The organism is Xanthomonas bonasiae (assembly GCF_014836395.1).
GTDB lineage: Bacteria > Pseudomonadota > Gammaproteobacteria > Xanthomonadales > Xanthomonadaceae > Xanthomonas_A > Xanthomonas_A bonasiae.
On sequence record NZ_JACSQX010000011.1, the window covers coordinates 1 to 56,548 of the forward strand.

Genomic DNA, 56,548 nt, shown 5'->3' on the forward strand with positions numbered 1-56,548 from the left:
TCAGACTGGGGCGCCGGATGCTGAGAGGCCATCGCGATGATCTGACCGGTTGTTCGAGGTGCCCTTCAGTCGCGACGCGGGAAACCAGGGCCGCCGCGGTGCCGAGCATTGCAGGAAGGTCCGCACCACGCCTCAATGGACGCCGCCCGGCGGCTGAAGCGTGTCGCAGCGCGCGGGTGAAGCCGCTTCTGCAAAGGCCGGGATTGGGGATGGGGGATTCGGGATTCGTGGTGGCGTCGATGTCGCGATTCCCATGGGGGCCTGGCATCGCGACCGCCTCATTTTCCTGTCGCGGCTGAAGCCGCTCCTACAAAAGAACCGCGCGCGCTGCCCCTGTAGGAGCGGCTTCAGCCGCGACAGAAAAACGAATGGCCAACAACGCCAACCCACACGCAAAAACGCCGCAGCCAACGCTCTTACGAATCCCCAATCCCAACTCCCCAATCCCGGCTTTTCACCGCTTCACATCGAACCGCGACGTCCCCACGCAAGCCTGCACATCGGCTTCGCCCAGCGGATGGAAATCGCCCGGCACCGAGTGCTTCAGGCAGCCGGCGGCCAGGCCGAAGCGGATCGTGGCGGTGTCGTCCCAGCCCTGGCTCAGGCCGTGCAGCACGCCCGCGGCGAACGCATCGCCGCCGCCGATGCGGTCGACGATGCCGGTCAGCTCCTCGCTCGGCGCCTGCGCCACGCGGCCGTCGCGGCGCAGCAGCATCGCGCCCAGGCTGTGGTGGTCCACGCTGTGCGCCACGCGCTGGGTGCAGGCCATCGCCTGCAGCTGCGGGAACGCAGCGAAGGCGTCGCGCGCGCCGGCTTCCACCCGCGCCTGCGCGCTGTCCTGCGGATACTGGTGGCCGAGCACCACGCCCAGGTCGCGGTAGTCGGCGAACAGCACGTCGGCCTGCGCCAGCAGCTGGCGCAGGATGCCCGGCGCGTCGCCGTTCCAGGCCTCCCACAGCTTGGGCCGGTAGTTGCCGTCGAACGACACGCGCACGCCGAGCGCGCGCGCGCTGCGCGCCGCCGCCAGCGCCGCGGCCGCGCCGCGTTCGCCCAGCGCCGGGGTCACCCCGGACAGGTGCAGCCAGTCCGCACCCTGCAGCAGCGCCGGCCAGTCGTAGGCGTCCGCTTCTGCCTGCGCGAAGGCCGAGCCGGCGCGGTCGTAGGTGACTTCGCTGGGGCGATGCCCGGCGCCGGTGGTCAGGAAATACAGGCCCATGCGCCCGGGCACGAAGCGCACGCCGCGGGTGTCCACGCCGTGCCGGCGCAATTCGCCGGCGGCCGCTTCGCCCAACGGGTTGTCCGGCAGCACGCTGACCATCGCCACGTCGTGGCCGAAATGCGCCAGCGACACGCCGACGTTGGCCTCGGCGCCGCCGACATGCACGTCCAGTCGCGGCGATTGCAGCAGGCGTTCGTGGCCGGGGGCGCCGAGGCGCAGCAACAGTTCGCCGAAGCAGACGATGCGGGAGGCGGTCATGGCAGGGAAGATCCTGATCGGTCGAAGAGGGGGCCCAGCATGCCGGGAACGGCGGCCCCGGCCAAGCCCATTGGCTATCGGTGTCATTTTTTGCAGCGACCTGCGCGGAGCGGTCGCAGCGGCCGCGCCAAGCCAGGCAAGGCTTTGTGCCGAAAGCCTGCAAATTCGCCGGATTTTCTGTTGCGCTGCAAGATGCCGCAATGTTTCGCAACTGTTAACGTCGGTTTTGACCAGCGGTGTCATCCGCGGCAACAGCCCGAAATATCACGCAGTTCATGTAACCCTTGGGAGGGGAGGACATGCAATCTCGTACCGAACGCCGGAAGACACCGGTTACCTTGCTCGCATTCTCGATCGGCCTGGCTCTGCAGGCCGGCGTGGTTCAGGCGCAGGACGTGCCCGCGCAGGATCCTGCGCCCGCCGCCGGCTCCTCCGAGCCGGCCACCCAGCTCGACACGGTCACCGTCACCGGCTACCGCGCCAGCGTGGAAAAGGCGCTGGACCTCAAGCGCGGCGAGACCGGCATGGTCGACGCCATCGTGGCCGAGGACATCGCCGACTTCCCCGACCTCAACCTGGCCGAATCGCTGCAGCGCATCCCCGGCGTGGTCATCACCCGCGATGCCGGCGAAGGCCGCAGCATCTCGGTGCGCGGCCTGGGCCCGGACTTCACCCGCGTGCGGGTCAACGGCATGGAAGCGCTGACCACGGTCGGCGGCTCCGACCAGTCCGGCGGCTCCAACCGCAGCCGCGGCTTCGACTTCAACGTGTTCGCCTCGGACCTGTTCACCCAGCTGGTGGTGCGCAAGACCGCCTCGGCCGACGTCGAGGAAGGCTCGCTCGGCGCCACCGTGGACCTGAAGACCGCGCGCCCGTTCGATTACGACGGTTTCACCCTGGCCCTCAACGGCCAGGCCGGCTACAACGACATGTCCAACAAGGCCGACCCGCGCGTGGCCGGGCTGATCGCCAACACCTGGGCCGACGGTACCTTCGGCGCATTGCTGTCGGTGGCGTACTCGGAGCGGCAGATCCTGGAAGAAGGCAGCAACAGCGGGCGCTGGGCCAACGGCCCGAGCAACGGCAACTTCAGCGCCGCCTCGCCGTTCGCCGCCGCGCGCAGCGCCGACGTGTTCCACCCGCGTTTCCCGCGCTACACGCTGATGGAGCACGAGCAGAAGCGCACCGGCGTGACCGGCTCGCTGCAGTGGAAGCCGAGCAAGAACACCGAGTTCTCGCTGGACGGCCTGTACTCCAAGATCGACGCCAAGCGCACCGAGAAGTACATCGAGGCGATCTCCTTCAGCCGTGGCGCCTCGCAGGGCGGCAAGCCGCAGACCATCGTCAAGAACGGCTACATCGATCCGAACACCGGCGCCTTGCTGTACGGCGAGTTCGACGACGTCGACATCCGCTCCGAGCAGCGCTACGACGAGTGGAATACCGTGTTCAAGCAGCTCACCCTCAACGGCGAGCACAAGTTCAGCGATTCGTTCAAGATCGACGGCCAGATCGGCACCTCCAGCTCCAAGCACGAGAACCCGATCCAGACCACGATCATCATGGACAAGCTCAACGTCGATGGTTATTCGTACGACTACCGCGGCAACAGCCGTTCGCCGGTCTTCAACTACGGCGTCGATCCCACCGACGGCAGCGGCTGGACCCTGGCGGAAATCCGCCTGCGTCCGCAGTACGTGGAAAACACCTTCGACACCGGCAGCCTGAACTTCGAGTGGACCCTGGGCCCGGGCTTCAGCCTGCGCGGCGGCGTGCTGGCCAAGGACTACACGTTCAATACCAAGGAACTGCGTCGCGCCTCGGAAGTGTCGGTCCCCACCTTCGCCGGCGGCACCCGCATCGTGCCGGTCAACATGACCGAGCTGGCCAATCTCGGCGGCGTCAGCGGCAGCCCGGGCAGCTGGGTGGTGCCGGACCTCGATGCGGTGGCCAATGCGCTGGACATCTACAGCGGCACCGGCACCTTCGCCCTGGCCGAGCGCGCGGTGAACACGCGCAGCGTCGAAGAGAAGGACCGTGGCGCCTGGTTGATGGGCCAGTTCGGCTTCGACATCGGCTCGATCCCGGTCAACGGCAACCTCGGCGTGCGCTACGTCAAGACCAAGCAGGAATCCACCGGCTACGCCACGGTCGGTACCGGAGTGGTGCAGACCACGGTCAACCGCGAGTACAACGACACGCTGCCGTCGCTGAACCTGGTCGCCGAACTCTCGCCGGACTTCCTGGTGCGCTTCGGTGCGGCCAAGGTGATGTCGCGTCCGGGCCTGGGCAGCCTGACCCCGGGCGTCACCGTCAATGTGTCCGGCGGCGCGCGCACCGTCAGCGGCGGCAATCCGGATCTGGAACCGATCCGCGCCAAGACCGCCGACCTGGGCTTCGAGTGGTACTTCCAGGACGGCGCGATGCTGGGCGCGGCGGTGTTCTACAAGGACATCGAGAGCTTCGTGCAGACCACCCGCGTGACCCAGCCGTATTCGGCCAGCGGCCTGCCGGCCAGTCTGCTCGACGGCACCGGTGCCAGCGTCAACGACGACTTCGTGTTCAGCGTGCCGCTCAACACCCCCGGTGGCGACCTGAAGGGCGTCGAGTTGAATTACACGCAGCCCTTCGCGTTCCTGCCGGGCAAGTGGAGCAACCTCGGCGTGCAGTTGAACTACACCTACGTCGATTCGAAGATCCAGTACCTGACCTCGACCGGTGCGGCCTCGCTGGAAACCGACCTGACCGGCCTGTCGAAGAACTCGTACAACGGCACCCTGTTCTACCAGGGCGAGCAGCTGAGCGCGCGGGTGTCCTACACCCACCGCGACGAGTACTTGACCCAGGTGCCGGCCACCGAAACCGGCTTCGACGTGCACGGCATGACCGCGGTCAACACGGTGGATGCGTCGATCAGCTGGAAGATCGACGACCACCTGGAGCTGAGCCTGGAAGGCATCAACCTGACCAACGAACCGTCCGACGAATGGGTCGGCTCGACCTCGCAGCTGCCATTGCAGTACAGCGAGACCGGCCGCCAGTACCTGCTCGGCCTGCGTTACAAGTTCTGAAGTCTGCGCCCGCCGGTGTCGCGCCTCGTGCGCGGCACCGGCAGCGCGCCGCTGCCTGCATACTCGCCGGATCGGGGGTAGGGAGGATCGCCATGCGGCGGCACGCGCGCACGGCGATCGCAAAGGAGCGATATGGAAGACGAAATCCGCCGCAGCGCCACGCGCGCTGCCGCAACGATGTTCCCCTGTAGGAGCGGCTTCAGCCGCGACAGGCACCCACCATCGCGCGACCGCGCCCCGCACGCGCGCTGCTCCGCACGGACAGGCCAAACATCCCCCACCACCGGCAACCGCCTCCTGGCCCACTGCCTGGCCATGCTGTCCTGCCTGGCACTCCCGGCCTTCGCCGCCCCCGCACCCACCACCACCGCCCCCGACCTCCTGTTCCGCGTCTCCGCCGACAAAGGCTTCGACGCCGACATCGCCCAAGGCGACGCCAAACCCAACTTCCGCGACAAGGTCGCGCTGGTCCCCACCGGCGTAAAGGGCAACGCCATCGAATGGGCCGACGACGGCGTCCTCGCCTGGAACGCGCCCGGCAACCTCTACACCCAACGCGGCACCCTCTCCTTCTTCTGGCGCTCGCGCTATCCGGTCGGCGAAGCCCCGTTCGTGATCTTCCGCGTCGGCTACGCCGACCACAGCAGCTGGGACATGGCCTGGCTGCGCATCGACTGGAACGGCCACGGCTTCGACGCCTTCGTCACCGATGCCAACCTGGCGCGCACCCGCGTGTCGTTCACCCTCGACAACAACCCATCCGCCAGCGCCTGGACCCACCTCGCCTTCGCCTGGGACGAAACCCGCGGCGTGCGCCTGTACGTGGACGGCAAGGAAGCCGCGCGCGCCGACTGCGCGCAGGCCTGCGCCGACGGCGGCTCGCTCGACTTCGATGCCGCCCTCGACCAGCTTGGCCTGGCCGGGCGGGTGATGGCGCCGCACCAGGTGCAGAGCCGCTACAACTTCCTGCGCGGCAGCGATTTCGACGAGATCCGCGTCTACGACCGCATGCTCGACGCGGCCGGCGCCGCGGCCCTGGCGCGCCAGCAGGAACCGCGCGCTGCCGAACCGCCGCGCGCCGACGCCGCGCGCAACGCCTGGCTGCACCGCTACGGCTGGGACCACGGCCACGCCCCACCCGCGCTGGACGCACCGTCCACCCGCATCCGCAAGGTGGAATTCGCCGACGCCAAGGATCTCAAGCAGTGGATGTGGAAGGCCACCGACGGCATCGCCGAGACCACCTGGCCCGGCGTCTACAACCGCTCGCGCCTGCCCGGCCGCGACGACTACTTCCAGCTGCCCGACTGGAACGTCTACGTCGAAGGCGGCAAGGCGCTGGACCTGGCGCTACCGGACGAACCGTTCAACCGCATCGAACTGCGCGGCGCCGCCTACGGCCAGGCCAGCTACGCCGCAGCTGATGAAACACCCGCGCCGCTGTTCCAGCGCAGCCGAGGCATCGTGCGCAGCGTCGACCAGTTCGAGCGCCGCCGCGGCGGCCACCTGCGCTTCGCCAACACCGCGCAGGAAACCCCGATCCAGGAAATCTGGGCCTACGACGTCAGCGCCGGCGCGCCGCCGTCCGATCCCAGCGCCACGCTCAGCTACACCGTGCGCAGCGACATCGCGCCCGACTACGCCAACCTCGCCACATTGCGCAGCTACATCGCCGGCCGCTATCCGCCGGCCGAACGCAGCACCGTGGTCGCGCTGCCGAGCAAGGCGCCCACGCGCAAGCGCAGCGACGAAAAATCCGCCGCGCCGTCGCTGCCCATCGTGCACGTGTTGATCCCCTCCAGCCTCGGCGACGCCCCGCCGGACCAACCGCTGATGCGCAGCTGGTCCTACGGCTGGGAGAACATGCACGACGGCCTGGACGGCGTCGCCATCGACCTGCCGGCGCTGGATCTGCCCGCCACCCACGACGGCCTGATCCCGCTCAACCTCCGCATCAAGGACCCGATCTGGCCGGCGCGCGACATGCTCGACGTGTCGGTGTCGGTCAAGCCCGGCAAGGCGCGCACGCTGTGGCTGGACCTGCGCGACCGCATCCTTGGCAACGACAGCCTGATGCTCAGCATCGCCTCCGCCGCACCCGGCTTCGACGCGCGCGCGCTGGACGGCGCGCAGATCCGCCTGCTGTTCAAGCCGCGCGACCAGGCCAAGGCCGAACACATCGCCGACCGCTTCAACCAGGTCAAGGACAACTGGGGCTTCCTGGTCGAGGAACACACCACCTCCAAGCGCCAGTTGCTGTACGCGCGCCTCGATGCGGACATCGGCGACCTGCTGCGCGTGGACCCGGACAACGCGCTCGGCCGCGAATACTGGAACGACATCAGCTACGGCAACCAGGGCGCACTGCCGGTGGACCTCCCCGTCCCGCCCAAGGGCGTGCCGGCCTGGGCGTTCTGGCAGCTGGAAGACCTCAAGGCCACGCGCCGCTACATCAACTGGTGGATCGACCAGCGCCAGGTGGCCTACGGCGATTTCGGCGGCGGCATCTCCGACGATTCCGACCTCACCCAGCAATGGCCCGGCGTCGCCCTGATGGGCGTGGACCCGGACAAGCTCAACGCCTCGCTCACCGCGCTGTCCGACGCCAACTACCGCAACGGCATGTTCACCGACGGCCTGTCCACCATCGAGACCGACGAACTGCATGCCTACGAGGAAGGCATCAACATCAACAGCGCCATGCTCTACCTCAACTGGGGCGACCCGCTGACGGTGGAGCGCCTGATGCGCACGGTGAAGGCCTTCGACACCATCATCCAGGTCAACCCGCAAGGCCACCTGCTGTTCGCCAGCAACTGGTTCGGCGGGCGCAAGGTCTACCGCGAGCCGAACTGGCAGTGGCAGAAACCCTACTCGTTCCCGGTGCTGCACCCGGCCATGCTGCTCGGCGGCTACAACGCCGACCCCAACAGCCGCCGCATCGTCACCGGCCTGGCCGACGGCTACCTCGCCCACGCGTACACCAACGCCAAGGGCCAATGGGCGCTGCCCAACGAGATCAACTGGAAGACCGGCAAGACCCGCGGCGGCGAACTGTTCGAAGGCAGCGGCGGCGCCGACACTCTGCACACCTTCTGGGCCGCCTGGCGCTGGACCGGCGAGGCGCGCTACCTGAAGCCCATCGACTACCGCGTCGCCAACGCCGGCCCGGCGGGCCTGTCGCTGCTCAACGAGAATTTCCTCGACGTGCTCGGCAAGCGAGACAGCTGGGGCGCCGACCTGGCCAAGGCCGCCGCCAAACCCGATGCCGTCCCCGACTTCGCCCACCACGCCGCCTGGGAAGCCAGCGGCGACACCGCCTGGCTGGACGCCCTGTACCGCGCCGAGACCCGCGACAAACTGCAGAGCTACTACATGAACACCGAAGGCCACTGGTGGAGCGACCGCGTCGAATCGCCCACCGTGAACCTGCAGCGCGCCCGCCTGGGCGGCGTGGCCCTCAAGCGCAACCAGACCTACCCCGGCCACACCGTCAGCTGGCGCTTCGCCGACCCTGAAGGCGCCGTGCAGGTGGCTCTACTATTGCCCAAACCGCGCCAGGACCGCTTCACCGTCATCGGCTACAACACCGGCGGCAAGCTGCAGCGGGCGCAGATGACTGGGTGGAATGTCGCCGTCGGGCAATGGCGCATGCACTCGGGCCTCGATCGCGATGGCGATGGGCAAATCGATGGCAAGCCCGCCGCGCGCGAATTCGCGTTCGAGAAGAGCGGGGCGGTGGACGTGGAATTCCCGGCCGGCAAGACGGTGGTGATGGAATTCGAACTGATCGCGCCTGCCGCGGTGCCGGTCGAGCAGCGGCCGGATCTGGGGATTGGGCGTGGCGATGTGCGGGTGAGTGCGGATGCCATCGAGGTCACTGTGCACAGCCTCGGCCATGCGGATGCGCCGGCGGGGTTCGTGGTGCTGGAGGATGCGCGTGGCAGGGAATTGGCGCGGTCGGCTTTTCCTGCTTTGGAGGCGCCGCGGGATTTGGAGCCGAGGATCGCGAGCGTGCGATTGGCGTTGCCGGCGGGCACCAATACCAAGGGAGGCCGGTTGCGGGTCGTCAGCGAGGGTGAGGTGGACGAGGTGACGCAGTGCAATAACGCGGTGGCGTTGCCCTGATAAGCAGGGCTTAACCAGCGGCGCTCCCTCCGATAATTGAGGGCGCCGCCGCAAGGAAATCGGTTCCGGGACAGAATTTACATTTGTCTCCACGCGCCGCATTGCGTCGTGCTACAACAGAATCGTCTATCTGGGAGAAGGGACTCCCATCAACTTCATTGAACGGTTGCGCGTGCTTGCGGTGTGCGGCGCACCCTCAGTACGCGTCAGGAAAGCTAGAACTCGACATTTCTCAGGGGGAATCGATGTTCACTAGAGTTTCGATCATTGCGGCGATGGCCGCGCTCGCTATGTGCTTGGCCGCCACATCTGCGGATGCCAGGGTACGCGCGTCCGGCGCACATCACACATCCAGCCACGGCGGTCCCTACACGTCAGGTCACGGCTCTCCGCATAAGGGCGATCAATACCGCTGGCATAATTTTTAGTTTCTGTAAGTTACGAGTTTAATGGTGCAAAGAGCAACTGGGTTGAGAAATTAGGTGGAGGTGCATTTTATCTGAGCCCGACATCCTGGGAAGTGCACTCTGAATCTGGTTTTACCGAAACAACAAGGTATAGAATTCGATGGCTAAGGTTAACCTTGATGCCCTAATCAGGCGCGAAGACTTCGAAATTGACGAGCAAGTTAACTCGGGACTCAAGAAGGGCACAATGTCCGTTGAGGACATAAAAAGCGATTCTTTCTTCTTTCAAACCTTAAGAAAGCCAGATTTCCAGCGCGAAACAAACGAATGGGAACCCGATAGGGTAGTCGAACTGATAAAAAGCTTTATTAGCGATGAACTAATTCCAGCAATAATCCTCTGGCGAAGTCAAGGAGGTTATATTTTCATAATTGACGGTAGTCATCGATTGAGTGCAATTGCAGCATGGGTTAATGATGATTACGGCGACGGCATATCATCTCAGGCCTTCTACGAAGGTAGTTTGCCAGCAGAGCAGAAGCAAGTGGCTGAAGCGACCCGCGCTCAGGTTAATCGCGAAATTGGCTCGTACGCAGCACATAGAGCTGCTCTTGAAGGCGGGCATGGCTCTTCAAAGGGTATCGCCAATCGTGCGCGAAACTTAGGGTCCCTCGCAATCCAATTGCAATGGGTGGAAGGCGATATATCCAAGGCGGAAGATTCGTTCTTTAAAATAAACCAGCAGGCGGCGCCGATCGACAAAACCGAGCTGAAATTGCTACGGGAGCGCCGTAGACCAACAAGCGTTGCGGCTCGGGCTGTAATTCGCAGTGGCTTCGGGCACAAATATTGGTCGAAATTCTCACAAACCCGACAAAAGCAAATTAAGGCGATAGCAACTGAGGTACATAAGGCTCTTTTTCTCCCGCCTCTAACTAATCCAATTAAGACTTTGGATCTACCTATTGCAGGCAAAGTGAATTCGGCCCAAACTCTGCCGCTCATTGTTGATATGATTTCCATAGTTATATCCACGGATGGTGGAAAATCAATATTTGACACTGATGATAATACTGGTGATGACACAATCGCCGTATTGAAGCGGGTTCGGGACTTGGTAAATGTAATTAACGGAAATGTTCCGGGTTCCTTGGGATTGCATCCCGCTGTCTATTTTTATTCACAAGAGGGTCGTTTTAAGAGTTCTGCCTTCTTGGGGATAGTCAAGTTTATTGGTGAAATAATCAAAAGGAAAAAATTAGATGATTTCACCAGGGTAAGGAAAAAGTTCGAATCTTTCATGCTTTCGTATGACTATGTGACTCAGCAAATAAACCGAAAGTTAAGGACTGCCGATACAAGCTACCCGTTCATCGCCAAGTTCTTTCAGCTTGTCATGGAGGGAATGCTTGCAGGAAATGCAGATAAGTTAACGCTTTCGTCGATTAGAAAAGAAGCGGATTTTTTATACCTAAACACCACGCGACCGGCCTCCCTTAGAGCCACGAACGGGCGCTCCGGGGCAAAGTTCACTTCAAATACAAAGAGTGAAGTATTCATTCGTTCAGCGCTAGATGCGGTTCCAAGATGCGGTATATGTGGGGGGTATCTCCACGTCAATTCGATTACAACTGACCACAAGACAAGGCGCCGTGATGGTGGTGCGGCGACAGCATTAAATGGACAGCTCGCACATCCCTATTGCAATACAGGCTTCAAAGCATGACTAGGTGAATCTTTAACTATTTTTTGTAAGCAGGACGGTCAATGAAAAACGCGGATCAGAGGGGACTTTCTTAGAAGTGCCCTCTGGCCTCGGAAACCGGGGTCAGAGTGCACTTCTAAGAAAGTCAACTCTGACCCCGGTTCTCGACCCCGGTTCTCCCAGGTGTTAGGCCCCTATGAGAGTTTCGAGATGACTCCAACAATTTGGATAGCTTTAGGTGCCGTAGGCGCTGCCCTAGTTGCAGCACTCATCGCTCGAAGTGTCAAGATTTCGGAGTTTCGTCAAGCGTGGATCGATGGGCTCAGGGCTGATATTTCTGAATTCATAAGCAAATCCCACGAATGGATTGACCTATATCTAACTTTCAATGCCGAGAGTAACAGCGAGGAAAAGATAACGCTGGCGCCGGCGCTTGATCGCATCAAGTACGATGCATTTCATGTGTTGCGGCGCATCGAGTTGAGGTTCAAGCCCGATGATTTGGAGGCAAACTCTCTGCTCTTAGCCTTAAGAGACCTACTCGATCCAGCAAAGCTGTCTCCAGACTCACAGTATCCGAACTGGAGAAGGCTAGCTGACGATACGACACTCAAAGCCCGCCACTTATTGAAAGAAGAATGGGAAGTTACAAAAAATCCATTTCGCAACGCGCGGAAATTCGGGTCGCGAGGTTAGGGGCCTAACAATTTATTCAAGCCGACGCCGCTTCGCGGCACGGCTTAATTCAGGCGTTAGGCCTTGGGGAAAAACGGGGTCGAAAAACGGGGTCAGAGTGTAATTTTGCCCATATCCGGGACCCTAGAAGTGCACTCTGACCCCGCAACAACGGGGCCGGGGGAAATAAATCTTCTGACCCCAATCCTCCAAGATGGCGGACAACATGCACGTAATCTTCGTCTTCGCGGCCCTAATCACCCTGCTTGTTCCTGCATTGGCACTTGCACATCCGGGCGGTCTGAACGCCGAAGGTTGCCACAACAACCGAAAGACCGGCGATTACCATTGCCACTAGGGCGCTGCTTCTGGCGCTCGCACCTCCACCGTTCCTCGGCAGAGCTTCTCCGCTCCGGCCCGGACTAGCGGTAGCTCTCGGCCGTTTGCCAACTGCGCCGAAGCTCGGGCCGCGGGCGCCGCACCGGTTCGCCGTGGCGATCCTGGGTACGCTCCCGAGCTGGACCGCGATAACGATGGTATTGGGTGCGAGTGATATCCAAAGGCTTGAGCATAACAACCCGTCCAAGCTTGATGTCGCTTCGCTGTGTGGCTTGATTGCATGTCTGGTATGAGGCGGAAAGTGGTCTGCGACAGCAGGATCAAGTTCACTTTCAATCCTGCAATTTCGCCAGGTCTATCAGTTGACATTCGAAACAACCGGTAGCAATCTATTCCCCAAGGAGCGTAGAAACTCCTCTAGTAGCGGTACCCACCTCCGACAAACCGGTGGGTTTTTTTTGCCTGATCCTCAGGCGCAACCGACGCGATGCCTACGTCGGGAGGGCGGCTAATACAACACCCTTCGGGGAAATACGCCCGCCGTCTACTAGCGGTTTCTAACCTCCCGACATCCCGCCGCCGGTCGGCGGCGGGTTTCTGGCCGTCAAGGAGGGCTTCGCCATGCATTCACCGTCATCCTGTCCCGCCCCTGCGCGCAAGCGTGCTACGCGGAAGGCAACCTGCTGCCCGAACTGGACCATCGTCGATTCCGAGCTCATACCCATGCTGACGCCCGAAGAGATCGCCGCGGCCGACGCCGCCGATCTCGCCCGCCAGCAACGCGCCCCGCGCCGCAGGCGCCCACCGCAGCAGTGCACCGTCGGCTGCGGCCATTCCGCCAACGGCAAGCGCATGCCCGTTTTGCGCCTGGCCGGCCGCTGGATGGAGGAACTGGGCTTCGCCATCGGCGGGAAGGTGCACGTGCGCGTATGCGACGGCGAACTGATACTGCGCGCGGCCGGCAAGGACTGAACAGGCCGCCACGCCTCTGTGATGACAAGAACGGACGCCCTCAGAGCCCGGGGATGATTGACGGCCGTCAATGACTCAAGGAGGATCATCCCATGCTGTCTTAGGGTGGCCAAATCATCGTTAGGCAATCGCACATGGCCGCATCGCAATCCGTTGACTGGAATCTATTGCAGCACGCCTATGGTGATGCCAGTGACCTGCCAGCCCTGCTCCGGAAGATTGAGCGCTTTCCCGCTGAGCCGGACTGGCAGTCAGAGCCTTGGTTCTCGCTTTGGAGTGCCTTGTATCACCAAGGCGATATCTATTCGGCTTCTATCGCGGCCGTTCCTAGGATCGTCTCTACGCTGTCCGAGGCACCAAACAAGGCGACCCTCAGCTTCTATTTGCTGCCCGCCTCGATCGCCATCGCCGACAATGCCAACCCCATTGCTGCTCCCGCCACGATCCGGGAAAGCTTCACCCAAGCCTTGGCGGTTCTCGGCGGCATAGCGGCGGCTTCACTTCCGTCTGCTTCTGACGAAGATCTGGCCAAAGCCATGCAAGCGGCGGTGCTGGTTTGGCAGGGCGATTTCCAACAAGCAGCTGGGTTGCTTGAATTAGAAATCTAATCATTGAGTAGATAGAGTCAGCGGGTACTTTCCCTGTGACCGGCGCTCTAGAAGGTGCACTCCGACCTCCGTTCCGACCAAGGTTCCCTAAGAACGGGGTCGTGTTCAATTAATCAAGTCGACCTGATCCCGGGTTTTACACTTTCGTTAAAAATTGACGGTAATCAATGACTAGGCGAAGATGATGCTAGCCGCGCCTACGCGGTCCTGGAGTGCTTGGGGGTCGCGCATGGTTCGTACTGTTGGTGAAGACGAAAGCGAGCAAAAGCTCATTGACGACGTTGCCGAGTATGGGTGGCACTGCGTCCACATCATGGCGGAGGACGAACACGTCGCGTACTCCTTTACCGTCGGCCTGTACGAAACGTACGGGCACCCAGAGTTGATAATCGTTGGCTTGTCCTCGGGCGTGTCGCACCAGATCCTCTCGATCGTCGCTGATGCGGCACGAGTTGGAGCACCGCTCGACCTGTCACGGCCAACGGATGCCCTTATCAACCACTACTCCTGCTGCTTTGCTGAGGTTCCCTTGTCGGAGTACTACGAACACGTGGGTTTTGCCAGCTGGTACTACCAGGGGAATGATTTTCCGCTTTACCAGATCGTTTGGCCCTCCAAGTCCGGTGAATTTCCTTGGCATCCCCAGGCCAGCTTGGAGTTTCGTGCAGCCCAGCCGGTGCTTGGACAGGCCGCGAGCTGAACAGGGAGATTACCCAATGGTCGCTCCCCGCAAGATCGTTTTGCACTCGCTACACGGCTATCGAACCGGTCTCGAGCCGTTGGTTGCCGACTGGATTCGAGAGGGAGTTAAGTACGTCGGTGTTATTGGTGTAGATGCCACCCGGATTGAGGAAGCGATTGATGATCTGTGCACTGGCGACGGCTCGAACCCCTATTTCATGCTTACCGCCTCTCATGGCCAAGGCGAGACTCTCGCTGATGCCGTCCTTCTTGCTGAGCAGTTGTCGGACGGCTTTGACGGTCCGTCAACCGTGGTCGAATTCTAAGACGCTTACACTACAGATGCGGCTAACGGCGAAAGGTTCACTTTCACCTCTGCTCCAGCGATTTTTGAACAACCGGGGTCAGAGTAAAAATTTTTTAAACGTTAGACCCGCGGGAGAAATTTAATGAGTTTTCATACAATCTTGCAAACTGCTAACCTCGGGGATGAGCCCCTTCATATTGATGACGTCGGTGATCGAGTCCTAGCCATTTTGGATCGTGATGGCATACATCACGACCTGCTCTCTGATCTAAGGGAATCTTTCAACGCAGGAGAGAGTGTTTGCGGTGTCCATTCGGAGTACCTGCTACGCCTACTTGAAGCTTTAGCAGCCATAGCACCTCAGTGCCACTTTGAGGTTCGGTGCTTCGGGGAGGAGTTTAGACATACGTGGATTCGTGAGTTCTCTGGAGGAAGGGCCATTTTTGAGGCCGGCCCGTGGGAATACGAATAGGCGGGAAACCATGGGTCAGAGTGCAATTTCTCTGTACCGGTCGCCCTAGAAAGTGCACTTTGACCCAGATTCTTTAGTCGCTCCGTTTTCTACTTGACATCCCGCCCAGCCAGTAGCAATCTCCAACTCAAGGAGCGTAGAAACTCCTCTAACAGCGGTACCCACCTCCGACAAACCGGTGGGTTTTTTGTGCCTGATCCTCAGGTACAACCGACGCGATGCCTGCGTCGGGAGGGCGGCTAATACAACACCCTTCGGGGAAATACGCCCGCCGTCTGTTAGCGGTTTCTAACCTCCCGACATCCCGTCGCCGGTCGGCGGCGGGTTTCTGGCCGTCAAGGAGGGCTTCGCCATGCATCCACCGTCATCCCGTCCCGCCCCTGCGCGCAAGCGTGTCACGCGCAAGGCCAACTGCTGCCCGAACTGGACCATCGTCGATTCCGAGCTCATTCCCATGCTGACGCCCGAGCAGATCGCCGCGGCCGACGCTGCCGATCTCGCCCGCCAGCAACGCGCCCCGCGCCGTACGCGCCCACCGCAGCACTGCACCGTCGGTTGCGGCCATGCCGCCAACGGCAAGCGCATGCCCGCGTTGCGCCTGGCCGGCCGCTGGATGGAGGAACTGGGCTTCGCCATCGGCAAGAAGCTGCACGTGCGCGTGCGCGACGGCGAACTCGTGGTGAGTCTGGTCACCAAGGACTGAACCGACTGCCGTGCATCGGGCGCAATGGGTATGTGGTCAGTTAATGCTGACAGTCGGGGCCATGGCGAGGTGACCGATAAGCGCAGTCGGTCTTCTTGCGTGCGCAGAAGCTACCTGCGTTTCGCGATGTAGCTAAGCAAAGAAGGAGCGATTCTTCGCTCCTTCTTTGCTTGCAATCGAGTCAGCCCTTTGCACACCGCTGCAGGGACTCCCCATCGGCGGCGCCGGCAAGGCAGGAGAGCGCCGTCAACGCTTCTTTCCGTTGCTCCAAGGTCAGCGATGTTTCGGCAATCGCATCGGGATGGGCAGAGAGCGACTTGGCCCGCTCGATTACGCGGGCGTGCAGAGCATCGTCTTTCACCTCACCCAAGGTGCTTGCCAACAAGCGGGTTTGCGCCACGAAGTTCGCGTTGAGCGAATCCCGCTGCTGCTCTGCGTTCTTCGGCGATCCGTTGGCATTGGCGAGCATGGCCGATGCATCCAACCAGTGCCATGCGGCGGCAGACGCTTCGGTACGGGAAAGCGCATAACTACCGCCCACCACGCCGCCGACGATCGCACTTACGGCACTTGCTACCAAGACTAAAGCAATTGTCGAGACTTTCATAAATTTCCTCACAAGACTTGGAGCCAACATTTGAGCAGCACACCAGCGGAGGTGGCACAGAACAGCCAGACCTCCCCGGCACGACCGGTGGAACCACGGGCACCATAAGCGACGTTTGGTGGGTTCCAATCCACCACCATCGGGTCGCCACCGCCTCCGGCACTGCCTGAACCCGCATCGGGTAGGGGGCTGCCGTCCACCGCCCGTGCCGTGCCGGCGATAAACTTATCCGCGCTTGGTGCGGCAAAATTGATCTCGAAGCATGCCGTGTCGCCGTTGTTGAACACCGCGCACACACGCGGGTCTTTGCCAAAGAACTGCTTCATCTTATTCGAGAGTAGCTGGCGGAATGCAGCTTTGAGGCTTCTTCCAGCCCATGCGGGATTCTTCTCGGTCAATGCCTTGAAAATCTCCAGCGATGTGGCTTCGGCGTTGCGTCCAACGAAAGAACCGTAATAGTCATTACTGGGCATCACGATCACCTGATCGGTCTTCGTCAGATCGATGATGGCGCCGACTTCCGCCGCTTCTTGAGCACTTGCGTCCCACTGATCGACCTGCCACTTGTCTCCTGGACCGGCCGCCGCGATTGCTTCGGCCTCGGCCTGACGTGCGGTGACGCCTGTATATGCCTGGTTGGAGAGCGAGATTGCCTTGCCTGAGGCAGCGATCTTCGGTTCTGTCTGTGCCTGTGGGCCGCCACCCGCGTTCGGGTTGAACAAGATCGAGAAGAGCGCCGTAGCCTTGGTATCGGGATTGATCACCAGGACATCATACGTGCCTCCGACGCGGCCGATTTCTGCTTTGGCGGCATTCTGGAACGAGGCGGGTGTGGTGCACGTGGTGCAGATACTCACCAGGTCCGAAGCTAGCGCTGTGCAACTTATTCCCAACAGCGTGATTGAAACCAGGGCAATAGACTTCCAATTCTTCATGCCACTCTCCATGGTTACTTGCGTACGAAGGTCTCCACTTTCCTAAGTGCAGCCGATGGAACCTAGCATGGCTGCGATCTACGGGCAATTGCGGTCGGCCTTGCACGCGTTAGCTCCAAACGCGGGCCGCCCCAGGAGATCTCACACCTGCTAGTGGAGTGAGTTACAACACCTTGCTAGCAGGCGTTGGACCTCAGGGTCAGGCTCACTTGGGAAGTCAACAAAGGATGGGGTCACAGTGCACTTCTAGCTGCAAACGCGCTACGGCGCGGCTGGCTTGACGTCATACACGACCACGCGCTGCCACAGGTGCTCGCAATCGGCGACGAACTGCTTGTGAATGGGATGGACCTGATAGGCGTTCTGTCCGGCGACATCGTCGAAGAACAGGAGTTCCGAGGCGCTGTAGCTGCCATCGACGACGCCACGCTGCTCGGTCTCCGCCGGCACGCCGATGTGGATGCCGCGCACGGTGTCGATGCCGGCCAACGTTCGCAAACCGGCGAGCAGCTTGGCTAGATCCTCTTTGGAATCCGGATTCTTCAACCAAAAGAACACGTGATGCACGATCGGCGGGAACGATGCCTTGTCGGCGGTCGTGGCCGTGGCCGCGCGGGAGCCGGTGGCAACCACGCCGGCAGCCAAAGCGGTGGCGGCAACGATGAGATCTCGGCGTGTGCGATCGGTCATGATCAGGCCCTTCAGTTCATAGTCTGCGGGCCTGCGAGTATAGGACGACAAGAACGTGGTCAGGTTCACTTGAAAGGAAGTCAGCCTGACCCCGCTTTTCTGCGTCTATCCTTGACGGCCCACGGCTGGTCGAGGATTGCCCCAATCAATCGCCCATGAGCACCTTCCAATTCCAACCGCGCTGGAAAGAAGAACTGGTCTGCACCGGCCCGGGTGGCGCGTTCGTGCTGGACTTCACGATGGGCGTGCCGACCGTGTTCGCGCCCACCGAGCACGCCTGGGCGCAGAGCGCGCCTGCGTGGGCGCAAGCGCTACGGCCGGTGTTCAAGGCCGAGCTGGAGGCCTGGTGCCAGGCGCATGACGTGCAGTTCTTCCTGGACGGAACGGCGAAGTGCTACTGAACGGCGGCCGGAAGCGCCGATAGCAGGGTCCAGATCAGAAGCAACGCAGCAAGCGGACGTTGGCGGCTTGGTATCCTGGCCTGCCACTGCGGCCAAGTTACTAAGCGCGCACATTCATGCTTCGACATTTCACTTGTCTGTTTGCTTTGCTCCTCGCGGCCTCCACTGCTGCGAACGCCCAGTGCCTGCCCGGTCAGCCATCGGTGGTTCGGCTCACAGGCGTACTTGAGCGCGTCACGTTTGCAGGCCCGCCCAACTACGAGAGCACCCAGAGCGGCGACGCACCCGAAACCTATTTCGTCCTGCGACTGCCGGCGCCGGTATGCGTGCTCGATTCAGATCAAAGCGCAATCTCGGCCAACCGCCTGCAATTGTTCTTGGAGCCGGGGCAGTACAAGCTATTCCGGCCTCGGCTCGGCAAGCGCATCACGCTGCCGGGCGAACTGTGGCGGGCTGAAACCGGGCACCACCACACGCCGCTGATGTTTACACCGGCAGGAGGCAAGACAGGTGCCACCAATTCGCCATAGCCGAGCCGGTTTCGCGGTGAGGCACACCTCAGGTGCTAGACCACGCATGAGCTTCCCGGACGCAACGATCTACTCATTGTTTGGCGCTGCGCCAGGCCTCGTCATTGTCGCGCGGACATGGGTGAAAGGGCTAAAGCTCGCATCGCGCATGTCCACTATCGCATTCGCCGAACGCAAGTGGAATGACGCGGATTTGACCAATAAACAGAAGCTTGACCTCTGGTCTTCCCCCGATCGCTTCATCGGCCCCGATGACAGCGCAGCGATGGTCGATGCCAAGCGCGCCATTCTTGCATACAGGTATAAGGGCCTGTTGGGACTATGGGGTGGAGGAATCCTGGCATTTGCAGGCGGCATCATAGGCTCGCTAATCGCACGTGGCCTTGCCTGACACAGCGGCACCAGGTTCGAAATCCTGCTTCCATGTTGCGAACTCAACGCCGCGCCGCCGCCTCCCGCCGATACACCCCGCCGAAGCTGACATTCGCGCCGCCACACTGCAGGTTGTCCGCGACTACCAGCAGGTCGCCGAGCAGCTGCAGGCGCACCTTGCACTCGTCCTCGCTGACCTCCACCCGATTGCCTTCCGGGTAGCCGCGCGCGGTGACGGCGCCTATGTGCGGGCCGCCCGGTACCTGCTCCGGATCCGGGTTGGCGCTGGGCCAGTAGGCATCGCCGTTGACGGTGACGCTGCCGTCGCCATTGGCGGTCAACTGCAGCTCATTGTCGCCATCGTGCCAGCGGCCGTTCCAGGCCTGCGGCGTCGGCTGGGCCATGCTCGGCAACGGCTGCACGCTGGCCTGTGCGACCCAGCCGGCACTGCCGCCGACCTTGTTGGGATAGAACGCGCAGGCAAACCCGTCGCGCCGCTGCGCCAGCACCACCACATCGCCCTTGACCACGTAGGCGCGCTGCCGGCAGGCGGCCTCGCCCTTGCCCGGGCAACCGTCGCTGTCGTCGAGCAGGTATAACCGCGGTACCGCGACCTTGGCGAGCGCGAACCCGGCCGGGCTGTTGGTGAACAGGCCATTGCGGCAGGTGGCCGCATCGGCATCGTCCGGCGCGGCATGCGCCATCGCCGGTATCGCCAACAGGGTAAGCAGCCAGGCTCTGCGCATCTCGATCACTCCAGGTGTGGGGGCGATAGTGTGGCCCAATGGCGGTGACCTGGCGCAAGCGACCTGAGGCGATCCGGCGTCATCCATTGCAGATTCACTGCAACTCGGGAGGGGTCATGCGGTCACGCAGGGGGTCACGTGCGACTTCGCGGTCGAAGGCGTGGCCATCCGCGAGCGAGGCGAGCGAGCCACCGATTGCAGCACGCCCGCTCCCCAGCGCCTGCCGGCAAGGAGAGAGACAGTTGACGTCAGCGGCACCTCGCCCGCGCTGAGGCGTTCCAGTGGCACGCCGACCTGACTGCCGCAAGCCCGTCGAGAACCCTGAGCGGCCGCTCCCACTCGGCGACCGAAGCCCCCTACAATCCCGCAAATTCAATCCGCACACAGGCATCAGGAAACGTCATGGAAGAAGATCTCGGCGGTATCGACAAGGAACACGGCCATCCCCGCGCGCTCCAGATCATTCCGGATGAATTCTTCTGGGATTGCACGGACGAGCTCGCCCCTTTCGGATCCGACGAAGGAGACACCGCCCTTCACGAGTACCGCGAATGGCGCAAGCACCATCCAGGTGAACCGCTCGAGGACTGCATCGTCTGGACGATCGAGTCGGTTGGAGAGATGGAGGTGTCCGAGTATTCTGACGCCATCTTCAACGAGTCCACGGTGCGCGAGCAGATCGAAGATCCCGATTTCGACGATCAGCAGTACATCTTCACCACGGACGTCTCGGTGCTGGCGACGGCATTCGGCCAGCTCGCCGATGAGGGCACGATCGATGCCTCGGCCAAGCCTTACGCGGCACGCGCGCTCAAGCGCCAAGCGGTCTGGGCCAGGCTCCAGCCCGATTGGGCGTACACGGACGAATACCTCCACAAGCTTTCGCGGCTGCAGGCAGCGCTGGATGTTGCCTGACGCCCTGCCGACCTAGGCCGCTTGCGGCTCGGTCGATCTCACGCATCGCAGCGAACGAACAGCACATGACGACCGACGAGACCTGCCTTGCCGCCCGACAGATGATGGCCAGCATGCGCGACCGCATCGACGGAGACGCCGCGCTCAAGCTGACGCTGGAAGGGATGATCGCCGTCGAAGAAGCGCATTTCCCCGACCGGACGACGTACGAGGCAATGACGCATATCGAGGAGTGCGCAGCGTGCCAGCGGTGGAGCGCCAGCTGGCTGGACGCCCAGTTTCCCGAGCGTGTGACGCATCGCGAACGGCTGAGCAAGTACTGCTGCATCCACATGCTCGCCGCTGCGACGCATCCCGACGCCGAGGTCCGATTCGCGTTCGGACTGTTCAGGGGTGAGGATGCGTGCTGGTCGATCAACGAGCACTATGCGTTTGCGCGATTCTGTCCATGGTGCGGCCAGGAGCTGCCCAACCAAGCCTTCGAACCGGAGCCGATTGCATGAGCACCTCCCATCCCGTCCATGCCCTCAGCGTGATCTACGCCCGGAACATCGAGCGGGTCGCCGAGTTCTACAGGAAGACGCTTTCGCTCGACCTTGTGGAGCAGGACGACGCTTTCGTGGTGGTGGGGAATGCCCACTACGAAATCGCCGTGGTCCGCATGGCGGGCGACAGGGCACCTGCTTCCTCACCTGGGCCGCTCCACGTGAGAGCGGGGACGCCAATCAAATGCTCGTTCCTGGTGGAGAGCCTGGAGCATGCCCGGTCCGCGGCCGAGTCCTGCGGCGGTGCCTTCAAGCCGCTCGCCTCCGCGTGGCGCTGGCGCGATCAACTGCATTTGGATGGGCATGATCCGGAAGGCAATGTCGTGCAGGTTCGCGCCCGCGCGACCTGACGCTTCGTCACGCCCGCGCCGGTTCGCGCTGCGGCCGTGGCGCTCTATGGCAACGCATTCGTTCCAAGCTGTCTTGAGATTCCGCCGACTCAGGCGTCAGGTATCAATCAGGGGCGACGATGGCCGCACTACTCCTCCCTTTCATGGCATTGGCGGCGGTCGGGCTGCTGCTGAGCCTCTGCGTCCACGTCGCCTCCCTGCTCGGACTCCGGGTTCCAGGCGGTGCATTGGTCTGGTCGCTGCACATCGGCATCTTCGTGGTGTGGCTTCCCGCAGTGCTGGTCGCCACCCGTATCACTCGGGGCAGGCCGCACCGCGACTACTGGAAGACGGTGCTGTCCGGTTGCCCGCCATGGATGCGCTACACGGGATACGCGCTATTCGTCTATGCCGCCGCCAACTTCTTCTGGATCATGGCGACTAGCGAATCGCAGGATCTCAAGAGGATCGGTGACGCTTCGGTCATCCGTGCATTCTCCGGGCATTGGTTGGTGTTCTATGGTGCAGCCTTCGCCATTCTCTACTCGGCGTACCGTACACCGCGCCTGCTCTCGCGACAGCGATGCGCCGATGGCCATGAGGTGGCGGGCAGCGACGCGTTCTGTTCCACCTGTGGTAAAAAGATCCAGCGGCCCGTAGTGGCCGATTGACGCGAGGCGACAGCCTTGTCCGGCCGCGGGGGACAGCCGGTTCTGAGCGGTCCAGGGATGTTGGGATCACCTAGGGGGACTCGTATGCGGCGTGTAATGTTGGCTGTCGTTCTTTCGACAGGTCTCGCGGCTTGCCAATCCGCGTCGCCTCCACGGACGGACATCGCCCACGGCGACGGTTCTTCCCCGGAGCATGCAGTCGATCTTTCCGCTGCGCACAGCGAAGGACAGGGAATACGAGCGGAAAGGGACTGGCTCAATCAGCACTACCCCGGTGCGCAGGTAAAATCGCAGTCGCTGCTGTCCGGACCGCCGGTCATGGACCTGATTACGATCTCGCTGCCATCCGGCGAAGAGCGAGACGTCTATTTCGACATTTCGTCGTACTTCGGGAAGTGGTGACGGGAGAGATATGGATATTGTGCAAATATCGATGGCTACACTTCCGACTTTGTTGGTTTGCGTTGGAGTCGCTTTCCCCGTAGCGATCGCTGTCGCATCCCGCTTGACGCTGCTGATTTCTCTTTTGACGTCGACTGCGGCCTTCCTTTCCTTGCTGTGTTTGAGTTGGTTCTTTCGGGATGGACTAGGGCCGGATGCGATAACCTCGGAGGGCCTTGAGGCGGCATCGCGCATCGCTTTCGGCGCGGCATTTCCAGCGTACTGTTGGTTGCTCATCAACGGTTCGGCATACCTTGTCTATCGGGCGCGCCGCAAGACAAGAGTAGAAGATAGAACGCAGCACTCCCGTCACGTAGCGTGATCGGCGATCCGGATCGACTATGGCACGCAATTTTGAATGCCAGCAGATATCCTTGCACCAAACCGTTGGAGAGGGATTGCACTATCTCTGGGACCCAATCGGGGTGGCGGGTGCTCCGCAAGCACGCGATGAATATGCCGGCTATGTCGATCCATCTGCTGCACGCTGCACCAAGGCATCGACGAGTCTTCGCTTGCTAGACATCTTGTAAACATTGCCGACCGGCATATCGGGCTTTCTGGCACAGAAGACCGTGCTCAATTGGCAGCGCGCAGATTGCGGGTTTGGCGGGATGCGATAACACGCTAGCCTATCTGACGTTCGAGCCGAACCACTTTGCGATGGCTTGCCTCGGCAACCATCGTGTCATCAGTCGACCTAGGGACCAGCGACATGCAGCGGCGCCTTCCTGTTCTTGGAGCAGCAACCCTCACGGCATGCGCCGCAGGGTTTCTGCTGTTCGGCTATTCCCCGGCGCCCTGCGCTTGCGAGACGCCGTGGCAACTCGTGTATGCGGCATCTGGGCTCCCATTCGACCAACCCTATACGTCCTATAGCGCACAACAAGTAGAGCAAGGCTTGAACCGCCATCTTGCAGGATTGCCGATTTTCGGTTCGGACGACTACTTCCTCGACGCTTGCAAAGAAACGGCTTCGCAGCATCTTCGATGTGTCATCGGCACGGAGCAATCGGTGCTGAGGCAGTCGGGCTACGTCATCGACATGGATACGGATGCGCGCGGACGATTCGAGCATGCCCATGTGACGTCCTATTCTGCGTGGCGCTAGGCGACCTTCCTGGCCATCGGGTCAGCGCTACAACACCCTCCATCCTCGATCTAAAGGAAAGAACCATGCGCTCGCTTGCAGGGATGCTTCTGGCAACGACCATGGCGCTCGCGGGGTGTGCGTCCATCCCACTGTCCACGGCATTAAGCCTGTCGTCGCTGTCGCCGCGCACGCTTGCGCAGACCGACCCAGCGCAGGTCCGGGTCCGGCTGTCCGTCCCGGAAGGGTATGAGGTCAACGTTCCCGCCGCGCGCCTGAAGTTGCGTCTCGAGGGGGCGTCCGGGATCAAGTCCGCCTCGATGGGGCTGTCGCTCCTAGGCACCTCGCGCGAGAAGCGTTCGGGCGGCCTGTTCCGCTCGGATGTGCCGGTCTCGACCTACGTGCTGGCCCTGAACCCGGACGGCGTGCGCGAACTCCAGGAACTCCAGCGCTTCGTCCTCGCCGGCGATCCTTCGACGTTCCTGTTCGGCGTGCAGGCGCCGTTCGCCAAGGTGCCGCCGCAGGCGAGGGAGGTGACGTTCTGGGCAGACCTGAAGCTATCGCTCGCCGAGCCCTACAAGCCGCTGATCGATGGCGCCAGCATCCGCTTCGAAGGCACGCCGCCCGGTGGCTGACGATCGGCGGGGCTGATGATATCGACAACTCGACAATAGGCAGTCGCATGCCACGAAAGCGCGCATTGGCCGAAGCAGAGGCGGGAAAGCTCATCTCTTCCATCCAGAAGGAATGGGGTAACGACACCGGGACTGCGCAGGCCGACATTTCCGAGCACGTCATGGAATCCGCGCATGCCTTGCTGCAGGCTACGCAGGGCGATCGCCTGGAAGAGGAACTTGGGGGCAGGTCGGTCGTGGACTACCTGGGTGCGCTTTGGGTAAAGCGCCATCCGTCTGTGCTTCCCGCGATACATGCGCTCGAGGTGGCACGTTGCAAACACTTATAAAGGGCGGCAAGGCTTACCGAGCCGTAACATGGCCATGATCCAAAACCAAGCCGGACTGCAGTTCCGAACTTCACCACAAGCCGCTTCCGCTTTGCGGATCGGCCCGCATCAGGCGCAACGTCCATGCTGATCAATCGCGGTCGCGCAGTGACATATGGCCTTGTCGCCATTCTTGGCGTCGTGGCCCTGCAAGCATTCAATAGCTTTGCCTGCTACCAGCACGGGTTGCGGGAATTCCTTGCCGCGCTGGGAATGTTCCTGCTCGTTCCCTTGCTACCACCAATCATCGCGCTGGCGACGGCCAACCCGTTGCGGGCCGTCGGCGGCTGCCTTCTGTTCGCGCCCTGGCTGGCGCTGGCGTACTACACCGATTGCGTACGTCCATACACCGGTGGTGGGGCGTCCATGATCTATGTCGCGGTCCTGTTCTGGGGGACGCCGAGCTCGATCCTTGGCGTGCTCGTGACCGGTCCCATCCTGCGCATGCTCGGAGTTTCCGTGGCGGGCGCTCGCGCGAACGCGGCCTAGCCAGCTCGAGGTCTCGTATAGAGGAGGCCGTCGTCACGCGCGGTTTCGTATCCCCGGTAGGTCGCGTGCACTCCGCGAACCCGGCTGCCCGCACGCGGATGGAAGCGGGCATTGGGGCCATCCAGCGGCATATCGCGCGGCGCTTGCGCATGATTGCCGTCAGGATCTTCGTCTAGAAACTGCAGCGATCGAAGGTGCGCACCCGCGACTCTTCGGCGACGACCAGGCGATCCCCGCGCTGGCCCAGCATGAAGACGGCGGCAACTTCCTTGTCGGGATCGCTCGCCGAGGCGGTGAGGATCTGCCAGGTCCACGGCGTCCGTGCGAGCAGGGTAACGAGGTTGGGCCAGATGTCCTCGCCCATGCCGGTCATTCGCTCGTTGCCGAACGTGAGGTAATGGCTAGGGTCGTCGGCTTTTTCGCACGAGCCACCTGCGATCACCCATTTGCCTTGGAGCTGTGCGGGGAAGTGGGACTTGGCCACGTTCTTCTCGTAGCGGCTGTCGGGCAGGCGCGTCAGTTTGCCGGGCGCCCAGGCATAGGCCCAGGTGTAGCGTCCCGGTGGCGGGCAGCGATCGCTGCCGTCGGGCGCGCGCTGGTGCCGCAGGCAGATCGGCGAGGTCTCGCGGACGACGAAGGTGACGTCGATGCGATTGCCCTTGGTCTGCAGTTCCATTACCTCTCCGGGAATCTGCTCGCCGGCGTCCGGGACGTACCCGGTCTTGCGTGCCCTGGCTTCCCATTCGTCGACGCGCCGGCCGATGGACGGGGTCTTGCCCGGAACGCGCTTGCGCAGTACGTCGATGCTGTTGGGGCAGTCGCTGCTGGATCCGATGCAGTACGACGAGTTGAGGTAGACGATCTCGTCGGTGCCGTCGCCATCGAGATCGACGGCGCGGACGAAACCCGCATAGTCCTCGGCGATGATGTCGTCGTTGACGGAGAAGTCTTGCCACAGGTCCACGATCTCGTGCGCCCGCAGCCATCCCAGCTTTCCTCCCTCCGCCTCCGCTTCCGCCGCGGGAGCCAGCGCCAGCAGCACGGTCATCATCCAGATCCGCATCCTTGCTCTCTCCTTCGCGTGTGGACACGGCACGGTACTACGCGGCCAGGCATGCGTCCAAGGAGGCAATGCGACCGGATATCGAATCCGGCGAGGTCCGCAGGCAACCGCTCGCCGCGGCCATGGATGTGCAAAGCGGGATCGCGCACGGCATGGCTGCAGTTCCTTGCGGCTGTGAGATCGCCAAGACCTGCAATGGCTGGTGCCGGTGAAACCCGGACGGGAACCGCGTGATGAGGCCTGGACAGCTGACGCGCCACGGCCATCAAGCTGGCGTATCCTCGCGCCGGTCTTCCCTGCGTGTGTGCTGCCGATGTCGATCCGGATATTGCCACTGTTGCTGTTGTGGTCGTCGCTGGCGGCCGCGCCGATCGCGCGGGCAGCGCAGCCGCACTGCCTGCCCTATGGCCCGATCAAGGTCACGCTGTCCGGCAAGTTGGAGCCGCACGCAAAAACAGCGCCGGCCAGTGAAGCTGTTGCAGCCGATGCCGACAGCGAGGTGCTGGTGCTGCCGACGCCGGTGTGCGTGGCGGCGACGCCCGACGGTCAGGCGCCACGCCACGACGCTGTGCGGCGCCTGCGCCTGGCGGTGACCAAGGACCAGGCGGCGCATCTGGAAGAAGAGGGCGTCGGGCAGATCGTGCGCGTCACCGGCATGCTGTCGGAAGTGGCGGGGAGTGATGACTCACCCAACCTGCTGTTGACGGTGATCGGGATCGATAGCGACTGACGCGGCGCTGCACGCACCGAGTTGCAGGCGCAGGCCGGCCTCCTGGCGAGGACCGCGCTTTCGTTGCATGCCGTCACGCGCATGCCGGCGATGCCACGGAGTTGCAACATGGATGACATATCGTGCCGCGCTACGCCATCGTCTGGCGCGCCGTCGCGGGCTGCTGCGCAAGCCGAACGGAATCGTCATCCAGCCCAAAGGAATCGCCATGTTGCTGCATCCCGATCTTTCCGCGTGCCGCTCGGCCGCGCGTTCGTCGCGCCTGTCCGCTGCCCCGGTCCGCAACCGCCTGGCTCAGGCCTGCGCCGGCCTGCTGCTGGCGTCGATCGTCACCGCGGCCGCCGCCCAGGACATGGCGCCGTCGCTGGCCGGTAGCGAGCAGCAGGCCACGCGCGGGACCGCGTCCGGCGATGCGGCGACCTCGCTGGACACCATCACCGTCACCGCCGAGCACCGCGAGCAGAACCTGCAGGACGTGCCCGTGTCGGTGGGCGTGGTGCAGGGCGATGCGATGCGCAACTACACCGCCGGCGGCGACGACACGTTGCTGGCGCTGTCCGGCCGCGTGCCCAGCTTCTACGCCGAAACCACCACCGGCCGCATCTTCCCGCGCTTCTACATCCGCGGGTTGGGCAACATCGATTTCTATCTCGGCGCCTCGCAGCCGGTGTCGATCATCCAGGACGACGTGGTGCTGGAGCACGTGGTGCTGAAGTCCAACCCGGTCTACGACCTGGACCAGGTAGAAGTGCTGCGCGGCCCGCAGGGCTCGCTGTTCGGCCGCAACACCACCGCCGGCATCGTCAAGTTCGACAGCATCAAGCCCAGCGACGACTACAGCGGCCGGCTCAGCGCCAGCTACGGCAGCTACGGCATCACCTCGCTCGACGGCGGTTTCGGCGGCCCGATCAACGACGTGCTGTCGTTCCGCCTGTCGGCGCTGTACCAGCACCGCGACGATTGGGTCGACAACACCTACAGCGGCCCCAGCGCCGACGGCACGGTGACGCCGAAGAAGGACGCGATGGGCGGCTACGACGACCGCAATGCGCGCCTGCAGCTGCTGCTCAAGCCGAGCGAGGACTTCTCGCTGCTGGCCTCGGCGCATACCCGCGACTACGACGGCACCTCCACGCTGTTCCTGCGCAACGCGGTCACCAAGGGCTCCAACAAGGTCGATGTGCCGCGCGACCAGGTGGCCTACGATGAGGCGCACGACAATCCGCAGGCGTACAAGACCCATGGCGGCTCGCTCAAGGCGGTGTACGACTTTGGCGGCGTGTCGCTGACCTCGATCAGCGCCTACGAGACCACCTCCGGCTACAGCCGCGGCGACACCGACGGTGGCGCGGCGGCGAACTATCCGGTCAACGGCGTGGCCAACGGCTACGGCCAGTCGATGGGCCAGGTGCGCGACCTGGACCAGTACACGCAGGAGCTGCGCCTGGCCAGCGAAGGCGACGCGGCGCTGCAGTGGCAGGCCGGCGCGTTCTACTTCGACGGCAAGGACACCACCGATTTCTACCAGCGCGCGTACTTCCTGCAGACCGCCGCGCGCAACCCGAACAACTGGGTGCGCCTGCGCAACAGCAACACCTCATGGGCCGGTTTCGGCCAGTTGACCTACAAGGCCACCGATGCGTTGACCCTGACCGCGGGCGTGCGCCAGACCCGCGACAGCAAGGAAACCAAGCTGCTCAAGACCGCCGACACCGCCGCCGGCGTGGTCACCTACCGCGGCCGCCGCGACGTGCGCATGGCCGATACGCAGCCGAGCTGGGATTTCAGCGCGATGTACGCGATCGACGACAACGTCAGCGTGTACGCGAAGGTGGCGCGCGGCTTCCGCGGCCCGACCATCCAGGGCCGTTCGGCGGTGTTCAACTCCGACTTCACCACCGCCGATTCGGAGACGATCCTGTCCTGGGAAGCGGGCATCAAGAGCAGTCTGTTCGACAACCGCCTGCGCCTGAACGTCACCGGCTTCACCTACACGGTCGACGACATCCAGCTCAACGGCAACGACTCCAACGGCAACGGCGTGCTGTTCAATGCGGACAAGGCCAAGGCCTACGGCATGGAAGCCGATCTGGACTGGCGCCCGATCCCGAACCTGTCGCTGAGCGCCGGCCTGAGCCTGCTGCACAGCGAGATCCAGGACAAGCGCGTGTACGCGCAGGTGTGCGCGCTGAACGGCGTGGTGGTGTGCACGGTGAACGATCCGACGATCAAGGTCGGCGCCAACACCTTCGCCCAGATCGACGGCAATCCGCTGCCGAACGCGCCCACCTACAACGTCAACCTGGCCGCGCGCTACGACATCCCGGTCGCCGACGGCGGCGCGTTCTTCGTCGCCACCGACTGGAACAAGCAGGGCAAGACCAGCTTCGTGCTGTACGACTCGACCGAGTTCAATTCCAAGGGCAGCTTCGAAGGCGGGCTGAAGCTGGGCTACAGCGGCGACTACGGCGCGTGGGAAGTGGCGGCGTTCGCGCGCAACATCACCAACGAGAAGAACCTCAAGGGCGTGATCGAGAACTACATGGCGGCGGTGTACAACGAGCCGCGCATCGTCGGCCTGTCGGTCGACGTCCATTGGCATTGATGCGCAAAAGGCCGGTAGTCCTGTAGCGGCTCCGGCTGGCCTCGGGTGGCCAGCGCCGCGATGGCGCAGCCTGTCGTTGACGGGCTGCATCGTCGCGCCCGCCTGTGTAGGAGCGGCTTCAGCCGCGACAGGATCTATCGGTAACGCCCGTCGCGGCTGAAGCCGTTCCTACAGAAGGCCGCTCCATCCTGGAGAACGGGAAGAACCTATCCCGCAGATCCGCCATGGCAGCCCTTGATACACCGCACAAATTTGTAGCCGCCATCTTCACGCTCTGTTAAAGTCCGCGCCCAGCGCTGCCGGGTCCGGCAGCCAGGCACAGCCGTCGCCATGCCTCCGTCCGATCTTCTTTCTACGGAGCGATGCGCGTGCGCGTCAATTTGCTGCCCCTGTCTGTGTCCGTCGCCGCGGTTCTGGTCTTGCATGCTCCAGCGCCTGCGCTGGCCGCCGAGGCGGATGTCGCCGATCCCACCACCCTGGACCGCGTCGTCGTCACCGGCGAAAAGCGCGCGCGCACGCTGCAGGACACCACCAGCAGCGTGGCGGTGACCACCCAGGCGCGGATCGAGCAGGAAAACCTGCAGAACCTCTACGAGGTGTTCAACCGCACCGCCAACGTGGCGCAGAGCTACGGCGATACCGGCTTCACCATCCGCGGCATCCGCGAGATCGACGGCGGCGGCGATGCGCCGCTGGCCACCATCTACCTGGACGGCGCGGCGTTGCCGCAGAACGCGATCAGTTCGGCGCCGCTGAGCCTGTGGGACCTGCAGCAGGTGGAGATCCTGCGCGGGCCGCAGTCCACGCTGCAGGGCGAGAACGCGCTGGCCGGCGCGGTGATCCTGCGCACCGCCGAGCCGACCATGGACTGGGAGGGCAAGCTGCGGGTGCTGGCGTCCGATCCGTCCGACCGGACCCTGGCCGCGGCGTTCGGCGGCCCGCTGGTGGCCGACGAACTGGCGTTCCGCGCCTCGGTCGAGCAGCGCAGCTTCGAGGGCTACAGCTGGAACGACACGCGCCAGGCCTCCGACGATGCGCAGCACGCGCTGACCTATCGCGGCAAGCTGCTGTGGACGCCGTCGGCGATCGAGGGGCTGAAGGTCCAGCTTGGCTACACCAAGGCGCATCGCAACGGGCCGTACCTGTACGTGTACGTCCCCACCGACGAGGCGGACTACTTCAAGCGCCGCGTCAATCACGACAACACCCCGAACCGCAGCCAGACCGACAGCGACATCGCCACCCTCGACGTCGATTACGCGATCGATGCGGCCTGGTCGCTGTCGGCGGTGACGGCCTGGAACAAGGTGGACATGGACAGCAGCTGGGACGGCGACCGCAGCGCCGCCCAGGTCGCCTACGCCAGGCGCCTGGCCACCACCCGCACCACTTCGCAGGAAGTGCGCCTGAACTACGACGGCCAGGCCTTGGACGGCCTGTTCGGGCTGTACTGGGCCAAGCACGACACCCAGAACGACGTGGTCAACCGTCTCAACGTGAATACCCCACTCGCCACCATCACCCGCCTGCTGACCGGCGCGGGTTTCCCGGCCGCCAATGCCGCGGCGATCTCGGCCGCCTACGGCCAGGCGTTGCCGGTGATCCCGGTGCTGTACGTCAGCGACGCGCCGACCACCTCGGAGAACCGCGCGCTGTTCGCCGACGGGCAATGGCATGTGGGCGGCGGCTTCTCGCTGATCGGCGGCTTCCGCTACGACCGTCAGCGCTACGAGATGGCCTCCAGCACCACCGCGACCTTCGTCGGCAGCTATCCGAGCGCGGCCAGCTTCGCCAGCCCCGGGACCGCGCTGTACCAGGCGATCACCGCGATCAACGCGGGCGTGGCCGGCATCGTCGATGCGGCCAGCGGCGAGGTGCCGGACAACACGCGCGACTTCAGCGCGTTCCTACCCAAGCTCGGCGCGCGCTATGAATGGAGCCCGGACCTGGCCGCCAGCCTGGTGGTGCAGCGCGGCTACCGTTCCGGCGGCTCCAGCTTCAACACCGCGCGCAGCCAGGCCTTCGCCTACGACCCGGAATACACCTGGAACTACGAGGCCTCGCTGCGCTCGCAGTGGCTGGACGGGCGCCTGAGCGTCAATGCCAACGCCTACTACATCGACTGGAAGGACAAGCAGGTCTTCGCCTTCTTCGGCCTCAACGACTACGACTACAACACCGTCAACGCCGGCCGCGCGCACCTGTACGGCTTCGAGCTGGAGGCCAGCCACCGGCTCGGCGAAGGCTTCGACTGGTACGCCTCGCTGGGCTATTCGCGCACCCGCTTCGACGAGTTCAAGACCGTGGCCGATGCCGAGATCACCGACTATGCCGGCCGCGAGTTCGCCTATGCGCCGCGCTGGACCGCCGCGCTCGGCGGCAACTGGCGCTTCGGCGCGGGCTGGGTCGCCAATCTCAACGCCAACTTCCGCGACAAGGTCTACACCGACATCGGCAGCGATGCGCCGCGGCTGGCCTCGCGCACGCTGCTCAACGCCAAGTTCGGCTACGAGAACCTGGACTGGAGCGCGTGGGTGTTCGCCAACAATCTGCTCGACCGGCAGTACATCCAGTACCGCTGGGCGGATCAGCCGATCGCCATCCTCGGCGCACCGCGCGTGGTCGGCATCGGCTTCGAAGCGCGCTGGTAACCCACGATGGCCATGCACGCGCTGACCACTGCCCTGTACCTGCTCGCCGCGCCGCTGGCGGCGCTGGCGTTCTACCTGGCCACCGCGCACCAGCGCCTGTGTCCGGCCTGGCGCCGGCATGCGCGCGCGCTGAACGTGGCCGGCGTGGTGTCGAGCGTGCTGGCGCTGGCCGCGGCGATCGCCGCGCTCGGCGTGTGGGCCGGCATCTTCGCGGCGCTGAGCGCGCTGATGCTCGCCGCGGTCGCGCTGCCGTACCTGGATGCCTGGCGGCACCTGCGTGGAGGCCGCGCCGATGTGGGCTAGGTGGCTGGCGGCGATCGTGCTCGGCCTGCCGCTGGCGGTGGGCGTGGTCGGGCTGTGCGTGCTGCTGTGGCCGGGCGCGCTGCAGGTGCACACGCTGCCGTGGTTGCTGCTGGTGTTCCCGCTGTGGATCGGCGCGATGTCGCTGGCGTTCGTGTTCCGCAGCGGTGCGCGCGCCTGGCTGTGGCTGGGCCTGGCGACGCTTCTGTGCCATGGTCTGCTGTACGCGTTGAAGGCCGCCGGCCTGGTGCAGGTGACGGTATGAAGGCGGCGACCTTGCGCCAGTTCCTGTCGGCCCACAGCTGGATGGGTCTGCTGGCCGGCATGGCCTTGTTCATCGCCTTCTATGCCGGCGCGATCACCGTGTTCACCCACGAGCTCAACGACTGGCCGCGCGCAGCGGCGGTCGCCGCCCCGGCGACGCAGACGCCGGAACAGGCGGCGCAGGCCCTGCAGGATGCGGTGCTGGCGCGGCATCCGACGCTGGCCGAGTCGTTCTCGCTGATGCTGCCGGGGGAACACGGCGCGTTGCCGCGGCTGTATGCGTTCGGGCCGGCGGCGCAGCCGTTCGGCGGGGCGGTGCAGTTCCAGCTCGGTGCGGACGGGCGACTGGTGCAGCTGCCGCAGCGCAGCGGCTTTGCCGATTTCCTGTACGACCTGCATTTCACCGCCGGGCTGCCGCGCACCTTCGGCACCTACCTGTTCGGCGTGGTCTGCATCCTGTACGGCCTGGCCCTGGTCAGCGGCGTGGTGCTGTATGCGCCGGTGTTCCTGAAGGACCTGTTCGCGCTGCGCCTGGGACGCAACGTCAAGCGCCTGTGGCAGGACGCGCACAACGCGATCGGCATGCTGTCGCTGCCGTTCCACGTGATCTTCGCCTGGTCCGGCGCGGTGCTGACCCTGGGCGTGCTGCTGCTGGCGCCGTTCCAGTACCTGGTGTTCGACGGCAAGCTGATGCAGGTGTTGGAGCCGGATTTCGAACTGACCCCGCATGTGCAGCCGGCGCAGACGAAGGCGCCGCCGTTGCCGGTGGCCGACCTGCTGGCGCGCGCGCGTGCGGCCAGCCCCGGCTTCGTGCCGGAGAGCCTGTCCTTCCACGACGCCGGCGACGCCAACGCGCGCGTGGAGATCTACGGTCACCAGCCGCAGCGACGGCTCAACACGCTTGCCGGCGTCGCGATGGAAGCGGCCACCGGCAAGGTGCTGCGGGTGCTGGCGCCGCAGAGCATGTCGCCGGGCGTGGCCTCGCTGCGCGGACTGCAGGCGCTGCATTTCGCCAACTTCGGCGGGGCGCCGCTGCAATGGTTGTATTTCCTGCTCGGCCTGGCCGGTGCGTTCCTGTTCTACAGCGGCAACCTGCTGTGGGTGGAGGCGCGGCGCAAGCGGCGCCAGCCGGCGCAGCCGTGGCGCACGCATGCGCTGGCGCGGCTAACGACCGGCGTCTGCCTGGGCTGCGTGGCCGGCGTGTCGGCGTTGTTCGTCGCCGCGCGGCTGTTGCCGCCGGGGCAGGAGCGTGGCGTGTACTACGCCGTGTTCGGGCTGGGCGTGGCCTGGGCGTTGCTGCGTCCCACCGCGCGCGGCGCCTACGAACTGCTGTTGGCCTGCGCGGTGCTGACCGCGCTGGTGCCGTTGGCCGCGCTGCGCGGCGCCGGCGGCTGGGTAGCGCCGTGGAGCAGTCCGCTGCTGCTGGCGGTGGACGGCTGTGCCGTGGCCCTGGCCTGGGCGTACTGGCAGATGGCGCGCGCCACCCATCGCCGTGGCCGCAACGGCGATCCCAACAGCGTATGGGCGCTGCCGGCGAAGACCTGAGCGCTGGCGCTGTACTTCGGCCGTCGTTCGGGCCGCTGCGGCAACGCCGCGCGCGCTGTGGCATGCCAGCCGCGGCGCCTCCATGCCGCATCCTGTCGCCCGCATGCGCTGCGCATCGCACGCATGCCCGACCGCGAAAAGTGGACAATCGCGCGCCAGTGATTTCTCATGTGCATGGAAGTCGAAGTCTGCAGCGTTGGCGCTGGGCGTCGCACGGCAATTTTTGTGACCGCCACCACGTTCTGTTCCGCGCTGCCGCGTACAGGGGATTGCATGCACCAACGCTACGAAGGACCGCCCGACGCTCCGTCCGGCGAGGCCTACGCCAGGCAGTTGCGTAGCGGCTTCGCCGCATTGCGCTTCGATCCGCCGCTGGAGCTGGCGTATCGCCGCTATACCGCATCGACGATGGGCTTCGCGCAGCGTGTGGCGGCCTCGCTCGGGGTGCTGATCGCGCTGGCGTTGCTGGCCTGGGACGCGTTGCATTTCGGCTGGACCGGCAGCACCGGGCTGGTCGGCTACGCGGTGGCGGTGCGCGCGGCCACCTTGCTGGCGTTGCTGTGGGTGGCGGTGGCGATCCATCGCGCGCATGCGCACGGGCCGGGCCGTGCGGCGCTGCTGCTGCTGGTCGGTGGCACCGGGCTGGTGCTGTCGAGCATCGGCTATCCGCCGCAGGAACTGCGCTATGCCGCCGCGGTGATGACCCTGGTGATCGTCGCCGGTTTCTTTCCGCTGGGCCTGGCGCTGTGGCAGAGCGTGGCGGTGGCGCTGACGCTGTGCGCGATCAGCGCCGCGGCCGCGCATCTGCTGCTGGACGGCGCCGCGCAGGCCGGCTACCTGCGGCTGCAGTGGTTGCTGTGGGCGGCGGTGCCGATCGGCGCGGTCGGCGGCTATCTGCGCGAGCATTCGCGCCGCGAGGGCTTTCTGCAGCGGCGGGTGCGCGACGACGAAGCCTTGCGCGACGCGCTCACCGGCCTGGGCGACCGCCGCCGTTTCGACGAGCACCTGGCGGTGGCGCTGGCCGAGACCCGGCGCCTGCAGCGCGGCCTGGCGTTGATCCTGGTCGAACTGGATGGGTACGCCGCCTTCGTGCAGCGCTACGGCCCGCGCGAGGCCGACCGCGCCGTGGTGGACGTGGCCGAGGTACTGCAATGCCTGCTGCGGCCGATGGACGTGACCATGCGCATCGACGACGGCCGCTTCGCGCTGGTGCTGTACGACGCCAGCGGCGCGCACCTGCGCCAGGTGGCGCCGGCGCTGCGCGACATGGTCGAACTGTTGGCGATCGCGCATGCCGACATGGCCAACGAACAGCTCGGCGTCAGCGTCGGCGCGCTGCTTGCCGCGCCTGACGACACCGCCGCCATGCTGATGCAACGCGCCGAAGCGCTGCTGCAGCGCGCGCGCATCGGCGGCGGCAACCAGGTGGTGCTGGCCGAGGACACGGGTTGGTGACAGCGCCGGCGCCGGCGCGGGTCGGATGCGCAGTGCGATGCTGGCCGCGAACGCTTGTGGTCTTTTGCGGAATGGAGGCTTTGCATGCATCTGCGCGACATCGTGCTGGTCCTTGTGATCGTGGCGGCGGCAGCGGTGCAGGGATGCGTCGCGCTGGATCTGCTCCCGCCCAACCCCGTTTCCAAGGCCATCGAACGCAGCGACGATGCCGACCGCCTGCGCGAGACGATGCGGCAGGCCGGACTCGACGATGCGGTGACGCGCGTGCGCCGGATGGAGCACGCCTGCAAGCCACCCGATGAACTGATGCAGCGCGATTACGCGTATTTCTATGTGGCCGAGGTCGCGAAGATTCCCGATGCGTTCTGGGCCGGCAAGGCGGCGCAGCGCCACTGGCAGCGCGGACCGGCGCACGGCGCCGTGCAGAAGGACGCATTGCGCACGGCGATCGGGTTCAACGATTCGCCGGACTGCCCGTGGCTTCCCACGCAGGCGGACATGGATTCGTCGCGCTTCATGCTGGCGTTCCTGCGCATCGCGTCGAGCGAGGGAGGGTCCGAGGATCCTTCCTGGCAGGAAGTCAACGAGGTCAGCATGCTGGCCTACGATACCCGGACCTCCAAGCTCTACTACCTTTCTGCCAGCTTGTGAGCGCGATGGTGTGCGGCTTCCACGGAATGTCCTGCACGTTGTAGGAGCGGCTTCAGCCGCGACAGGCTTTCCCGGTAATGCCCGTCGCGGCTGAAGTCGCGCCTACATGGCGTGGCGCGATCTCGAGCGAAGACGCGCTGGCGAATGCGATCGGAAGCAGCTAGCCGTCACCAAGCTCGGATGGCATGCGCGCGTCGGCGGGCGTCCTGCACCACCTCAGAACGTCCCGCGCTGCACGAACGGCACCTGCTGGTAGAGGCGCCGCTCGCCGCCACGCGGGTCGTGCGCCAGGCGGCTGTCGGCATCGAACAGCATGGTCTCGCGCCGGGCGAGCGAATACGGTTCCCAGCGCGGCAGTCCGGCGTGGTTGGGATCGCCGTGGCGGGCGAAGGCGAGCAGCGCTTCGCTCATCGCATCGGCCACGCGCTGCGCGTCGGCGCCGTCGCCGGTGCGCGAACCGGGCTGGCGAATGTTGTCGAACACCAGCGGGATGTCGAGGGTGTGGAACGCGCCGAACTTGCCGCCGTCCAGCGGCGAGCCCCAATCGAGTTGGTAGGCCCAGGTCGGCGCGCCCTGCCGCGCGCGCGCCTCGGCTTCCTCGATCGCGCCACGCCACGAGCGCCCGGCCGTGGTCGCGGCGAAGAACACCTCGCTCGGCGTGTAGTGCGGGTACAGCCGCCGGTATTCGGCGATCACCACCTGCGGCAGCAGATCCACGAATTGCTCCTGCTCCAGTCTGGCCGGCAGCGTGTCCCAAGTCAGCGCGAAGTTGGCCGGATCGTTGCCGAGGAAGGCGCGGGTCTCGTCGTGGGTGTTGCCGATCACCATCGGGATCCGCGCCGACTGCGGCGGCGCATCCGGCCAGAACGGGTGCCGGTGCAGCACCTGCGCATCCAGCACCGGGCCCAGGTACAGGGACGTGTTCTCCACCCGCGACGGATCGCGCGTGCGCGTGGCCTCGAGCAGGCGTTGCATCGGCAGCGTGCGCAGCGCCGCCAGTTGCGTGGCATCGAGCTGCAAGGCCTGCAGCAGCAACTGCGCGCGCTGCGTGGCCGCGCGCGGCCCGGCGGCGGTGACCTGCTGGCCGCTCATGGTCCACGCGCGGTGGAACAGGCCCTGCGCGGCCGGCATCGCCATCAGCGTGGCGATCTTGGCGCCGCCGCCGGATTGGCCGAACACGGTGACGTTGCCGGCGTCGCCGCCGAACTCGGCCGCATGCGCGCGCACCCAGTGCAGCGCCTGCACCAGGTCGAGCTGGCCGACATTGCCTGACGCGGCGAACGCGGCGCCGCCCAGCTGCGCCAGGTACAGGTAGCCGAAGGCGTTGAGGCGATGGTTGACGCTGATCACCACTGCGTCGCCGCGCCGGCACAGGCGCGCGCCGTCGTACTGCGGATCGCTGCCGGAGCCGTTGTTGTAGGCGCCGCCGTGGATGTAGAACAGGATCGGACGCTTGGCGCCGTCGCGCAGGGCGGGCGTCCACACGTTGAGGAACAGGCAGTCCTCGCTGACCGGGTCGAGCTTGAGCTGCGGTGCGGAGGCGGCGTAGCCGCTGCAATCGCGCACGCCGCGCCAGGGCTGTTCCTGCAGCGCCGGCTGGAAGCGGCGCGACGCGGTGTCGGCGCCATAGGGAATGCCCTTGAACACCTGTACGCCCTGCTCGCGATAGCCGCGGATGCGGCCGCTGCGGGTGCGTGCCAGCGGCGCGTCCGGATCGGCGGGCGCGGGCGCGGCGCCGGCGCTGCCGCCAGGCAGGGCGCCGCTCAACGCCAGTGCGCCGAGTGCGCTGCCGTGCAGGAAGCGGCGCCGGCCGTGGTCGTCGGGTGCGGTGGATGCGGTGGCGGCAAGGTCGGCAGGCGGGATGGCGGCGGGTGGGGTCATGCGTGGCGGAGTCCGTGGGCAAACGCCGCCGGCCATGGGTTCGGGCTGGCAGCGGAAAGGGTCGGGTGGATGCGGCGCGGCACGCCTATGTCGAGCGCCGCGCAAGACGGCCCGGTGCGGGCGGCGTTCGGGCGCGGGGTCATGGCGGCGTGGTGCATGGCGATGCGGCAGCGCCGGTTACTGCTTCGGCGCGGCAGGCGGGATCGGTGCCAGCGCGGCCGGGTCGCCCTGCACGCTGCGCATCCATTCCAGCGCCTGGGTCGGCCATGCGGCCAGCGGCAGGCCGGCGATGCCGCGGGTGCCGAAGCCATGGCCGCCGTGCGCGAACAGGTGAAGTTCCGCCGGCACGCCGGCCTGGCGCAGCGCCTGGTAGAACAGCAGGCTGTTCTCCACCGGCACCACGCGGTCGTCCTGCGCGTGCACCAGGAACGTCGGCGGCATCGCCGGTGTCACGCGGTTCTGCAGCGAATAGGCTGTCATGGTGGCGGGATCGGGATGGCGGCCGAGCAGCCGCAGGCGCGACCCGGTATGCGCCGCGGTGCCGCTGCCCATGTCGATGACCGGGTACAGCAGCAGCAGGAAGTCCGGCCGCGCGCTGAGCCGGTCGATCGCATCGCGCGCCGGAGAGACGCGTTCGTCGTAGCGGGTGCCGAGGCTGGCGGCGACATGGCCGCCGGCGGAGAAGCCGATCGCGCCGACCCGGTGCGGGTCCACGCCGTAATCGGCGGCGCGCGCGCGGATCAGGCGCAGCGCGCGCTGTGCGTCGGCCAGCGGCAGGTCCCGTTGCGCCGCGGCGTCGGCGCCCGCCGCTTCCGCATCGGGCAGCCGATAGCGCAGCACGAACAGGGTGATGCCTGCCTGTTCGGCGAAGATCGGCAGCAAGGCGCTGCCTTCCTTGTCCAGCACGATGCGCGCGTAGCCGCCGCCAGGGGCGACCAGCAGCGCGCTGCCGTTCGGCGTCTTCGGCCGGTACACCACCAGGTAGGGCTGGTAGCGGCCGCTGATGGCGCGGTCGGGCAGCGCCGGGTCGTCGCTGCGGTCGACGATGCGCGCCTGGTCGGGGCCGGGCACGGAGCCTGGCGCCGGATCCGGCCACAGCGGGATGCGCGCCGCTTGCTCGGCCGCGGTTTCGCTGCTCGGGTGCTCGGCGGCGAGCGCGGGGCCGGCGAGCGCCAGTGCCAGCAAAACGCCCAGTGCGCCCTGCCAGCGCTGGCGCCACGCCAGCGCCAGCGCGCCGGCCGCCTGTCTCAGGATCGGGCGCGAGGCCCGGCGCTGCCGGCCGGTGTCGTCGGCAGCATCCGCCAGCGCCACGCCAGCGCCTCCCGTTGTCGTCGTGTTCCGCATCCGTCGCCCTCCCAGGTCAAGGATGTGCAGCTAATCCGCTCGCACGGCGCCGCGCAAGCGACGGGTTCTTGCAGAAGGGATCGGGTCGCAGCGCTTCAGCGAATCCCCACTCCCGAATGCCCGATCCCGGCTTTTTGCCGCACCGCACATTGCCAATGACACCGGTTTACCATATACAACTGCGCAACGCGCTGTCGATGAGCGGCGCAGCAATTCTTTCGATCCCCCACATTCTTGCGGAGATGCCCTTGAGCACTCATTCCGGTCCTTCGGACACGCCACCGCCCGCGTTGGCCGACATCGCGGCCCGCTTCGTCCAGGCCCGCCAGCAGGGCCGTTCGCTGCCCGATTTCCCCGGGATCATCCCTGACGACCTGGAAACCGCGTACCGCGTGCAGGACCTGGCGATCGCGCAATGGCCGGATCGCGTGGTCGGCTGGAAGGTCGGCTACATCGCCGCCGAGCGCCGCGACCACTCCGGCGACGAGCGCCTGCTGGGCCCGATCTTCGCCCGCAACCTCTGGAATGCTACCGGTGGAACAACGGATATTCCGGTGTTCGACGGCGGCTTCGGCGCGGTCGAGGCCGAGTACGTGATGCGGCTGGACGCGGACGTGCCGGCCGACCAGCTGCACTGGACTGCGGAGCAGGCCGCGCAGGTGCCGTCCACGCTGTTCATCGGCGTGGAAGTGGCCAGCAGCCCGCTGGCCACGATCAACCAGCTGGGGCCGCGCGTGGTGATTTCCGACTTCGGCAACAACAACGGCCTGATCCTGGGGCCGCAGGTCCCCGACTGGACCACGCTGGACGAGGCCGCGCTGCTGGCGGAAACCTTGATCGAGGGCCAGCGCGTCGGCAGCGGCGGTGCCACCCTGTTGCCGGGCGGGCTGCGCACTGCGTTCGCGTTCGCGCTGGCGCGTTCGGCGCGGCGCGGCCGGCCGCTCAAGCGCGGCGAGCTGATCGCCACCGGCAATGCCACCGGCATCCACGACATCGCCATCGGCCAGCACGCGACGATCCGTTTCGACGGCTATGGCGAACTTCATTGCAGGGCGGTCGCGGCCTGAGCCGCGGCATGCCGACGACGCGCGGGAGGGCGCAGCATGATCACTCGTAGAGGTTTCCTGGGCGCAGGATTGGCCGCGGCGGCGGCGGCCCCGCTGGGCACGCTGGCCCAGGCCGGCGGCGGCAGCCGGCTGCTCACCGCCACCGACGTGCACGTGGCCGACTACCCCACCGTGGAGGCGGTGCGCTGGTTCGGGCAGACCCTGGAACGGCAGACCGGCGGGCGGCTGAAGCTGCGCCAGTACCACTCCGGCCAGCTCGGCCGCGAAGCGGAAGCGATCGACATGGCCCGCTTCGGCGCCATCGACATCACCCGCGTCTACTCCGGCGCGCTCAACAACACCTTCCCGCTGACCCAGGCGCTGTGCCTGCCATACGTGTTCGACTCGGTGCCGCACCTGCGCCGCGCGATCGACGGCCATGTCGGCGACAGCATCCTGGCCAGCTTCGAGCAGCGCGACCTGGTCGGCCTGGCCATCTACGATTCCGGCGCGCGCTGCTTCTACAACACCAAGCACCCGCTGCACCGTCCCGAAGACCTGCATGGCCTCAAGCTGCGCGTGGCCTCGTCGGACATCTTCCTCAAGCTGATGCGCATGCTCGGCGCCAATCCGACGCCGATGTCGCTGGGCGAGACCTTCTCGGCGATGGAGACGCACATGATCGACGGCGCCGAGAACAACATGCGCAGCTTCCAGTCCAGCCGCCATTTCGAGGCCGCGCGCTACTGGTCGCAGAGCGAGCATTCCTATGCGCCGGACGTGCTGGTGATGTCGCGGCGCAGCTTCCAGGCGCTGTCGCCGGGCGACCGTGCGCTGGTGGTGGAGACCGCGCGGCAATCGGTGGCGGTGATGCGCAAGCTGTGGGATGCGTCCGAGGCGCAGGCGCGCCAGGAAGTGCTCGACTACGGCGTGGCGGTCAACGAGGTGGACATGCCCGCCTTCCGCAAGGCCGCCGCGCCGCTGCTGGCCGAATACCGGCGGCAGCCGGAGATCGAAGCCCTGTACCGCCGCATCCGTGATTTCGCCTGAGGCCATGCCGATGACCGACCACGCCATTGCCGTCCCGGTGGCGCCGCTGCAGCGGCTGCTGGACCGGATTTCCAACCTCGCCATCGGCATCGCCGCCGCCGCCCTGCTCGGGCTGGTGGTGGTGCAGGGCTGGCAGGTGTTCACCCGCTACGTGCTCAACGATTCGCCGAGCTGGACCGAGCCGGTGACGCTGCTGCTGCTGAGCACCGCGATGAGCCTGGCCGCCGCCGCCGGCGTGCACACCCGGCGCCATTTCGGCTTCTTCCTGCTGGCCGAGAAGATGCACGCCCACGTGCGCCGCGCGATCGACCTGATCCGGCCGCTGATGATCGCCGCCATCGGCGCGGTGATCGCCTGGTGGGGCGCGGTGCTGTTGCTGGACGGACTGGACATCAAGATGGCCGGCGCCACGCTGCCGCAGAGCATCAACTACCTGCCGCTGTCGATCGGCGGCGCGCTGATGAGCGTGTTCGCGCTGTACCAGGCGTGGCAGGTGCTGCGTCCGGCCACCGCTGAAGGAGTGAACTGAGCCATGGCCATTGCAATCCTGCTCGGGCTGTTCGTGCTGTTGCTGTTGATCGGCGTGCCGGTGGCCTACGCGCTGGGCGCCGCGGCGCTGGCGACCATCATCTACTTGGACCTGCCGGCGATCGTGCTGGTGCAGCAGATCTCCGCCGGTAGCGGTTCGGCGTCGCTGATCGCGATTCCGTTGTTCATCTTCGCCGGCGAGCTGATGCTGCGCGGCGGCATCTCCGAACGCCTGATCGCGCTGGCGTCGTCGCTGGTGGGGCGCATGCGCGGCGGCCTGGGCCAGGTCAGCGTGCTGTCCTCGCTGTTCTTCGGCGGTGTGTCCGGCTCGGCCATCGCCGACGTGTCGGCGGTCGGCGGCACGATGATTCCGCAGATGATCAAGCGCGGCTACGACCGCGACTACGCGGTCAACGTGAGCATGACCGCGGCGCTGGTCGCGCTGCTGGTGCCGCCCTCGCACAACCTGATCCTGTTCTCGGCCGCGGCCGGCGGCGGGCTGTCGATCGCCGATCTGTTCGCGGCCGGCATCTTCCCGGCGCTGCTGATGACCGCGGCGATGATGATCACCGGCTACGCGGTGGCGCGCCATCGCGGCTACGGCACCGAACCGTTCCCGGGCTGGCGCGCGGTGGCGCTGCGCCTGGTCGGCGCGCTGCCCGGGCTGGGCCTGGTCGCGCTGATCTTCGTCGGCATCCGCGCCGGCATCTTCACCGCGGTGGAGAGCGCCGCCATCGCGGTGGTGTACGCGCTGATCGTCACCGCGCTGCTGTATCGGCAATTGCGTTGGGCCGAGTTCTTCGCCGCGGTCACGCATGCGGCGCGCACCACCGGCGTGATCCTGTTCGTGATCGCCACCGCGGCGGTATTCGGCTGGCTGCTGGCCTACCTGCAGGTGCCGGCGGCGGCGGTGTCGCTGCTGCAGTCGATCGCCGACGGCAAGAACACCGTGCTGCTGATGATCGTGGTGATGCTGCTGCTGCTGGGCATGTTCATGGACCTGGCGCCGAAGATCCTGATCTGCACGCCGATCTTCCTGCCGGTGGTGAAGGCCTACGGCATCGACCCGATCCATTTCGGCCTGGTGATGGTGCTGGCCGGCGGCATCGGCCTGATCACCCCGCCGATCGGCTCGGTGCTGTTCATCGGCACCTCGATCGGCCAGATCACCGTGGCCCAGAGCATGCGCACGATCTGGCCGTTCTGGCTGGCGGCGCTGTGCGTGCTGCTGATCGTGGCGTTCTTCCCGGAACTGTCGCTGTGGTTGCCGCGCGCGCTGCGTGCCTGATGCGCGGCGCCGCACGCAGCCGCTGCGGCGCGAACCAAGGAGTGCACGACATGGCTTCGCCTACAACCTCGCCTCTGCGCTGGCTGCTGCTGGCCGGCCTGCTCGCCGCCAGCGCGCTGGCCGCGGCGGCCGACTGGAAGCGCGGCATCGAACACCAGCGCATCGCCGACCAGGGCAACGGGACTTTTCTCAATCCGGTGCTGGCCGGCGACCATCCCGATCCGTCGGTGCTCAAGGACGGCGACGACTACTACCTCACCCTGTCCTCGTTCGACGCCTACCCCGGCCTGCCGATCTGGCACTCGCGCGACCTGGTCAACTGGCAGCCGCTGGGCCACGCCATCAGCGAGAACGTCGGCGCGATCTGGGCGCCGGACCTGATCAAGCACGGCAACCGCTACTACATCTATTTCCCGGCGCGGCGCGGCGAGCAGGGCCAGCGCAGCAACTTCGTGGTCTGGGCCGATGACATCAAGGGTCCGTGGAGCGCGCCGATCGACATCGGCCTGGGCAAGTACATCGACCCCGGCCATGCGGTCGGCGAGGACGGCAAGCGCTACCTGTTCCTGAGCGGCGGCGACTACGTGCAGTTGTCCGACGACGGATTGAAGGTCGTCGGCACGCCCAGGCATGTCTACGACGGCTGGAAGTACCCGGAAAGCTGGGACGTGGAAGCCTATGCGCAGGAAGGGCCGAAGATTACCCGTCACAACGGCTGGTACTACATGACCACCGCGGTCGGCGGCACCGCCGGCCCGCCGACCGGGCACATGGTGATCACCGCGCGCGCGCGCTCGATCCACGGGCCATGGCGCAACGCGCCGAACAATCCGATCACCCGCACCCAAAGCGCGGCCGAGCCGTGGTGGTCGCGCGGCCACGCGACCCTGGTCGAAGGCACCGACGGGCGCTGGTGGATGCTCTACCACGGCTACGAGAACGGCTACTGGACGTTGGGCCGGCAGGCGCTGCTGGACCCGATCGAGTGGACCGCCGACGGCTGGTTCGTGGCCAAGGGCGGCGATCTCGGCATGCCGCTGAAAAAGCCCAGCGGGCAGGCGCTGCCGCACGGGCTGGCGTTGTCGGACGATTTCCGCGGCGGCCGGCTCGGCCCGCAGTGGTCGTTCTTCAATCCGGGCCGCGACGAGTCCCAGCGTCTGTCCTTCGGCGACGGCACGCTGAGCATGCAGGGCAAGGGCCGCGCCCCGCGCGACAGCTCGCCGCTGACCGTGATCGCGCCCGATCCCGCCTACCAGTTCGAGGTGGAGATGGAGATCGAACCCGGCGCGCAGGGCGGCGCGCTGCTGTTCTACAGCGAGCGCCTGTACGCCGGGGTGGGCAGCAACGGCGAGGCCTTCGTCATGCACCGCTACGGCGAGGAGCGCCCGGCGCAGCTGGCGCCCAGCGCCAAGGGCGGCCGCCTGTGGCTGCGGGTGCGCAACGACCGCCACATCGTCACCATTCACAGCAGCCGCGACGGCACCACCTGGACCAAGTACCCGGTGCAGATGGAAGTGTCCGGCTATCACCACAACGTCGCCGGCAAGTTCCTGGCGCTGAAGCCGGCGCTGTATGCGGCCGGAAATGGAAAGGTGCATTTCCGCCAATTCCGCTACCGTGCGCTGGAGTGAACATGACTACCGGTAGAATCCGTCCTCTTCCGTCCGGTTTTCCGTCCATGGCGCCGAGCAAACCCCCTTCCGCCGATGTCCACGCCTCCGTCCACGGCAAGGCCGCGACGATCAACGACATCGCGCGCCTGTCCGGGGTCTCGAAGAAAACGGTGTCGCGGATCATCAACAACTCGCCGCTGGTGCGCAAGGACACGCGCGAGAAGGTCGAGGCGCTGATGCGCGAAGTCGGCTACGCGCCGGATCCGCTGGCGCGCGGGCTGGCGTTCCGGCGCTCGTTCCTGATCGGCATGGTCTACGACAACCCGACCGCGCAGTACATCGTGGACATGCAGTACGGCGCGCTGGACGCGCTGCGCGGCTCCAGCTTCGAACTGGTGGTGCATCCCTGCGACAGCCGCAGCCCAGGCTATATCGAGGGCGTGCGCCGCTTCGTGCAGCAGCAGAAACTGCATGGCGTGATCCTGGTGCCGCGCGCCTCGGAAGACCAGGCGCTGGCCGACATGCTCGCCGGCATCGGCGTGCGCTACACCCGCATCGCCTCGCTGCCGCTGGACGAGACCTCGCAGATGGTGGTCACCCACGACCGCGACGGCGCCGCCGAAGCCGCCGACTACCTGCTGTCGCTGGGCCACCGCGAGATCGCGCTGATCACCGGTCCCAGCGCCTACCGCTCCGCGCACGAGCGCACCGCCGGCTTCATCGACGCGCTGACCCGGCGCGGCATCGAGTTGCCGCCGGAGCGCATCGTCGAGGCCGGCTACACCTTCGAATCCGGCGTGGCCGCGGCCGAGAAACTGCTGCTCGGCAAGCAGCGCCCGAGCGCGATCTTCACCGGCAACGACGAGATGGCGGCCGGCGTGTACAAGGTCGCGCTGCGTGCCGGCATCAACATCCCGCGCCAGCTGTCGATCATCGGCTATGACGACAGCCCCCTGGCCTCGCGCCTGTGGCCGTCGCTGACCTCGGTGCGCCGCCACACCCGCGACACCGGCCGCACCGCCGCGGCGATGCTGATCCAGCCCGAAGGCACCCCGGCGCTGGCGATCGCCAGCGTGCGCCCGCACCTGATCGTGCGCGACTCCTGCCAGCCGCCGGAAGACTGAGCGCGGCAACTGTCCGCTGCGCGGGCAGTTGCCCCCAAGGTTCTGCTTTGCAGAACCTTGGGCCCCGGCGCCGAGCCTGCCGAATCCCCGCGCCTTCGGCGCGCCCCCTTTACCAAAGGGGGCTTTTCTCCAGACGGGATGCAGCAATCGTCGCCAAGAAGATCGGCCTGCCCGATATGTCGCCGTGTCCGTGAGCGCCAGCGGCGCGCGGCGCCGATTGCGCGTCCAAACTCTCCGCCGCTGGCCCCGAATCCCCAATCCCGAATCCCAGCCTTTCGTGCACTGCGCAATGACACCGGTTTACCAGAGCCGCTAGAATGCCCTCATGCGGGCTGCCGCGTGTCCCTGCTTGCCCCGGAGATCCCCATGTCCCTGTACTGCAAGACCCACTACGCCACCCATCCCGACGCCATCAAGGGCGCCAGCAACGACCAGTTGCGCGAGCTGTACCTGCTCGATGGCTTGTTCGTCGCCGACGCGGTCACGCTGAAGTACACCCACTACGAGCGCTTCGTGCTCGGCGGTGCCGCACCGGTGAGCAAGCCGGTGGCGCTGCCGCAGCAGACCGAACCGGCCTCGGCCGCCGGCCACCCGTTCCTGGAGCGCCGCGAGCTGGGCGTGATCAACGTCGGCGCCGGCAGCGGCACGGTCACCGTGGACGGCACCGCCTACGCGCTGGGACCGAAGGACGGGCTGTACGTGGCGATGGGCAGCAGCGAGGTCAGCTTCGCCTCCGACGACGCGGCCAACCCGGCCCGGTTCTATCTGGCCTCGACCCCCGCGCATGCGCGCTTCCAGACCAGGCAACTGTCGATCAAGGACGCGGTGGCGCTGGACCGCGGCGCGCTGGAGACCAGCAACGAGCGCACCATCTACCAGTACATCGTGCCGGCCACCTGCCAGTCCTCGCAGCTGCTGCTGGGCCTGACCGTGCTCAAGCCGGGCAGCGTCTGGAACACCATGCCGCCGCACCTGCACGACCGCCGCAGCGAGGTCTATTTCTACTTCGACCTGGGCGCCAACGACCGCGTCTACCACTTCATGGGCGAGCCCGACGCGCAGCGCCACATCGTGATCCAGAACGACGAGGCGGTGGTGTCGCCGCCGTGGTCGATCCACATGGGCGCCGGCACCAGCAACTACGCCTTCATCTGGGCGATGGGCGGCGAGAATCTGGACTACACCGACATGCACGTGCTGGACATCTGCCAGCTCAAGTAAGCCGCCGCGCGCGCCACCTGCGCCGCCGCCCGCCACCGTATCCGCATCACTCTAGGGAGCACCCGCAATGACGAATCCGTTCAGTCTCGAAGGCAAGGTCGCACTGGTCACCGGCGCCAACACCGGCCTCGGCCAGGGCATCGCGCTGGCGCTGGCGCAGGCCGGCGCCGACATCGCCGCCGCCGGCATCCAGGCGCCCACCGAGACCGAGGAAAAGGTCAAGGCGCTGGGTCGCCGCTTCGTCGCGATCGAGGCCAACCTGATCAGCATCGAGCCGGTGCAGCGCGTGCTCGACGAGACCCTGGCCGGCCTCGGCCGCCTCGACATCCTGGTCAACAACGCCGGCCTGATCCGCCGCGCCGACGCGGTGGATTTCAGCGAGCAGGACTGGGACGACGTGATGAACGTGAACATCAAGTCCGCGTTCTTCATGTCGCAGGCCGCCGGCCGCCACTTCATCGCCCAGGGCAGCGGCAAGATCATCAACATCGCCTCGATGCTGTCGTTCCAGGGCGGCATCCGCGTGCCCTCGTACACCGCCAGCAAGTCCGGCATCGCCGGCATCACCCGCCTGCTGGCGAACGAATGGGGCGCCAAGGGCCTGAACATCAACGCCATCGCGCCCGGCTACATGGCCACCGACAACACCGCGCAGCTGCGCGCCGACGCCGCGCGCAACCAGTCGATCCTGGAACGCATCCCGGCCGGGCGCTGGGGCGTGCCGGAAGACCTGGGCGGCACCGCGGTGTTCCTGGCCAGCAGCGCTTCGGACTACGTCAACGGCACCGTCATCCCGGTCGACGGCGGCTGGCTGGCGCGCTGAGCCAAGCACATACCGCCGCAGCCGACGCTCCTCCCTTCTCCCTGCGGGACCATGGCACCCCCTTTTTGGGAGAAGGTGCCCGCAGGGCGGATGAGGGTCGGCCCGTACGCATACCAACCAGATGCGAATGAAGGTCGGCACCGCAGGCACCGCATCGATCACACGCAACACTCTTCCCCCGCAATCGGAGACACCCATGAAAATCGCACTAATGAACGAGTTCAGCCAGGCCGGCAAAAACCCGGTGATCCTGCAGCAGCTCACCGACGTGGCCGGCGAACAGGGCCACAGCGTGTTCAACGTCGGCATGGACGGCGACAACGATCACCGCCTGACCTACATCCACCTGGGCATCGTCGCCAGCCTGCTGCTGAATTCGAAGGCGGTCGATTTCGTCGTCGCCGGCTGCGGCACCGGCCAGGGCGCGATGATGTCGCTCAACGCCTACCCGGGCGTGTTCTGCGGCTACTGCATCGAGCCGACCGACGCCTACCTGTTCGCCCAGGTCAACAACGGCAACGCGCTGGCGCTGGCCTTCGCCAAGGGCTACGGCTGGGGCGCGGAGATCAACGTGCGCTACATCTTCGAGAAGGCCTTCAGCGGCGAACGCGGCATGGGCTATCCGGCCGAGCGCCGCGAATCGCAGCAGGCCAACGCCGGCATCCTGGCGCAGGTCAAGCAGGCCACCGCCAAGTCCTACCTGGACGGCCTGCGCGCGCTGGATCCGGAACTGGTCAAGCAGGCGGTCGGCGGCGAGCGCTTCCAGCAGTGCTTCTTCGGCAACGCGCAGGACGCGGAGATCCGCGCCTTCGTCGCCGGCGTGCTGGGCAAGCCGGAAGCCGCCGCGGCCTGACCGCACAGCGCCGCGCTCGAGCTCCTCTCCCGCGGGAGAGGGGTTGGGGTGCGGGCCGAACAGGATCGACCCACCGGCACCACGCTTCCCTCCTATCGGCTTGGCGTGCTTCCGGCCGACAGGCGCAGGGTGCCAAGCGCAGACACAGCGCAGCGGAGTCCACCACATGCGCCTGCTCCTTTCTGCATTGCTGTTGTTCTGCGCAGGTGTCGCCTGCGCCGAACCGCAGCGCGTGTTCATCGCCGGCGATTCCACCGCGGCCGACTACGGCCCCGAGCGCGCGCCGCAGGCCGGCTGGGGCCAGGCCTTGCAGAGCTATCTGGATCCGGCCGCCTGGCAGGTGCGCAACCACGCCAAGGGCGGGCGCAGCGCGCGCAGCTTCATCGCCGAGGGCCGCCTCGACGCGATCGCCAAGGATCTGCGTCGCGGCGACGTATTGCTGATCCAGTTCGGGCACAACGACGCCAAGGTCGAGGATCCCAGCCGCTACGACGATCCGCAGCAGGCCTATCCGCAGTTCCTGGCGCGCTACGTGGCGCTGGCCCGCGACAAGGGCGCCACGCCGATCCTGCTCACGCCCGCCGCGCGCCTGCTGTACGACTTCGGCTCGCTGCTCGACACCCACGGGCTGTACACCCAGGCGATGCAGCGCCTGGCCGCCGAGCAGCAGGTGGCGCTGATCGATCTGAATGCCAGCAGCAGCGCCTGGATCCGCGCGCTGGGCGAGCAGGCGGCCAGGCCGTATTTCCTGTTCGTGCCGGAACAGGGCAAGGCCGACGGCACCCATTTCAGCCACGCCGGCGCGGCCGCGGTGGCCTGCCTGGTGGTGCGCGACTGGGCGGCGCTGCAGCCGACGTTGAAGGCGCAGCTGCGCCGCGACATCGACTGCGGGATGCCGGCCGGCAGCGCGGCGGCGGCGCATTCGCCGCTCGCGCAATCGACGCCGCCGACATCGCGGGTGGTGCAGGAACGCGAGCTCGCCCGCACGCAACCCGGCCCGCACGGCGGGCCAGGCGAAACCACCGCCTATCCGTTCTTCGCCGACGCCCCCGGCCTGGCCTTCGTGCTGCGCAAGCGCGTGCTGCACAAGGGCGCCGGCATCGGCCTGCACCTGCACGACAAGGACGAGATCTACTACATCGTCAGCGGCCGCGGCCTGTACGCGCTGGACGGCAAGCAGTATGCCGTCGGTCCCGGCCACGCGCTGCTGACGCGACCGGGCAGCACGCATGCGCTGCAGCAGGTGGGGGAGGAGGACCTTGTGGTGCTGCTGGCCTATCCGACGGCCACGCCGCGTTGAGTGCGAGTGTGGCGTCATCGATGCGCTGCAGGCGCCAGCGCGGGCGTGCCGTGCTCGCTAGCGGGTGTCGTTCAACAGGTCTTGCAGCACGTCCGCGTCGGCCGGATAGCTGAACTGGGCCTCGTCGGCCGGCTGGAAGTCCGGCCCGCGCAGGAAAAAGACGCGCTGCGTGCCGGTAGCGCTCCGCTGTATCACGCCAAGGCTGTAGTGCCACATCTGCCACTCGGGGACCACCAGCGTCGCCGGCACGTTGGTGGCCTCGGACGCGACGATCCGATCGATGCGCAGGCGGTAGCGGATCTGGTTTGGGCTACCGGGGCCGGTGCGCGCCTGCGGATCGGTCACCGGCTTGCCTTGTCCGTCGACCATGTCCACGGCGGTGATTGTGGCGACCAGGACGTGGTCGGTCTTGCCGAGTAACGCATCCAGCGACATCGGCACGATCGAGGTGGCCCAAGCCGGTATCGCCAACGCCAATGCCAGCAACAGCATCCACCGCTTCATCTTCATCGCGTGCTCCCATGTGCGCTGTGCGCCGTCAGGTCCGTAATCCGCTGGCAACGACGGCCTTGCCACCACGCTACACGTCGCCGTCGCGGCTCCAGCCCTCGCCGGTACCGCGCTGGTAAACGCGGTCCCCGGCCTGCACGTCGCCAGCGGCGATGTGCTCCTGCCGGCTCAGCTGCGCATAGAGCGGAGTGAAGTCCGGCGCGGTCGCCTGCATCAGCTGTTCGAAGCTGTCGATGACGAAGTAGGTCTTCTGGAAGGTGTCGATGCGGTAGCGGGTGCGCATGATCCGCGCCAGGTCGAAGCCGATGCGGTTGGGCGCGGCCGATTCCAGCGCGTACAGCGATTCGCCCTTGGACGAGACGATGCCGGCGCCGAAGATGCGCAGGCCGTCGGCGCTGGCGATCAGTCCGAATTCCACCGTGTACCAGTACAGGCGGGTGAGGTTCTGCAGCGCGTCCGGACCGATGCCGTGCGCCTTCACCCCGCCGCGGCCGTAGGCCTGCATGTAGTCGGCGAACAGCGGATTCATCAGCAGCGGCACGTGGCCGAACAGGTCGTGGAACAGGTCCGGCTCGGCGATGTAGTCGATCTGCTCGGGGCGGCGGATCCACCAGGTCACCGGGAAGCGGCGGTTGGCCAGGTGGTCGAAGAAATCCAGTTCCGGCAGCAGGCCTTCGACCCCGACCAGGGTCCAGCCGGTGGCGGCGCCCAGCACTTCGTTGAGCTGTTCGAAGCGCGGGATCGCCTGCGGACTCATGCCCATCGCGTCCTGCGCCTGCAGGAATTCGTCGCAGGCGCGGCCGACCAGCAATTCGCGCTGGCGCTGGTACAGCGTGCCCCAGGTGGCATGGTCGTCGGCGCTGTAGCTGTCCCACGGCTGCGCGACCACGGCGGTGGTGTAGACCGGCACGTAGCCCTTGTCGGTCTGCTGGTGTTCGACGCGGCGCGGGGCGGTGTCCATGGGCGGCGGCTCCGGAAGGGGATACCGACGATGGTAGGCGCCAGGCCACGCAATGAGCTTGCGAAGTTGCGCGATTCCAGCGGTTGCGCGCAAGATTGTTGCAGTGAACCCATGTTGCAGGGCAATAAATGACCGAATCGGCCCTGTTCGACCGCACCGACCTGCGCCTGCTGGCGCTCCTGCAACGGCAGGGCCGGGCCAGCAACGCCGACCTGGCCGCGCAGGTGAACCTGTCGCCGTCGGCCTGCCTGCGCCGGGTGCAGCGGCTGGAGGCAGACGGTGTGGTTGCCGGCTATGCCGCACGGCTGGTGCCCGGCGCGATCGGTCTGGGTCTGCAGGCGTTCGTGCGTGTGCAGCTGGAAAAGCACGGGCAAACCGGCATCGCCCATTTCGCCGACAGCGTGCAGGGCTGGGACGAGGTCGTCGCCTGCCACGCGCTGACCGGCGACATGGACTACCTGTTGCACGTGTACGTACGCGACCTGACCCACTTCTCCGCGTTCCTGCTGGACAAGCTGCTCAATGCCGCCGGCGTGGCCGACGTCAATTCCAGCTTCGTGCTGCGCACGGTCAAGGACTTCGCCGGCCTGCCGCTGCCGCGCGGCTGAGCCTGCGTCCGGGTCGCTCGGGCAACGGCGGATGCGTGTCGAAGTGTGACAACGCTTGTTAAGTTGTTGCTAACGATTTACATTTGCGTCTACGACGGCCGCAACCGGCCAGCGCCTCCCCGCTCGATCCCGCCAGCCCCGACCCTGGGCCAGCCATGCCGGATATCCGTGCCGTGGAGCCCGTTTGCGCCCGTCCGTTTCCTCTCCTTTTCCCGGTGGTGCGCCAGCGCTGGTGCCGCCGCCCAACGACGCCGCCGATTCCATGACCTGCTCCGCTCCGCGCCACCTGCTGCACCTCGCCCTGCTGTCCGTCCTGTCCGCCGCTGCCGTGCCGTTGCGCGCCGCCGAGGCCGACGCCAGCCAGCCCACCACCCTGGACAAGGTCGAGGTCAACGGCAGCCCCACCCGCGCGCAGCCATCGACCACCACGCGCCTGCCGCTGACGCTGCAGGAGACGCCGCAGTCGGTCAGCGTGCTCGGGCTGCAGCGGCTGGAAGAGGAATCGCTGTTCAGCATCAACGATGTGTTGCGCAACGTCACCGGCGTCAACGTGTCCTTCTACGACACGCAGCGCCCGCTGTACTTCGCGCGCGGCTTCCAGATCACCGACTTCCAGGTCGACGGCCTGCCCACCTACAGCGGCTCCACCAACCAGGAATACGACATGGTCTTCTACGACCGCGTCGAGGTGATCCGCGGCGCCAACGGCCTGCTCAGCGGCGCGGGGATTCCCTCGGCCACGGTCAACATGCTGCGCAAGCGCCCCGGCAAGACCTTCGATGCGTCGTTCGCGGCCAGCGCCGGCAGCTGGGACTTCCGCCGCACCCAGGCCGATGTGACTGCGCCGCTTACCGACGATGGTCGCTTCCGCAGCCGCTTCGTCGCCGCCTGGCAGGACCGCGACTATTACTACGACCATTACCACGAGCAGAAGATGTCGGGCATGGCGGTGCTGGAAGGCGACCTGACCGAGTCCACCACGGTGACCGTCGGCTACCAGCGCCAGGACAACGATCCGGTCGGCTCGACCTGGGGCACGGTGCCGTACTTCGCCGCCGACGGTTCCTTCGCCGATCTGCCCAGCTCGACCAACCTGGCGCCGAAATGGGCGTACTGGAAGCGCAACACGCATACCGCCTTCGCCAATCTGGAGCAGCGCTTCGGCGAGGACTGGCTGCTGAAGGTCAACCTGGCCCGCACCGACGGCGACGTGCGCAACCTGCGCGTCTACGGCAGCGGCTATCCGGACACGCGCGACGGCAGCGGCATCTACCTGCGCGCCGCCGCAGGCGAGACCACGGACAGGCGCGACGGCGCGGATGTATACCTGTCCGGTTCGTTCCCACTGTTCGGCCGCGACCACGACCTGGTCGTCGGCGGCAGCTGGCAGGACCTGCAGTCGGCCGCCTCCACCCTGGCGCTGCGCTATCCCGGCGACTGGGCAACGTGCGGGCGCGAGCGCTGCTACTACATTCCCAACGTCTACGATTGGGACGGCGACATTTCCGAGATCACCTACGCGCGCACCGGCGCCTCGCGCGTGGCCCGCACCACCCAGCGCGGCGTGTACGCGTCCACGCGCCTGCGCCTGGCCGAGCCGCTGTCGCTGATCGCCGGCGCGCGGCTCAGTTCGTGGACGACGCGCACGCACAACTTCAACGCCAGCGGCGTCTACACCGGCACCAGCGGGCGTTACCGGGTCAGCGACGAAGTCACGCCTTACGTCGGCCTGGTCTACGCGCTCACTCCGGACATCTCGGCCTACGCGAGCTACACCGAGATCTTCAATCCGCAGAACTACAAGGACAAGGACAACAACCTGCTGGCGCCGGTGCAAGGCTCCAACCGCGAAGCGGGCCTCAAGGCCACGCTGTTCGGCGGCCGCGCGCTGCTCGGCGCCGCACTGTTCGAGGCGCGCCAGGACAACTACGCGGTGCGCGACATGAGCCAGCCCGAGGCTTCGCTGCCCGACGGCAGTTCGGCCTACATCGGCATCGACGGCACCAAGAGCCGCGGTTGGGAACTGGACTTCAACGGCGAGCTGCGCCCGGGCTGGACGCTCAACGCCGGCTACACCCGCGCCAAGGTCACGCGTGCGCCGACCGACGCGATCTACGCCAACCTGCCGGAGGACTATCTGCAGCTGTCCACGCAGTTGCGTCTGCCCGGCGCCTGGCAGCGGCTGAGCATCGGCGGCGGGCTCAGCTGGCAGAGCGCGGTGCGCGGCTACAACATCCCGCGTCCGGTCGGCGACGGCAGCGGCGCCGAGACCGCGGTCACCGTGGTGCAGGACGCGTACACGCTGGTGCACCTCAACGCGAACTACCAGCTCGGCGCGCAGTGGACCGCGACGCTGGCGGTGCGCAATGCGCTGGACAAGAAGTACTGGGCGAATCTGGACTACCAGAACTACGGCGAGCCGCGCTTCGTCAGCTTCACCCTGCGCTGGCGTTACTGAGGATCGGCAAGGCGGTGGCTGTTCCTTCTCCCATCGGGAGAAGGTGGCCCGCAGGGCCGGATGAGGGTACGAGCGAAGCCTCGTGCACCACAAACGCCGCGAGACGCTTCGCGCCGCACCCTCACCCCAACCCCTCTCCCGACGGGAGAGGGGCTAGCGGCTTGTTTCCTTCTCCCCTCGGGACCATGGCCCCCTTTTCGGGGGAAGGTGCCCCGAAGGGGCGGATGAGGGTACGGGCGCAGCCTCGTACACCCAACTCCGCGAGACGCTTCGTGGCGTACCCTCACCCCAACCCTTCTTCCGGTGGGAGAGGGGCTAGCTCACTCCTGCTTCTTGCACGGATCGTCGCGGCCGATCAGGCGGCCCAGGCGCGAGCGCGGTTCGCACGGCGGCGGTGCCGGTTGCGCGGCCTTGGCCGCGGCCGCGGCGGCCGCCGCGCGCTGTTGCTGCAGCTGCGCCAGCTTGGCCTTGATCTGCGGCATCGCCGCCAGCGCGGCCTTCTCGCCTTCCAGGATGGCGGCGTTGCGCTGGGCGAAATCGGCGGCGCCGATGTCGTTGACCTTGGGCCGGATCACGATGTCCGCGCGCGCCAGTTCCTGCTGGCCCAGGCGCTGGCCCATGATCGCGATCGACTGGTTGACGATGCCGAGCATGCCGGCCGGGTTCTTGCCGCTGGCCTTGCTGGAGATGTCCACCGCGACCACGAAGTCGGCGCCGAGCTGGCGCGCGGCGTCCACCGGCACCGGGCTGACCACGCCGCCGTCCACGTAATGGAACTTGCCGATGGTCACCGGCTCGAACACCCCGGGAATGCTGCTGGAGGCGCGCACCGCCTGGCCGGCGTTGCCGCGCACGAACACGGTGCGCTCGCCGTCTTCCAGGCGCGTGGACACCGCGGCGAAGGGCTTGCCTAGCTTTTCGATCGGGCGGTTCTTGAGCTGGGCGTTGACGTAGTCCTGCAGGGCCTGGCCCTGCACCAGGCCGCCGGAGAACAGGCGCATGTCGCGGATGCTGGTCTCGTCCAGCGCCACCGCGGCCTGCTGCATCTGGAACGCGTCCATGCCGCTGGCGTACAGCGCGCCGACCACGCTGCCGGCGCTGGTGCCGGACACCACCACCGGCTCCAGCCCGTTGGCCTGCAGCATCTTGATCACGCCGATATGGGCGAAGCCCTTGGCCGCGCCGCCGCCCAGGGCGATGCCGATGCGCAGCGGCTTGGCCGCGGCGGTCGGTGCCGGCCCCACCACCACCGGTGCCGGCGTCGCCGGCTTGGGCTCGCCGCCGCACGCCGCGAGCAGGCCGAACAGGGACAGGGACAGGAGCAGGCGTGGGGAACGGAAGGCGGTCATGGATGCGGCGTCGTGGAA

Annotated in this window: 53 protein-coding genes and 1 pseudogene; 43 read left to right on the top strand and 11 right to left on the bottom strand. The window is 66.0% G+C overall.

Annotated elements, in window-relative coordinates; genetic code table 11:
* Positions 1-454: 454 nt before the first annotated feature.
* On the bottom strand, positions 455-1,477 hold the full coding sequence (locus H9658_RS17435) for a sugar kinase (RefSeq protein WP_191826325.1): 1,023 nt from the start codon (positions 1,475-1,477) through the stop codon (positions 455-457).
* Between the two features lie 299 nt (positions 1,478-1,776).
* On the opposite strand from H9658_RS17435, the gene H9658_RS17440 reads away from it, so the two are divergent.
* The 11 genes and pseudogenes from H9658_RS17440 (at position 1,777) to H9658_RS17485 (ending at position 15,545) form a co-directional block, all read left to right on the top strand.
* On the top strand, positions 1,777-4,548 hold the full coding sequence (locus tag H9658_RS17440; protein WP_191826326.1) for a TonB-dependent receptor: 2,772 nt from the start codon (positions 1,777-1,779) through the stop codon (positions 4,546-4,548).
* A 315-nt stretch (positions 4,549-4,863) separates the two neighbouring features.
* Positions 4,864-8,676, top strand: coding sequence for a LamG-like jellyroll fold domain-containing protein (locus H9658_RS17445; protein WP_191826327.1), 3,813 nt, complete (start codon positions 4,864-4,866; stop codon positions 8,674-8,676).
* Between the two features lie 567 nt (positions 8,677-9,243).
* Entirely contained in the window at positions 9,244-10,809 is a 1,566-nt protein-coding gene (locus H9658_RS17450) for an HNH endonuclease family protein (RefSeq protein WP_191826328.1), read from the top strand.
* Positions 10,810-10,998: 189 nt separating this feature from the next.
* A complete protein-coding gene (locus H9658_RS17455) occupies positions 10,999-11,484 on the top strand; it encodes a hypothetical protein (RefSeq protein ID WP_191826329.1) in 486 nt (161 codons plus the stop codon).
* Positions 11,485-11,689: 205 nt separating this feature from the next.
* Positions 11,690-11,821: a YHYH domain-containing protein gene (locus H9658_RS23335; RefSeq protein ID WP_225210074.1), complete on the top strand. Its 132-nt coding sequence runs from the start codon at positions 11,690-11,692 to the stop codon at positions 11,819-11,821.
* 96 nt (positions 11,822-11,917) lie between these two features.
* Positions 11,918-12,016, top strand: a pseudogene (locus tag H9658_RS23250) (excalibur calcium-binding domain-containing protein); the annotation flags it as partial.
* 407 nt (positions 12,017-12,423) lie between these two features.
* Positions 12,424-12,774, top strand: coding sequence for a SymE family type I addiction module toxin (locus H9658_RS17465; RefSeq protein WP_191826330.1), 351 nt, complete (start codon positions 12,424-12,426; stop codon positions 12,772-12,774).
* A 134-nt stretch (positions 12,775-12,908) separates the two neighbouring features.
* Positions 12,909-13,382, top strand: coding sequence for a hypothetical protein (locus tag H9658_RS17470; RefSeq protein ID WP_191826331.1), 474 nt, complete (start codon positions 12,909-12,911; stop codon positions 13,380-13,382).
* A 229-nt stretch (positions 13,383-13,611) separates the two neighbouring features.
* A complete protein-coding gene (locus H9658_RS17475) occupies positions 13,612-14,082 on the top strand; it encodes a DUF4262 domain-containing protein (protein ID WP_191826332.1) in 471 nt (156 codons plus the stop codon).
* A gap of 16 nt (positions 14,083-14,098) precedes the next feature.
* Entirely contained in the window at positions 14,099-14,389 is a 291-nt protein-coding gene (locus H9658_RS17480) for a hypothetical protein (protein ID WP_191826333.1), read from the top strand.
* 907 nt (positions 14,390-15,296) lie between these two features.
* On the top strand, positions 15,297-15,545 hold the full coding sequence (locus H9658_RS17485; protein ID WP_318241414.1) for a SymE family type I addiction module toxin: 249 nt from the start codon (positions 15,297-15,299) through the stop codon (positions 15,543-15,545).
* A 181-nt stretch (positions 15,546-15,726) separates the two neighbouring features.
* Here the strand turns inward: H9658_RS17485 and H9658_RS17490 are convergent, their stop codons facing one another.
* The 3 genes from H9658_RS17490 to H9658_RS17500 form a co-directional block, all read right to left on the bottom strand.
* Positions 15,727-16,152, bottom strand: coding sequence for a hypothetical protein (locus tag H9658_RS17490; protein ID WP_191826335.1), 426 nt, complete (start codon positions 16,150-16,152; stop codon positions 15,727-15,729).
* An 8-nt stretch (positions 16,153-16,160) separates the two neighbouring features.
* Positions 16,161-17,087, bottom strand: a complete 927-nt coding sequence (locus tag H9658_RS17495; protein WP_191826336.1) for a hypothetical protein — start codon at positions 17,085-17,087, stop codon at positions 16,161-16,163.
* A 261-nt stretch (positions 17,088-17,348) separates the two neighbouring features.
* A complete protein-coding gene (locus tag H9658_RS17500; RefSeq protein WP_318241415.1) occupies positions 17,349-17,846 on the bottom strand; it encodes a Dabb family protein in 498 nt (165 codons plus the stop codon).
* 86 nt (positions 17,847-17,932) lie between these two features.
* On the opposite strand from H9658_RS17500, the gene H9658_RS17505 reads away from it, so the two are divergent.
* The 3 genes from H9658_RS17505 (at position 17,933) to H9658_RS17515 (ending at position 19,099) form a co-directional block, all read left to right on the top strand.
* Positions 17,933-18,178, top strand: a complete 246-nt coding sequence (locus tag H9658_RS17505) for a hypothetical protein (protein ID WP_191826337.1) — start codon at positions 17,933-17,935, stop codon at positions 18,176-18,178.
* Between the two features lie 116 nt (positions 18,179-18,294).
* Positions 18,295-18,708 carry a DUF4431 domain-containing protein gene (locus H9658_RS17510; protein ID WP_191826338.1) on the top strand — a complete coding sequence of 138 codons (414 nt, stop codon included), beginning with the start codon at positions 18,295-18,297 and terminating at the stop codon, positions 18,706-18,708.
* A gap of 46 nt (positions 18,709-18,754) precedes the next feature.
* Positions 18,755-19,099, top strand: a complete 345-nt coding sequence (locus H9658_RS17515; protein WP_191826339.1) for a hypothetical protein — start codon at positions 18,755-18,757, stop codon at positions 19,097-19,099.
* Between the two features lie 43 nt (positions 19,100-19,142).
* On the opposite strand, the gene H9658_RS17520 is transcribed toward H9658_RS17515, so the two are convergent.
* Positions 19,143-19,826: a hypothetical protein gene (locus H9658_RS17520; RefSeq protein WP_191826340.1), complete on the bottom strand. Its 684-nt coding sequence runs from the start codon at positions 19,824-19,826 to the stop codon at positions 19,143-19,145.
* A gap of 402 nt (positions 19,827-20,228) precedes the next feature.
* On the opposite strand from H9658_RS17520, the gene H9658_RS17525 reads away from it, so the two are divergent.
* The 9 genes from H9658_RS17525 to H9658_RS17565 all read left to right on the top strand — a co-directional run bounded on the left by H9658_RS17525 (position 20,229) and on the right by H9658_RS17565 (position 25,309).
* On the top strand, positions 20,229-20,741 hold the full coding sequence (locus tag H9658_RS17525; RefSeq protein WP_191826341.1) for a hypothetical protein: 513 nt from the start codon (positions 20,229-20,231) through the stop codon (positions 20,739-20,741).
* 65 nt (positions 20,742-20,806) lie between these two features.
* On the top strand, positions 20,807-21,244 hold the full coding sequence (locus tag H9658_RS17530; protein ID WP_191826444.1) for a hypothetical protein: 438 nt from the start codon (positions 20,807-20,809) through the stop codon (positions 21,242-21,244).
* Positions 21,241-21,636 carry a VOC family protein gene (locus H9658_RS17535; RefSeq protein WP_191826342.1) on the top strand — a complete coding sequence of 132 codons (396 nt, stop codon included), beginning with the start codon at positions 21,241-21,243 and terminating at the stop codon, positions 21,634-21,636. Before H9658_RS17530 ends, H9658_RS17535 begins: the two co-directional genes overlap by 4 nt.
* Positions 21,637-21,755: 119 nt before the next feature.
* Positions 21,756-22,286: a hypothetical protein gene (locus H9658_RS17540; protein ID WP_191826343.1), complete on the top strand. Its 531-nt coding sequence runs from the start codon at positions 21,756-21,758 to the stop codon at positions 22,284-22,286.
* 96 nt (positions 22,287-22,382) lie between these two features.
* Positions 22,383-22,688: a hypothetical protein gene (locus H9658_RS17545; protein ID WP_191826344.1), complete on the top strand. Its 306-nt coding sequence runs from the start codon at positions 22,383-22,385 to the stop codon at positions 22,686-22,688.
* Positions 22,689-23,442: 754 nt separating this feature from the next.
* Positions 23,443-23,838, top strand: coding sequence for a hypothetical protein (locus H9658_RS17550; protein WP_191826345.1), 396 nt, complete (start codon positions 23,443-23,445; stop codon positions 23,836-23,838).
* A 65-nt stretch (positions 23,839-23,903) separates the two neighbouring features.
* Entirely contained in the window at positions 23,904-24,452 is a 549-nt protein-coding gene (locus tag H9658_RS17555; protein WP_191826346.1) for a hypothetical protein, read from the top strand.
* A gap of 47 nt (positions 24,453-24,499) precedes the next feature.
* The gene (locus H9658_RS17560; RefSeq protein WP_191826347.1) at positions 24,500-24,781 is read left to right on the top strand and encodes a hypothetical protein; all 282 of its coding nucleotides are present in this window, start codon (positions 24,500-24,502) and stop codon (positions 24,779-24,781) included.
* Between the two features lie 123 nt (positions 24,782-24,904).
* Positions 24,905-25,309: a Na+:solute symporter gene (locus H9658_RS17565; protein ID WP_191826348.1), complete on the top strand. Its 405-nt coding sequence runs from the start codon at positions 24,905-24,907 to the stop codon at positions 25,307-25,309.
* Between the two features lie 172 nt (positions 25,310-25,481).
* Here H9658_RS17565 and H9658_RS17570 read toward each other — a convergent pair whose 3' ends face one another.
* A complete protein-coding gene (locus H9658_RS17570) occupies positions 25,482-26,357 on the bottom strand; it encodes a hypothetical protein (RefSeq protein WP_179570368.1) in 876 nt (291 codons plus the stop codon).
* A gap of 217 nt (positions 26,358-26,574) precedes the next feature.
* On the opposite strand from H9658_RS17570, the gene H9658_RS17575 reads away from it, so the two are divergent.
* The 8 genes from H9658_RS17575 (at position 26,575) to H9658_RS17610 (ending at position 36,573) form a co-directional block, all read left to right on the top strand.
* Positions 26,575-27,102 (top strand): hypothetical protein, encoded by a 528-nt coding sequence (locus H9658_RS17575; RefSeq protein ID WP_318241417.1) that lies wholly within the window; start codon positions 26,575-26,577, stop codon positions 27,100-27,102.
* A gap of 208 nt (positions 27,103-27,310) precedes the next feature.
* Positions 27,311-29,707: a TonB-dependent receptor gene (locus H9658_RS17580; RefSeq protein ID WP_191826349.1), complete on the top strand. Its 2,397-nt coding sequence runs from the start codon at positions 27,311-27,313 to the stop codon at positions 29,705-29,707.
* A gap of 419 nt (positions 29,708-30,126) precedes the next feature.
* A complete protein-coding gene (locus H9658_RS17585) occupies positions 30,127-32,358 on the top strand; it encodes a TonB-dependent receptor (RefSeq protein WP_225210075.1) in 2,232 nt (743 codons plus the stop codon).
* Positions 32,359-32,370: 12 nt separating this feature from the next.
* The gene (locus tag H9658_RS17590) at positions 32,371-32,661 is read left to right on the top strand and encodes a hypothetical protein (protein ID WP_406848141.1); all 291 of its coding nucleotides are present in this window, start codon (positions 32,371-32,373) and stop codon (positions 32,659-32,661) included.
* A complete protein-coding gene (locus tag H9658_RS17595) occupies positions 32,651-32,923 on the top strand; it encodes a hypothetical protein (RefSeq protein ID WP_179570378.1) in 273 nt (90 codons plus the stop codon). The genes H9658_RS17590 and H9658_RS17595 overlap by 11 nt, the downstream gene beginning before the upstream one ends.
* A complete protein-coding gene (locus H9658_RS17600) occupies positions 32,920-34,467 on the top strand; it encodes a PepSY-associated TM helix domain-containing protein (protein WP_191826352.1) in 1,548 nt (515 codons plus the stop codon). Before H9658_RS17595 ends, H9658_RS17600 begins: the two co-directional genes overlap by 4 nt.
* Positions 34,468-34,740: 273 nt before the next feature.
* Entirely contained in the window at positions 34,741-35,922 is a 1,182-nt protein-coding gene (locus H9658_RS17605) for a GGDEF domain-containing protein (protein ID WP_179570382.1), read from the top strand.
* Between the two features lie 84 nt (positions 35,923-36,006).
* Complete coding sequence (locus H9658_RS17610; RefSeq protein ID WP_191826353.1) at positions 36,007-36,573, top strand: hypothetical protein; 567 nt, start codon at positions 36,007-36,009, stop codon at positions 36,571-36,573.
* Positions 36,574-36,789: 216 nt separating this feature from the next.
* Here the strand turns inward: H9658_RS17610 and H9658_RS17615 are convergent, their stop codons facing one another.
* Complete coding sequence (locus H9658_RS17615; protein ID WP_191826354.1) at positions 36,790-38,454, bottom strand: carboxylesterase/lipase family protein; 1,665 nt, start codon at positions 38,452-38,454, stop codon at positions 36,790-36,792.
* 177 nt (positions 38,455-38,631) lie between these two features.
* Positions 38,632-39,684, bottom strand: coding sequence for an alpha/beta hydrolase (locus H9658_RS17620; RefSeq protein WP_406848142.1), 1,053 nt, complete (start codon positions 39,682-39,684; stop codon positions 38,632-38,634).
* 356 nt (positions 39,685-40,040) lie between these two features.
* Between H9658_RS17620 and H9658_RS17625 the strand changes: the two genes are divergently transcribed.
* The 10 genes from H9658_RS17625 (at position 40,041) to H9658_RS17670 (ending at position 50,644) form a co-directional block, all read left to right on the top strand.
* Positions 40,041-40,865 (top strand): 2-keto-4-pentenoate hydratase, encoded by an 825-nt coding sequence (locus tag H9658_RS17625; RefSeq protein WP_191826355.1) that lies wholly within the window; start codon positions 40,041-40,043, stop codon positions 40,863-40,865.
* 36 nt (positions 40,866-40,901) lie between these two features.
* Positions 40,902-41,894, top strand: a complete 993-nt coding sequence (locus H9658_RS17630; protein WP_191826356.1) for a TRAP transporter substrate-binding protein — start codon at positions 40,902-40,904, stop codon at positions 41,892-41,894.
* 10 nt (positions 41,895-41,904) lie between these two features.
* On the top strand, positions 41,905-42,423 hold the full coding sequence (locus tag H9658_RS17635) for a TRAP transporter small permease (RefSeq protein WP_191826357.1): 519 nt from the start codon (positions 41,905-41,907) through the stop codon (positions 42,421-42,423).
* A 3-nt stretch (positions 42,424-42,426) separates the two neighbouring features.
* On the top strand, positions 42,427-43,710 hold the full coding sequence (locus H9658_RS17640; RefSeq protein ID WP_191826358.1) for a TRAP transporter large permease: 1,284 nt from the start codon (positions 42,427-42,429) through the stop codon (positions 43,708-43,710).
* Between the two features lie 50 nt (positions 43,711-43,760).
* Positions 43,761-45,341 carry a family 43 glycosylhydrolase gene (locus H9658_RS17645; RefSeq protein ID WP_191826359.1) on the top strand — a complete coding sequence of 527 codons (1,581 nt, stop codon included), beginning with the start codon at positions 43,761-43,763 and terminating at the stop codon, positions 45,339-45,341.
* A 47-nt stretch (positions 45,342-45,388) separates the two neighbouring features.
* Positions 45,389-46,447, top strand: coding sequence for a LacI family DNA-binding transcriptional regulator (locus tag H9658_RS17650; RefSeq protein WP_179570398.1), 1,059 nt, complete (start codon positions 45,389-45,391; stop codon positions 46,445-46,447).
* Between the two features lie 366 nt (positions 46,448-46,813).
* Complete coding sequence (gene kduI / locus H9658_RS17655) at positions 46,814-47,668, top strand: 5-dehydro-4-deoxy-D-glucuronate isomerase (protein WP_191826360.1); 855 nt, start codon at positions 46,814-46,816, stop codon at positions 47,666-47,668.
* A gap of 67 nt (positions 47,669-47,735) precedes the next feature.
* Complete coding sequence (gene kduD / locus H9658_RS17660) at positions 47,736-48,491, top strand: 2-dehydro-3-deoxy-D-gluconate 5-dehydrogenase KduD (protein WP_179570402.1); 756 nt, start codon at positions 47,736-47,738, stop codon at positions 48,489-48,491.
* A 196-nt stretch (positions 48,492-48,687) separates the two neighbouring features.
* A complete protein-coding gene (locus H9658_RS17665; RefSeq protein ID WP_191826361.1) occupies positions 48,688-49,344 on the top strand; it encodes an RpiB/LacA/LacB family sugar-phosphate isomerase in 657 nt (218 codons plus the stop codon).
* A 166-nt stretch (positions 49,345-49,510) separates the two neighbouring features.
* Positions 49,511-50,644 (top strand): GDSL-type esterase/lipase family protein, encoded by a 1,134-nt coding sequence (locus H9658_RS17670; protein WP_191826362.1) that lies wholly within the window; start codon positions 49,511-49,513, stop codon positions 50,642-50,644.
* Positions 50,645-50,701: 57 nt separating this feature from the next.
* Here the strand turns inward: H9658_RS17670 and H9658_RS17675 are convergent, their stop codons facing one another.
* Both H9658_RS17675 and phhA read right to left on the bottom strand, forming a co-directional pair.
* Positions 50,702-51,154, bottom strand: a complete 453-nt coding sequence (locus H9658_RS17675; RefSeq protein WP_191826363.1) for a hypothetical protein — start codon at positions 51,152-51,154, stop codon at positions 50,702-50,704.
* A 70-nt stretch (positions 51,155-51,224) separates the two neighbouring features.
* Positions 51,225-52,115, bottom strand: a complete 891-nt coding sequence (gene phhA / locus H9658_RS17680) for a phenylalanine 4-monooxygenase (RefSeq protein ID WP_191826364.1) — start codon at positions 52,113-52,115, stop codon at positions 51,225-51,227.
* Between the two features lie 128 nt (positions 52,116-52,243).
* Here phhA and H9658_RS17685 point away from each other — a divergent pair, with 128 nt between their 5' ends.
* Both H9658_RS17685 and H9658_RS17690 read left to right on the top strand, forming a co-directional pair.
* Positions 52,244-52,723, top strand: a complete 480-nt coding sequence (locus H9658_RS17685; protein ID WP_179570412.1) for an Lrp/AsnC family transcriptional regulator — start codon at positions 52,244-52,246, stop codon at positions 52,721-52,723.
* Positions 52,724-52,985: 262 nt separating this feature from the next.
* On the top strand, positions 52,986-55,181 hold the full coding sequence (locus H9658_RS17690) for a TonB-dependent siderophore receptor (RefSeq protein ID WP_191826365.1): 2,196 nt from the start codon (positions 52,986-52,988) through the stop codon (positions 55,179-55,181).
* 320 nt (positions 55,182-55,501) lie between these two features.
* On the opposite strand, the gene H9658_RS17695 is transcribed toward H9658_RS17690, so the two are convergent.
* The gene (locus H9658_RS17695) at positions 55,502-56,530 is read right to left on the bottom strand and encodes a patatin-like phospholipase family protein (RefSeq protein ID WP_191826366.1); all 1,029 of its coding nucleotides are present in this window, start codon (positions 56,528-56,530) and stop codon (positions 55,502-55,504) included.
* Positions 56,531-56,548 lie beyond the last annotated feature (18 nt).

Coding starts and splice junctions, on each gene's coding strand:
- H9658_RS17435 (WP_191826325.1), bottom strand. CDS start 1,477: ATGACCGCCTCCCGCATCGTCTGCTTCGGCGAACTGTTGCTGCGCCTC.
- H9658_RS17440 (WP_191826326.1), top strand. CDS start 1,777: ATGCAATCTCGTACCGAACGCCGGAAGACACCGGTTACCTTGCTCGCA.
- H9658_RS17445 (WP_191826327.1), top strand. CDS start 4,864: ATGCTGTCCTGCCTGGCACTCCCGGCCTTCGCCGCCCCCGCACCCACC.
- H9658_RS17450 (WP_191826328.1), top strand. CDS start 9,244: ATGGCTAAGGTTAACCTTGATGCCCTAATCAGGCGCGAAGACTTCGAA.
- H9658_RS17455 (WP_191826329.1), top strand. CDS start 10,999: ATGACTCCAACAATTTGGATAGCTTTAGGTGCCGTAGGCGCTGCCCTA.
- H9658_RS23335 (WP_225210074.1), top strand. CDS start 11,690: ATGCACGTAATCTTCGTCTTCGCGGCCCTAATCACCCTGCTTGTTCCT.
- H9658_RS17465 (WP_191826330.1), top strand. CDS start 12,424: ATGCATTCACCGTCATCCTGTCCCGCCCCTGCGCGCAAGCGTGCTACG.
- H9658_RS17470 (WP_191826331.1), top strand. CDS start 12,909: ATGGCCGCATCGCAATCCGTTGACTGGAATCTATTGCAGCACGCCTAT.
- H9658_RS17475 (WP_191826332.1), top strand. CDS start 13,612: ATGGTTCGTACTGTTGGTGAAGACGAAAGCGAGCAAAAGCTCATTGAC.
- H9658_RS17480 (WP_191826333.1), top strand. CDS start 14,099: ATGGTCGCTCCCCGCAAGATCGTTTTGCACTCGCTACACGGCTATCGA.
- H9658_RS17485 (WP_318241414.1), top strand. CDS start 15,297: ATGCTGACGCCCGAGCAGATCGCCGCGGCCGACGCTGCCGATCTCGCC.
- H9658_RS17490 (WP_191826335.1), bottom strand. CDS start 16,152: ATGAAAGTCTCGACAATTGCTTTAGTCTTGGTAGCAAGTGCCGTAAGT.
- H9658_RS17495 (WP_191826336.1), bottom strand. CDS start 17,087: ATGAAGAATTGGAAGTCTATTGCCCTGGTTTCAATCACGCTGTTGGGA.
- H9658_RS17505 (WP_191826337.1), top strand. CDS start 17,933: ATGAGCACCTTCCAATTCCAACCGCGCTGGAAAGAAGAACTGGTCTGC.
- H9658_RS17510 (WP_191826338.1), top strand. CDS start 18,295: ATGCTTCGACATTTCACTTGTCTGTTTGCTTTGCTCCTCGCGGCCTCC.
- H9658_RS17515 (WP_191826339.1), top strand. CDS start 18,755: ATGAGCTTCCCGGACGCAACGATCTACTCATTGTTTGGCGCTGCGCCA.
- H9658_RS17520 (WP_191826340.1), bottom strand. CDS start 19,826: ATGCGCAGAGCCTGGCTGCTTACCCTGTTGGCGATACCGGCGATGGCG.
- H9658_RS17525 (WP_191826341.1), top strand. CDS start 20,229: ATGGAAGAAGATCTCGGCGGTATCGACAAGGAACACGGCCATCCCCGC.
- H9658_RS17530 (WP_191826444.1), top strand. CDS start 20,807: ATGACGACCGACGAGACCTGCCTTGCCGCCCGACAGATGATGGCCAGC.
- H9658_RS17535 (WP_191826342.1), top strand. CDS start 21,241: ATGAGCACCTCCCATCCCGTCCATGCCCTCAGCGTGATCTACGCCCGG.
- H9658_RS17540 (WP_191826343.1), top strand. CDS start 21,756: ATGGCCGCACTACTCCTCCCTTTCATGGCATTGGCGGCGGTCGGGCTG.
- H9658_RS17545 (WP_191826344.1), top strand. CDS start 22,383: ATGTTGGCTGTCGTTCTTTCGACAGGTCTCGCGGCTTGCCAATCCGCG.
- H9658_RS17550 (WP_191826345.1), top strand. CDS start 23,443: ATGCAGCGGCGCCTTCCTGTTCTTGGAGCAGCAACCCTCACGGCATGC.
- H9658_RS17555 (WP_191826346.1), top strand. CDS start 23,904: ATGCGCTCGCTTGCAGGGATGCTTCTGGCAACGACCATGGCGCTCGCG.
- H9658_RS17560 (WP_191826347.1), top strand. CDS start 24,500: ATGCCACGAAAGCGCGCATTGGCCGAAGCAGAGGCGGGAAAGCTCATC.
- H9658_RS17565 (WP_191826348.1), top strand. CDS start 24,905: ATGCTGATCAATCGCGGTCGCGCAGTGACATATGGCCTTGTCGCCATT.
- H9658_RS17570 (WP_179570368.1), bottom strand. CDS start 26,357: ATGACCGTGCTGCTGGCGCTGGCTCCCGCGGCGGAAGCGGAGGCGGAG.
- H9658_RS17580 (WP_191826349.1), top strand. CDS start 27,311: ATGTTGCTGCATCCCGATCTTTCCGCGTGCCGCTCGGCCGCGCGTTCG.
- H9658_RS17590 (WP_406848141.1), top strand. CDS start 32,371: ATGCACGCGCTGACCACTGCCCTGTACCTGCTCGCCGCGCCGCTGGCG.
- H9658_RS17595 (WP_179570378.1), top strand. CDS start 32,651: ATGTGGGCTAGGTGGCTGGCGGCGATCGTGCTCGGCCTGCCGCTGGCG.
- H9658_RS17600 (WP_191826352.1), top strand. CDS start 32,920: ATGAAGGCGGCGACCTTGCGCCAGTTCCTGTCGGCCCACAGCTGGATG.
- H9658_RS17605 (WP_179570382.1), top strand. CDS start 34,741: ATGCACCAACGCTACGAAGGACCGCCCGACGCTCCGTCCGGCGAGGCC.
- H9658_RS17610 (WP_191826353.1), top strand. CDS start 36,007: ATGCATCTGCGCGACATCGTGCTGGTCCTTGTGATCGTGGCGGCGGCA.
- H9658_RS17615 (WP_191826354.1), bottom strand. CDS start 38,454: ATGACCCCACCCGCCGCCATCCCGCCTGCCGACCTTGCCGCCACCGCA.
- H9658_RS17625 (WP_191826355.1), top strand. CDS start 40,041: ATGCCCTTGAGCACTCATTCCGGTCCTTCGGACACGCCACCGCCCGCG.
- H9658_RS17630 (WP_191826356.1), top strand. CDS start 40,902: ATGATCACTCGTAGAGGTTTCCTGGGCGCAGGATTGGCCGCGGCGGCG.
- H9658_RS17635 (WP_191826357.1), top strand. CDS start 41,905: ATGACCGACCACGCCATTGCCGTCCCGGTGGCGCCGCTGCAGCGGCTG.
- H9658_RS17640 (WP_191826358.1), top strand. CDS start 42,427: ATGGCCATTGCAATCCTGCTCGGGCTGTTCGTGCTGTTGCTGTTGATC.
- H9658_RS17645 (WP_191826359.1), top strand. CDS start 43,761: ATGGCTTCGCCTACAACCTCGCCTCTGCGCTGGCTGCTGCTGGCCGGC.
- H9658_RS17650 (WP_179570398.1), top strand. CDS start 45,389: ATGGCGCCGAGCAAACCCCCTTCCGCCGATGTCCACGCCTCCGTCCAC.
- kduI (WP_191826360.1), top strand. CDS start 46,814: ATGTCCCTGTACTGCAAGACCCACTACGCCACCCATCCCGACGCCATC.
- kduD (WP_179570402.1), top strand. CDS start 47,736: ATGACGAATCCGTTCAGTCTCGAAGGCAAGGTCGCACTGGTCACCGGC.
- H9658_RS17665 (WP_191826361.1), top strand. CDS start 48,688: ATGAAAATCGCACTAATGAACGAGTTCAGCCAGGCCGGCAAAAACCCG.
- H9658_RS17670 (WP_191826362.1), top strand. CDS start 49,511: ATGCGCCTGCTCCTTTCTGCATTGCTGTTGTTCTGCGCAGGTGTCGCC.
- H9658_RS17675 (WP_191826363.1), bottom strand. CDS start 51,154: ATGAAGATGAAGCGGTGGATGCTGTTGCTGGCATTGGCGTTGGCGATA.
- phhA (WP_191826364.1), bottom strand. CDS start 52,115: ATGGACACCGCCCCGCGCCGCGTCGAACACCAGCAGACCGACAAGGGC.
- H9658_RS17685 (WP_179570412.1), top strand. CDS start 52,244: ATGACCGAATCGGCCCTGTTCGACCGCACCGACCTGCGCCTGCTGGCG.
- H9658_RS17690 (WP_191826365.1), top strand. CDS start 52,986: ATGACCTGCTCCGCTCCGCGCCACCTGCTGCACCTCGCCCTGCTGTCC.
- H9658_RS17695 (WP_191826366.1), bottom strand. CDS start 56,530: ATGACCGCCTTCCGTTCCCCACGCCTGCTCCTGTCCCTGTCCCTGTTC.